The organism is Actinomadura physcomitrii, from assembly GCF_008923205.2.
Classification (GTDB): Bacteria; Actinomycetota; Actinomycetes; order Streptosporangiales; family Streptosporangiaceae; genus Spirillospora; species Spirillospora physcomitrii.
In genome coordinates this window covers 99391-156131 of the sequence record NZ_WBMS02000012.1, presented here as the reverse complement: position 1 = coordinate 156131, position 56741 = coordinate 99391, and the positions used below count along the sequence as shown (strand labels likewise).

Genomic DNA, 56741 nt, shown 5'->3' with positions numbered 1-56741 from the left:
CCACGCCGGCGATGGGCCGACCGGCCAGGGACGCGATACGGACGACGTCGCCGGTGTGCGGAGCGTGGATCATCTTGCCGCCGCCGACGTACATCCCCATGTGGTGCAGGTCGGAGTAGAAGAAGATCAGGTCGCCCGGCTGCATCTGGCTCTCCGAGACGTGCGTTCCGGCGTTCCACTGGCTGCCGGTGTAGTGCGGCAGGTTGATGCCGACCTGACGGTAGGCCCACATCGTCAGCCCCGAGCAGTCGAACGTGCTCGGACCGGCGGCGCCCCACACGTACGGGCTGCCGAGCTTGCTCATCGCGTACCGCAGCGCCTGCGCGGCCTTGCCCTCGCCGATGACGGGCAGCTTCGCCAGCAGGGTCGGGTCCTTCTTGACGGCCTTGCCGCGGACCTTCTCGTAGGCGGAGGTGACCTTCTTCTTCTGCGCGGTGAGCTGAGCCTTCAGCTGCGTGACCTGCTGGGCGCGCTCCTCGGCGGACTTGCGCGCGCGCTGGGCGGACTGCATCGCCTGCATCAGTCCGAGGACCTGCGTGCTGTCCTGGGTGGCGAAGTAGTTGAGCGTGGCGGCCCGGTCGAGGACGACCTGCGGGTCCTGCGCGGAGATGAACGAGACCGTGGGGTCGGTGCCGCCCTGCATGTAGCTCGTGGCGGCCAGGCTGCCGACCTTCTCCCGCAGGCCCTCCAGGGACTTCTGCTGGCGCTCGGCGTTCCCGGCGGCGACCTTGGCCGCCCGCTGCGACTGCTCCAGCTTCACCTTCAGGCCGTTGTACTGCTCGGTCAGCTTCTCCAGCTGGTCCGCCAGCTTGAACGCCTGGTCCTTCAGCTCCTTGGCCGACGGGTCGGGGTCGGCGTGCGCCGTCGGGAGCGAATGCGGGACCACCACGTGCGGCGTGACCGAAAGGGCGACGAGCGCGCCGGCGACCGTGAGCGCCCGGACACGGAAACGAGCCGTCCGCACCAATTCTCCTCTCCTCGTCCGCCTACCGGGTTAGCTGACGGGTTCGGGCCGGAGCAGCCCGTCCGCAGGGCGCGCGGGACCTCCACGCGACTGCGGATTCACCCCAGACGGCATCGGCTCAGGGTGAGCCCCCGAACGCTCCGAAAGTGGGTCCCCGGCTCCGCGGGGCGCCGGCTGCGGCCCGTGGACTCGGCGGTTCGGCCTCCGCCTCGCGGAAGGCCGACGTCAGAGCGGGACACTAACGGAACCGCCATTGGATGCCAACCAGAACATGCGAAGTCGCAGGTCGTGGCGGACGGTACGGGGCGATTAGCGCCGGGTGCGGACGGTTCCGGCCGCCGGTTGCCGCGCGCCGGGCGGCCTTTCGGCCAGCGGAGGCATGACCGCCGGCGGCCGATGGTGTGCGGGGCGTTCGGTAATCTCGCCTGTTTGTGGAAGTCGTGATCAGGCGTGCCCGCACCGCCGACGTTCAGGGGATCCGCAGGCTGGTCGATCTGTACGCCGGGTCGGGGCGACGCCTGCTCAAGAAGTCGACGGTGAAGCTGTACGAGGACGTCCAGGAGTTCTGGGTCGCCGAGGACGTCCAGGGCGCCCTGCCGGGGGAGTCCGGGCCCATCGTGGCCTGCGGGGCGCTGCACGTGATGTGGGAGGACCTGGCGGAGGTCCGGTCGGTCGCCGTCGACAAGGGGTACGGCGGCCGGGGGATAGGGCACCGCATCGTCGCCAGGCTGCTGGAGACCGCGCGGGAACTAGGCGTCCGGCGGGTGTTCTGTCTTACCTTCGAAGTGGAGTTCTTCGCACGGCACGGCTTCGAGCAGATCCTCGGTACTCCGGTGGCGCCAGAGGTGTACGAGGAACTCCTCCGCTCTTACGACGACGGCGTGGCAGAGTTCTTGGACCTCGACAGGGTCAAGCCCAATACGTTGGGCAACACACGGATGTTGCTTCGCCTGGAGGACTGACCCCACATGAGCGATTCCCCCAACCGCGGGCGGCCCTATCAGCCGCCGCAGGGGCAGGGTTCGTACGGACCGCCGCCCCCCTACCAGGGTCCCCCGCAAAGGCAGCAGCCCGGACGGCGAGGTCAGGCTCAGCCGCCCGCCCAGCAGTGGCAGCAGCAGCCACAGCAGCCGTGGCAGCAGCAACAGCAATGGCAGCAGCAACAGCAGCAGCCGCAACAGCAGTGGCAGGAGCCTCAGCAGGACCAGTGGGGGCAGCCCTCGTACGAGTCCTATGAGCCCGCCTACGACCAGTACGGCGGCGCCCAGTACGGCGGTTCCCCGGGCGGCGACATGCCGCTCGCACCGATCCTGCGGCGCGCGGGCGCCCGCGTCATCGACAACGCGCTCGTGGCGGCCTTCGGGTTCGCGCTCGTCCTTCCCATCACCGTCGGCGCGTTCGGGCTGGGGAAGCCCGGGAGCAAGACGGAGGACGACGGCGGCATCTGGAACTGGCCCATCATCTTCACGCTGTTCGCCGTCCTGTCCGTACTGCCGTTCGTTTACGAGGCCGTACAGCTGTCCATGTGGGGCCGGACGTTGGGCAAGCGCTTCTTGGGGATCGGCGTCGTGCAGGCGCGTCCGGCAGGAACCCAACTGACGACGACGCAGGCCGTATGGCGGGCCGCCATCACCCACGTGGCCTACCAGATAGGCGTCTTCTTCTTCCTCGTCCTCGCCGTCATGGTGTGGCAGTACTTCGCTTACGGGATGCTGCTCGTGTGGGCGGGCGCGCTCATGGCGTACCTGTGGGCCATCTGGGACCAGCCTCTGCATCAGGCCCTGCACGACCGCTTCGCCGACACCCTCGTCATCGACGAGCGCGTCGGATACGGCGAGTACGCCGAGTACGCGGAGTAGGGCCGCGATGGCGGCTCCGCGAACACCCGCGCAAGGGTCGGACGAGCCGTCCGGGACCGGCCACGGCATCCCGGACGGTGAACCTCGGACGCACGAGGCCCCGGAGGCTCTGGCGTACGAGAGGCCGGGCGAGCCTCTGGCGCAGCAGGATCCGGCTCAGGACGCCGCGGCGGAGGCGGCAGAGCCCCCTGAGGAGACCGTGGAGGACGTGGGGGAGGGCGCGGGGGAGGACTCCGCGCTAGCCGAACCCGGGCAGCGCCTCCTGGCGCGCATCGTCGACACCCTCATCGTCGGCCTGCCCGTCATCATCGTGGTGAAGGAATTCGTGTCCGGCCACAAGCTGGACGTCGTCGCACCGCCGGCCGTAGCGGGCTGCATGCTGCTGTACGAGGCCGTGCAACTCGCGCTCTGGGGGCAGACCCTCGGCAAGCGCTTCGCGGGGATCCAGGTCGTCCCGGACCCGTCGGGCCCTGAGGGCGCCGCCACGGACGCTGAGCGAACCGGGGCCCCCGGAATGCCCGCAGGCGCGGCCGAGGGCCGGTACGGCCGCCCGAGCGCGCCGAGGGCCGTGCTGCGCGCAGCGGTGTACTCCGTGCCGATCGCGCTGCGGCCCGTCCACATTCTCGGTCTTCTGGCGAGCCTGTTCTGGGTGGCGAACGCCGGGTTCATATACGAGGGGACGCAGCGCCGGGCCGTCCATGACAGGCTCGCCGGCACCCTGGTCGTAAAACGCCGCACGCCTTGATTCACCGGCGTTTGCGGGCGCTTCGGAGATGACGGCGCGGCGTCCGGGAGCGCCCGGTGACGTCCCGTGCTGATCACGTTGAGCGCCCGCACCGGCGGCCGCGCGGCTTTGACCGGGCCGGGACCGCGGGCTTTGGCGGAGATCCCGCACTGTTTCGGACACCCGGCCTTCAGCAGGCCAATACCAGCTCGTTCCGGACACGTTCCGGTTACGGGCGGGATTCCGGGAGGATGTGTCTCGTGCCGGAAGGTCCCTCCGGTTTGGGATCGCTTCCGGGACGCGGGAGTCGGCCTTCATTGGGGCCGCCGCACTTACTCCGGATGGGACGCCGTCTCGCGGGGACTGCGGCCCGCAGCGGGATTCTGCCGCTTATCCCCCGATTTCGGGATGGACTGGTGCCGGCGGTGTTACGCTCCGCCATCTCGCCGCCAGTTCCCGCCCGCCGGACGGCAACAGATTTACGTCCCGGCTTGCCGTCCCGTAATCCGTCCACATCCGCCGGTGGCGGGCCTGCGGCGCCGGTGGGGCCGGTCCCGCGCCGACCTACGGCGCATTCCGGGTGCATGCCCGGGTTAGTGCCGTTACGGCAGGGCTAAAGGTCGGCAAGCGGTGCTGGTGTGCTGCCCCTGTTAAGGTCCCGGTGGACACTTTTCCGGCCGCGGTCCCCCCGGTGGAATGCCCGAGTGCCCCGATACCTGGTCCAATGCGCCTTCGACGGCCCAGGTCAGCGCCGTGCGCCGTGACGCCGGTCACGCCGAAATCCGCGCCGCGGCCCGTCCGCCGGAATTGAACGGCGCCTCATCCCCCGGCCCGGCCCGCCCTCCGCGCACCCCGCGGTCAAGCCGTTACCGCCCCGCAAGGGATGTTCATCCGCGACTTGAATTGTCATCGGCAGACTTCCCGGTATATCTTTGTCAACCGAATGCATAGTTTGCTCCAGCCGAAAGGTCTGTCCCCATGGCACAGAAGGTTCAGGTGCTTCTCGTCGACGACCTCGACGGTGGCGAGGCGGACGAGACCGTAGCGTTCTCGATCGACGGCGCCTCCTACGAGATCGACCTGAGTGGCGCCAACGCTAAGAAGCTGCGGGATTCTCTGCTGCCGTTCGTGGAGAAGTCGCGCAAGGCCGGCACGGTCAACAAGCGGCGCCGCCCGCGCGGCGCGTCCAGCCGCGAGCGCAGCGCCGAGATCCGCGCCTGGGCCAAGAACAACGGCATCAAGGTCAATGAGCGCGGCAGGATCCCGGCCACCGTGATCGAGCAGTACGAGGCGGCGAACTGATCCGCCCGCCCCGCCCCGGCGGCCCGTCTCCCTCCATGAGACGGGCCGTTCGCTTGTGGCGTAGCGCTCGCCGGGTTTCGCGTCCGCCGCGGCGAGGTACACCGGGACCTCGCCCCCCTTCGGAGATCCTCGGGTGCGACCCCGAACGACCTGCGAAAAGCCCCCGTTCGCTTGGGGCGTAGCGGGAACATGACGCACCGATGCGGTAGTTGGATGAGACTGAACAGCGCTTAGCTGGGGAACGTCTCCTGGTGGGAGTGCACCGGGCGGCCTCCTCGGGGCGGGCTAGCATGCGGAAGGACAGTTCCGGACGTTCCGGACTCTGCCCAACCGCTCTGTGAGGAGCGACGAGATGTTCGAGAGGTTCACCGACCGCGCGCGGCGGGTTGTCGTGCTGGCCCAAGAAGAGGCCAGGATGCTCAACCACAACTACATCGGCACCGAGCACATCCTCCTGGGTCTGATCCACGAGGGCGAGGGCGTCGCTGCCAAGGCCCTGGAGAGCCTGGGGATCAGCCTGGAGGCGGTCCGTCAGCAGGTCGAGGAGATCATCGGCCAGGGCCAGCAGGCGCCGTCGGGCCACATCCCGTTCACTCCGCGCGCCAAGAAGGTCCTCGAGCTGTCACTGCGCGAGGCACTGCAGCTCGGCCACAACTACATCGGCACGGAGCACATCCTGCTCGGCCTGATCCGCGAGGGCGAGGGCGTCGCCGCCCAGGTGCTGGTCAAGCTCGGCGCCGACCTCAACCGGGTGCGCCAGCAGGTGATCCAGTTGCTGCACGGCTACCAGGGCAAGGAGCCGGCCGCCTCCGGCGGCCCGTCGGAGTCCGCGCCGTCCACCTCCCTCGTGCTCGACCAGTTCGGCCGCAACCTGACGCAGGCCGCGCGGGAGGGCAAGCTGGACCCGGTCATCGGCCGGGACAAGGAGATCGAGCGGGTCATGCAGGTGCTGTCCCGCCGCACCAAGAACAACCCGGTCCTCGTGGGCGAGCCCGGCGTCGGTAAAACGGCCGTCGTCGAGGGCCTGGCGCAGAAGATCGTCAAGGGCGAGGTCCCGGAGACGCTGAAGGACAAGCAGCTCTACACCCTCGACCTCGGCGCGCTGGTCGCCGGCTCCCGGTACCGCGGCGACTTCGAAGAGCGCCTGAAGAAGGTGCTCAAGGAGATCCGCACCCGCGGCGACATCATCCTGTTCATCGACGAGCTGCACACGCTCGTCGGCGCGGGCGCCGCCGAGGGCGCGATCGACGCCGCCAGCATCCTCAAGCCGATGCTGGCCCGCGGCGAGCTGCAGACCATCGGCGCCACCACGCTCGACGAGTACCGCAAGCACCTGGAGAAGGACGCCGCGCTGGAGCGCCGCTTCCAGCCGATCCAGGTCGCCGAGCCGTCGCTGTCGCACACGATCGAGATCCTCAAGGGCCTGCGGGACCGCTACGAGGCGCACCACCGCGTGTCGATCACCGACAGCGCGCTGGTCGCGGCCGCGCAGCTCGCCGACCGCTACATCAGCGACCGGTTCCTGCCGGACAAGGCGATCGACCTCATCGACGAGGCCGGCTCGCGGATGCGCATCCGCCGGATGACCGCGCCGCCGGACCTGCGCGAGTACGACGAGAAGATCGCCGACGTGCGGCGCGAGAAGGAGTCCGCGATCGACGCGCAGGACTTCGAGAAGGCCGCCGCGCTGCGCGACTCCGAGAAGCAGCTGCTCGGCCAGAAGGCGCAGCGGGAGAAGGAGTGGAAGGCCGGCGACATGGACGTCGTCGCCGAGGTCACCGACGAGCTGATCGCCGAGGTCCTCGCCACCGCCACCGGCATCCCGGTCTTCAAGCTGACCGAGGAGGAGTCCACCCGGCTGCTGCGCATGGAGGACGAGCTCCACAAGCGCGTCATCGGCCAGGAGGACGCCATCAAGGCGCTCTCGCAGTCGATCCGCCGCACCCGCGCGGGCCTGAAGGACCCGAAGCGTCCCGGCGGCTCGTTCATCTTCGCCGGCCCGTCCGGCGTCGGTAAGACCGAGCTGTCCAAGACCCTCGCCGAGTTCCTGTTCGGCGACGAGGACGCGCTGATCCAGCTCGACATGTCCGAGTTCATGGAGAAGCACACGGTCTCGCGGCTGTTCGGTTCCCCGCCCGGCTACGTCGGGTACGAGGAGGGCGGCCAGCTGACGGAGAAGGTGCGCCGCAAGCCGTTCTCGGTCGTGCTGTTCGACGAGATCGAGAAGGCCCACCAGGACATCTTCAACTCGCTGCTGCAGATCCTGGAGGACGGCCGCCTCACCGACGCGCAGGGCCGCGTCGTGGACTTCAAGAACACCGTCATCATCATGACGACGAACCTGGGGTCCAAGGACATCTCCAAGGGCGTCTCGATGGGCTTCGCCCGGCAGAACGACGAGCAGGGCTCGTACGAGCGGATGAAGGCGAAGGTGTCGGAGGAGCTCAAGCAGCACTTCCGCCCCGAGTTCCTCAACCGCGTCGACGACACGGTGGTCTTCCACCAGCTCACCCCGAAGGAGATCATCCAGATCGTCGACCTGATGATCGCCCGGGTGGACGAGCGGCTGAAGGACCGCGACATGGGCATCGAGTTGCGCCAGGAGGCCAAGGACCTGCTGGCGATCCGGGGCTACGACCCGGTCCTCGGCGCCCGGCCGCTGCGCCGCACGATCCAGCGGGAGATCGAGGACAACCTGTCCGAGAAGATCCTGTACAACGAGCTCAAGCCGGGCCAGATCGTGATCGTCGGCACCGAGGGCTTCAACCCGGAGGACAAGGACACGGCGGAGAACGCCAAGTTCACCTTCCGGGGCGTGCCGAAGCCGTCCGCCACGGTCCCCGACGCCCCGCCCATCGAGGGCGCGGTCAACTTCAACAAGGACTGATCACCTCAGCCCTCGGCAGGGCCCGCACCGACCCGTTCGGTGCGGGCCCTTCCGCATGTTCGCCGATCGCCGGGACGGATCCGTCCAGGGCCCGCCGCGCCTGACTCTGAGCCGGAGTTATCCACAGAATCCCGTTCCACTTCCGGGCGCGGTGGCCCCGGCCGACGATGGACCGCATCACGACCATCGGCGAAAGGGATCACGTGGCAGCCCTCTTCCGGATCATGTGCGGCTTTCTCTCGGTGCTTCTCGGCGGCCCGGGATGTCGGAGGCGGCTTCTAGTATTCGAACATGCGATCGAATGCGGTGGGGTCGATGGCGGAGTCCGGGCGGTCTCGCGGGCGCTCGCCGGACGCGGCGTTCCAGCGCGACGTGCGCGCGCCCGCGCCGCCGCAGCTGCCGATCTTCAGGTCGCGGCTGCAAGGGGGGCTGCTCGGCCGGCTGCTGCTCGGGCCCCGGCGCGAGGCGTCGATGCTCGACCTCGCGGTGATGCTCCGCACCGATCTCGGCACCGTCATGCGCGAGGTGGAGCGGCTGTCGCGGGCGGGGGTCCTCGCGCTGCGCCGGACGCTCGCCGGGCGGCTGGTGTCGCGCGACGAGCACAGCCCGCTGTACGAGCCGCTCGCCCGCCTGGTCATGCTGACGTTCGGCCCCGCCGCCGTGGTCGCCGAGGAGTTCGGACGGCTCCCCGCGGTCCGCGAGGCGCACCTGTTCGGCCCCTGGGCGGCCCGCTATGCCGGTGTGCCGGGCGACCAGCCCGTCGACGTCGACGTGCTGCTGGTCGGCGACCTCGGGCGCGAGACGGCTTTCGACGCGGCCCAGGAGGCTGCCGCCCGGCTCGGCCTCCCCGTCCACCCGGTCGTCCGCACACCCGCCGAGTGGACGGACGACACCGACCCGTTCCTCCGCGAGATCCGCGCCGGGCACATGCACACCGTCGTCCGCGGCGGCTCCGCGTACCACCCGGGCCGCGCGCCCTAGAGACCCGTTCCCCGGCCCATGGCCCGCGGCGGCTCGGCGTTCGAGCCCCGGGCACCTTGAGGGGCCGGTCTTCGCCGCGGCGGCTCGGTGCATGGCTCGCGTGTCTTGGGCTCGTCGTACTCGGCGATGATCACGGTCGCGGGCGCGGCGCTGGCGAGGTCGGGGGGCGCAACGGGCCGGCCGCGGGTCGGCGTGTCCTGAGGCCTGGCTCGGCGGCCTGCCTTCGGCGGCCGCTCGGCGTCTGAGTCGCGCGCCCTGAGGCTCGGTCGCTGCGCGACGGCTTGGTGTACGGGGCGCGTGTCCTGAGGTGCGGCGCCCTGGTCAGCCGAGGAGGTGGTCGAGGACGAGCCAGGCGCCGATGCCCGCCATGGCGGCTCCCGCCAGCCTGCTGATCGAACGGGCGGCGGCGGGACGGCCCTGGAGGGCGCTGCGGGCGACGGTACCGAGCAGGAGGTAGAACAGCCCGCAGGTGACCATGTAGGTAGCGCCGAGGACGCCGATCTGGCCGGTCATCGGCAGGCGGCCGTCCGGGTCCGTGAACTGGGGCAGCAGTGCGACGAAGATGAGCAGCCCCTTGGGGTTGAGGCCGCTGGCGCCGATGCCGCGCAGGAAGATGCCCCATCCGGTGTCCTCGGGCCGGGAGGCTCGCGCGTCCGGTGCTGACGGGCGGGCGAGGGTCATGGCGCCGTGCCAGATGAGGTAGGCCCCGCCGACGATCGTGAGGGCCGTGAGGAGGCTCGGGGAGTCGGCGACGAGGGCCCCGATGCCGGCCGCGACGATGACCGTGACAGCGGCGTACCCGGTGACCAGCCCGCTCACCGCGGGAAGGACGGAGCGGCCCCGCAGCCCGGCGCTGATCATGAATGCCCAGTCCGAACCGGGGACGGCGATGAACAGGAACGCGACCGACCAGAAGGCGAGCACGGAGCCGGTGGCCATGGCAGGAATCCCCTCGGACGGCGGCTGATGAAGGGAGAATATGATTGATCTGCCGGAATGTGCTGCTAAGTTTCGTTGCACAGCGCCGCTGCAGTGGAAGAATCTTCTGCATGGACGGCATCGACCGGAAGATCATTGCGGTGCTTCAGGAGGACGGCCGTGCGACGATCACCGAAGTGGCGGCGCGGGTCGGGCTGAGCGTCTCGCCCTGCCACCGCCGGCTGCGGGAGCTGGAGCGCAGCGGGGTCATCCGCGGATACCGCGCGGTCGTGGACGCCGCCGCCCTGGGCCTGACGTTCCAGGCGCTGGTGTTCGTCACCATGCGGCAGGAGGACCGGGAGACCCTGCTCGGCTTCGAGGCGGCGGTCGAACGGGTCCCCGAAGTGGTGCAGGCGCAGCGCCTGTTCGGCGACCCCGACTACCTGCTGCGCATCGTCACCGCCGACCTGACCGCCTATCAGGAGCTGGAGGACGACGTGCTCTCCGCGCTGCCCGGCGTCCAGCGGCTCAACTCGACCCTCGTGATGAAGCACATCGTCAACGACCGACCCCTGCCCACGTGACGGGCGCCGGGTCAGACGATGGCCAGCCAGCTCTCGATCTCCCGGTGCAGGCGCGCCTTCGTGGACGCCGGGGCGAAGGACGCGTCGACGCCGGCCCCCGCCAAGGCGGCGAGCGCCGCGCCGTCATAGCCGAACGCGCCGCGGACGCGGGCGTACTCCGTGGCGAGCGGCGTGCCGATCAGAGCGGGGATGTCGGTGTTGACCGTGACGATCAGGCCCGCCTCGCGCAGGCGCGGGAGGGGATGCTCGGCGAGGGACGGCGCGAAACCCAGGGCGACGTTGGACGACGGGCAGACCTCGAGCGGGATCTTCCGTTCCCGGACCTCGGCGACCAGGTCCGGGTCGTCCAGAACGCGGATGCCGTGGCCGAGGCGCTCGGTGCGGCCGGGGCCGATCGCCTGCCGGATGCTCGCCGCGCCCTCCCCCTCGCCCGCGTGGTGGACGACGTGCAGGCCGGCGTCACGGGCCGCGGCGAAGACCTCGGTGAACGGGTCACCCGGGTAGGACTCGTCGCCCGCCAGGCCGACGGCGACGACGCCGTCATGGCGGCGGGCGAGGTCCAGCGTGCGCCAGGCCCGGCCGAGGGAGCGGCGGCGCGAGTGGTCGAGCAGCAGGCCCACCTCGATCCCGAACGCCTCGCGTCCGGCGTCCAGGCCCTCGCGGACGGCGGTCAGCGGCATGTCCAGGTCACCGAGCCGTTCACCGTGCGCGGCCGCGGTGAACGACACCTCGGCGTAGCGGGTGCCCTGCGCCGCCTCGTCCTCGCAGAACTCGTAGGCGATCCGCCGGAAGTCACCGGGCCGCTGCAGGCACGCGCGCACGAGGACGAGTACATCCGGCTCGGGCCGCTGGCGACAGTCGAGCTTCACGGTGATCCCCGTGTCCACACGGACGCCCTCGGAGGCATGCTCTTCCACAGCAGTCGCGAGCCGCCGCTTCACGCGGCTGTGGAAGGCCGACTGCGGCGACATCCTGATGAGCGCTCCGTCGAGCATTTCGAAACGAGAGCCGCCGGGGGGAAGCGAATCGAGATCCTCGGCCGTCCAGCCTTCCAGCGGCGGACGCAGCCGATCGGAGACCGGTTCGGCAGGCATGCCACCCTCCCCCGTCAGGTGGGGAGGGTGTAGCGGCCGTCGTCCAGGGGGTCGACGAGGCCGTCAGCTATGAGGGCGTCGAGGGCGCGTTCGCGCTGCGGGGCGTCGGACCACACGACGTCGAGGGCGGGTTTCGCGACCGGGCCGTCGGCGTCGCGGAGGACGGCGAGGAGGCGGCCGCGGCACTGGCGGTCGGTGCCGGCGTAGGTCTGGCCCTTGCGGGGCGGGCCGTCATACGCGGGACGGCCGTTCAGGTGCCAGGTGCACTGGGCGAGGACGGGGCAGTCGACGCAGCGGGGCGTCCGGGCCGTGCAGACGAGGGCGCCGAGCTCCATGACGGCGACGGCCCAGCGCGCGGCCGTCGGCGGGTCGAGGGGCAGCAGACCCTCGGCGAGCTTCACCTCCGCCTTGGTCTGGGCCTTCGGCGGGTACTCCTCGCCGGAGACGAGCCGGGCCAGGACGCGGCGGACGTTGGTGTCCAGGACGGCGTGCCGCTGCCGGAACGCGAAGCTGGCGACGGCGGCGGCCGTATAGGCGCCGATGCCCGGCAGGGCGAGCAGGTCGGCGTGGGACGAGGGGACCTCGCCGCCGTGCCGGTCGGTGATCGCGCGGGCGCTCTCGTGGAGGCGCAGCGCGCGGCGCGGATATCCGAGCCGGCCCCAGGCGCGGACGGCCTCGCCGGACGGTTCGGCGGCGAGCGCGGCGGGCGTCGGCCAGCGCTCCATCCAGGCCTGCCAGACGGGCAGGACGCGGGCGACGGGAGTCTGCTGGAGCATGATCTCGCTGACGAGGACGCCCCAGGGAGTGGCGTCGGGCGCGCGCCAGGGCAGATCCCGCGCGTTCGCGGCGTACCAGTCGAGAATCGGATCGGTGTAAGTGGAGTTCATGGCGGACCGCCATTGTGGCACGCGGCGGGTCGGACCCTCGTGGCGATTCGGCGAATGCATACTGACCGCATGGATGCGGATACCGAGCGTTATTCACTGGACCGGTATTGGCGCCGCCGCGTGGCGGTGCTGGCCGGGATGGTCTGTGCGGTCGGGGCTCTGGCGTGGGCCTGCGCGGGCGGGAGCAGCGGAGGCGACGAGAAGGTCGCCGGGGCGATCGATTCGGCCGCGCCCGTGGACCCGCCGACCGCCGTGCCGACGGTGACCGTCACCGTGACGCCCGAGCCTGCGCAGTACGGCGGGCCGTGCAGGCCACGCGACCTGGTGCTCACCATGGCGGCGGCCAAGGCTTACACGGCGGGGCAGAGCCCGCGGTTCCGCATCACCGCCGTGAACACGAGCGCCGCGTCGTGCAGGTTCGACACCGGTGCGCTCTCCGTCGTCGTCACGTCAGGAAAGGACCGGATCTGGTCGTCGGGGGAGTGCCGCAAGGGCAGGCCCGAAAAACGCACACTGCGGCGCGGCGTCCCCTACACCGCCGCCGTCACTTGGGACCGTCGCCGAGGCTGCACCGGCCCGCCCGCACGCCCGGGGACCTACGTCGCGGCCCTCAAGGGCGGCAAGGCGAGCAAGCGGATCTTCCACCTACGCTGACCCGTGCCGCTGCGCCGCGTCGGCAGGGTGCCGCGCCGACCGGTGCTGCTGACCGGTGGCGCTGATCTGTGGCGCGCTGACCTGTACCGCGCTGATCTGTGCCGCTGTGCCGCGTTGGTTTATGCCACGCCGACAGGTGGCGCCGGCCTGTGCGGTGGTATTCGTGCGGTGCTGATTGGTGCCGCTGCGTCGCGCTGGCTTATGCCGCGCTGACCAGTGGCACTGGTCTGTGTGGCGCTGACCAGTGCCACTGTGCCGGGCTTGTGTCGCGCTGACCGGTGGCGCTGGTTTGTGCCGCGCTGATTTGTGCCGTTGTGCGGCGCGACTGGGGTTGCGCGACCCCGGGCTGCGCTCGCCTGTGTGGTGCTGGTCTGGAGTGGGGTCAGACGTAGCGTTCGAGGATCGACGACTCGGCGAGGCGCGACAGGCCCTCGCGGACGCTGCGCGCGCGGGACTCGCCGACACCGCCGACCGCCTGCAGATCGTCGATGCTGGCGGCGAGGAGCTTCTGCAGCCCGCCGAAATGCTCGACGAGCCGCTCGACGACCATGCTCGGCAGCCGCGGCACCTTCGCCAGCAGCCGGAACCCCTTCGGGCTGACCGGCAGGTCGAGGGCGTCCGGCCCGGCGAAGCCCATCACCTCCGCGACCGTGGACAGGTCGAGCAGCTCGTTGGCCGACAGCGTGTCGAGCGCGGACAGGATCGCGTCGACGCCGCGGGCGCGCGTGTCGTCCGACGGGTAGTCGCGGACGATCAGCTCCCGGTCGACGTCGACGCCGGAGACCAGCTCGTCCAGCTGCAGGGACAGCAGCCGGCCGTCGGTGCCGAGTTCGACGACGTAGCCTTCGATCTCGTCGGCGATGCGGCGCACCATCTCCAGCCGCTGCACGACGGCGCTGACGTCCCGGACGGTGACGAGGTCCTCGATCTCCAGCGCGGACAGCGTGCCGGACACCTCGTCCAGCCGCAGCTTGTAGCGCTCGAGCGTGGCGAGGGCCTGGTTGGCCTTCGACAGGATCGCCGCGGAGTCCTCCAAGACGTAGCGGATGCCGTCCAGGTACAGCGCGATGATCCGCATCGACTGGCTCACCGAGATGACCGGGTGGCGGGTCTGGCGGGCGACCCGCTCGGCGGTGCGGTGCCGGGTGCCCGACTCCTCGGTGGGGATGGTGGAGTCCGGCACGAGGTGGACGGCGGCGCGGACGATGCGGGAGTGGTCGCTGTCGAGGACGATCGCGCCGTCCATCTTGGCCAGCTCGCGCAGCCGGGTCGCGGAGAACTCGACGTCGAGTTCGAAGCCGCCCGAGCACAGTTCCTCGACCGTCTTGTCGTAGCCGAGGACGATCAGCCCGCCGGTGTGCCCCCGCAGGATCCGCTCCAGGCCGTCGCGTATCTGGGTGCCCGGGGCCACCGCGGCGAGCGTGGCGCGGCGTCGTTCGTCATGAGCCTTGTCGTGTTCTGGCACCTGGCCCCCGGAGGTCGCTGGACGGCGTCAGTTTACCGAGGAGGGGTGCGGCCCGGTTCCTCCCCTGGTCGCATCCGTCTGACGCGTGCCGTAATACTCTCGCGCTACGCGCGTCATGGCGCGGTAAATGCGACCTGCAGGGCCTGCTGCAGGCTGTCGACCTCCATCACCTTCATGCCCTCGTAGCTGGTGAGCTGCGGGTCGGCGCGCTTGAGCGGCGACCCGTCGGCGAGCTCCAGGGACCCGCGGGGGACGACGGCGTGCTTGAACCCGAGCCGGGCGGCCTCGGCGAGCCGCCGCTGCACGCCGGGCACGACCCGGACCTCGCCGGCGAGGCCGACCTCGCCGAGCGCGATCAGGCTGCCGGACAGCGCCTGCTCGACGGTGGACCCGGCGACGGCGAGGCCGAGCGCGAGGTCGACGGAGGTCTCGGCGAGCCGGACGCCGCCGACGGTGGAGACGTACACGTCCTGCTCGTGCATGGAGATCTTGCAGCGCTGGGCGAGGACGGCGAGCACCATCGCGACGCGGGAGGTGTCGAGCCCGGACGTGGCGCGCCGCGGCGCGGGCAGGTGCGACTTGGCGACCAGGGCCTGGACCTCCGCGACCAGCGGCCGGCGTCCTTCCAGCGTGACGGTGACGCAGGTGCCGGGGACGGGTTCCTCGCGGCGGGTGAGGAACAGCCCGCTCGGGTCGGGCAGCCCGACGATCCCGACCTCCGACAGGTCGAAGCAGCCGAGCTCGTCGGTCGGGCCGTAGCGGTTCTTCACGGCGCGGATCATCCGGAGCCGGGAGTGCCGGTCGCCTTCGAAGTACAGGACGACGTCGACGAGGTGCTCCAGCAGCCGGGGCCCCGCGATCGCGCCCTCCTTGGTGACGTGGCCGACCAGCACGACGGTGATGCCGCGCTCCTTGGCGACCCTGATCAGGTTGGCGGCGACCTCGCGGATCTGGGTGACGCCGCCGGGCGCGCCGTCGACCTCGGACGTCCCGATGGTCTGGATGGAGTCGACGACGAGCAGGGCGGGCTCGACGGCGTCGACGTGGCCGAGGACGGCGGACAGCTCCGTCTCGGCGGCGAGGTACAGCTCGTCGGTGATGGCGCCGACGCGGTCGGCGCGCAGCCGGACCTGCTCGGCCGACTCCTCGCCGGTGACGTACAGGACGCGCTTGGCGGGCGCGTTGCGGGGGATCTCCGGCGGCGTGGACGCCAGCGCCGCGACCTCCAGCAGCAGCGTGGACTTGCCGATGCCGGGCTCGCCCGCGAGCAGCAGCACGGCGCCGGGCACGATGCCGCCGCCGAGCACGCGGTCGAGCTCGTCCAGCCCGGTGGGCCTGGTCTGCGCGTTCTGGACGTCGACCTGCCCGATCGGCTTGGCGGGGTTGCTGACGGGCCCGGCGGTCACCACCCGCGCGGGGGTGGCGGAGGCCGTCTCGGTGACCGTGCCCCACGTCTGGCACTCACCGCAGCGCCCCACCCATTTCGAGGTCTGCCAGCCGCATTCCGAGCAGCGGTAGGCAGCCTTCGCCGTCTTCGCCTTCGCCATGCCCCGAGACTCTAGAGCCCGCCTACGACAGTCCGCCCCGAAAGCCCCCGGCAGGTTGAAGCTCGGCCCCGGTGGGTTGAAGCCCAGCCCGCTCACGGGCAGGCACGCGGAGCGAGTGCAGCGAGCGCAGCGGGCCTGCCCGGCGACCAACAGGCTGTTTCGCCGCGGAGCGCCAGCGGAGCGGGGAAACAGCCTGTTGGTCGTGACGAGGGGTTCCAGGGGGTCGTCCCCCTGGGCCAACACAGTGTTCCAGGGGGTCGTCCCCCTGGGTCAACACTGCTTGCGGGCGCGTTCGATGAGGTCGCCCAGGTGGTCGGAGACGATGCTGGGGCGTTCCAGCATGGCCATGTGGCCGGCGGTGGGGACGACCTCGAGGCGGGCGGACGGCACGCAGCCGGCGATCTTGAGGCTGTGCTCGACGGGGGTGAGCATGTCGTTCTCGGCGCCGAGGACGAGGGTGTCGGCGGCGGCGAGGGCGGCGCAGTCGCTGATCACGTCGGTGGTGATCATGGAGTGGAAGAAGTCGATGAGGGCGTCCATCCGGGTCTCGGTCATCATCTGCTCGCAGAACGCGACGGCGGCGGGGCTGGCGTCGGGGCCGAAGGCGATGAGGTCCTCGATCAGCATGGAGCCGTCGCGGCCGAGGTGGCGGACCTTCTCGATGCCGGCGGAGCCGGCGCCGAGGGCGCGCAGGGCGCGCGGCAGGACGCGGTGGGCGGCGCGCGCCAGGAAAGCGGGCATGCCGAGGGTGACCTCGCCGAGGCCGCCGGACGAGGTGCACAGCAGCCCGGTGGCGGCGATCTTGTCGCCGACCAGGTCGGCGTGCGCGTCGGCGTACCGCATGGTGGTCATGCCGCCCATGGAGTGCCCGATGAGGACGACGGGCGTGTCGGCGGGGACGGTGGCGTCGATGACGGCGCCGAGGTCGTCCGCGAGGCGGTCGAGGCTGTAGCCGTCGCGGTCGCCGCCGTCGGAGCGGCCGTGGCCGCGCTGGTCCCAGAAGACGAGCCGGCCGAGGCCGCGCAGCGCCTTGCGCTGGAAGTGCCAGGAGTCCTGGGTGAGGGTCCAGCCGTGCGAGAACACGACGGCGAGGTCGGTGCGGTCCTGGCCGTCGACCTCGGCGTACAGCCGGGTGCCGTCGTCGGCGCGGACGGGGACGGGGCGGCCGCGCAGCGAGCCGAACGGCTCGCCGGCGTAAGGGTCGGGCCGCAGCTGGAGGCGGCGGACGGCGCGGCGCTGCAGGGCCAGTCCGGCTCCGGCGCCGGCTCCGGCGAGCGCGGCGGCGGCGATCACATTGCGGCTCGTCCTGGCGGCACGGCCCATGGCCGGTTCCTCCGTTCCTTCGGGTGGACGCCGGCCGGGGTCGGGGGGCGGCGTCGCGGGCGCCTGGCGGCGCCGGGGGTGGTTCGGCGCCAATTGTTGTACGGGGGGTCCAAGAGTGGCCACAGCGGGACGCCTACTGTGACGGACTCGTCAGTAACCTCAGGCGCAACGCCACCACAGATTGACCGCGTAGTCCACTTCCCGGCCGGGATGCTCGCGCAGGAACTCGTCCGCGAGGTCCGCCGGGAACTCGATCCGCAGCACGGCGGCGAAGTCCTCGCGGCTCCCGAACGACCAGCGGATCATCAGCGGCTCGCGGGTGAAGCCGCGCCGCGTCCAGAACCGCTCGACCGCGTCCGGGTCGTACGACGGCAGGCCGCGCCGGAACCAGCGGCCGAACGTGGACCGGGTCGCGTCGTTGTCGATGACGAAGACGGCCCCGCCGCGCCGGACGACCCGGTCCAGCTCGGCGAGGCCCGGTTCGCAGCCCGGCCCGAAGAAGTACGCCCACCGGACGTGCACCACGTCGACCGACGCGTCCGGCAGCGGCAGCGCCTGCGCCGCGCCGACACGCACGGTGACGTTCGGGAGATCGCGGACGCGGCGCGCCGCGGCCCCGGCGAGGCCCGCGTGCGGCTCGATCCCGATCACCCGGGCGGCGTCCGCGGCGAAATACGGCAGGTGGTAGCCGGTGCCGCAGCCGAGGTCCAGCACGGTCGCGCCCGTCCACGGCCGGATCGCGCGCATCGCCGCGTCCAGCACGCCGTCCGGGTCGACCGCGCGGTTCTCCAGCTCGTAGACCTGCGGGGAGTTCCAGATGTTCGGGCTCGGCACGGCGCCCGGCGCGATCTCGGCCACGGGGACAGAGCGTAGCCGCGCCCCGCGCGGCCCCACGCGGGAAGCAGCGCGGATCACTCGGGGCGAGGGTTTCATCACCGGCTCGGGCGCATAGGCTTTCCTTTACGAACACTGCTCTCACGGACCCAGCCGAGCGATCATTCCTGGCGAGGAAGCCTTGACCCCGCAGCACAACGGCGCCTACTCACCGGCCCTGCGCGTGCCGGACGCACCGATCACGCTGTCCACCGCGTCGGTCTATCCCGAGAAGGTGCCGAGCGCCTTCGAGATCGCCGCGCTGCTCGGCTACGACGGCATCGAGGTCATGGTGTCGACGGACGCGTCCTCGCAGGACCTCAACGTCCTGCGCCGCCTGTCGGACTACCACCAGGTCCCGATCAAGTCGATCCACGCGCCCTGCCTGCTGCTCACCCAGCGGGTCTGGGGCCGCGAGCCGTGGGGCAAGCTCATCCGCTCCAAGGAGGTCGCCGAGGAGCTCGGCGCGGACGTCGTGGTCGTCCACCCGCCCTTCCGCTGGCAGCGCGACTACGCCAAGGAGTTCGTCGAGGGCCTCGCCCGCATGCAGGACGAGACGGACGTGCTGTTCGCCGTCGAGAACATGTTCCCGCTCAAGGCGCGGGGCGCCGAGGCCGGCATGTACCTGCCCGACTGGAACCCCGTCGACCAGGACTACCCGCACGTGACGCTGGACCTGTCGCACACCGCCGTCTCCGGCTCGGACGCCCTCGGCATGGCCGCGGGGCTCGGCGACCGGCTCCGGCACATCCACCTCGCCGACGGCGTCGGGATCACCAACAAGGACGAGCACCTCGTCCCGGGCCGCGGCAACCAGCCGTGCGGGCCGATGCTGGAGACGCTCGCCGAGTCCGGGTTCCGCGGGCACGTCGTGCTGGAGGTCAACACGCGCCGCGCGTCCAGCCGCGCCGAGCGCATGGAGGACCTCGCCGAGGCGCTCGCGTTCGCCCGGCTGCACCTGGCCGCCGCCGACCACACCTGGCAGGTCACCTCGGCCGGGGAGGTCACCCGCCGGGGCGCCCGGTGACGGACGGCGCGCGCGCGGGACGCACCGCGTCCGGGCGGACCTCGTCCGCGCGGGGCCGCCGGCCGGGGCCGACCGAGACGCGCGAGGCGATCCTCGCCGAGGCGCGCGAGATGTTCGCCGACAAGGGCTACGACGGGACGTCGCTGCGCGCGATCGCCCGCGCCGCCGGGGTCGACCCGGCGCTCGTCCACCACTTCTTCGGCACGAAGGAGAGCGTCTTCGTCGCGGCCATGCGGTTCCCGGTGGACCCGGCGGTCATGCTGCCGCAGCTGCTGTCGCTGCCGCCCGAGCGGCTCGGCGAGACGATCGTCCGGGCGTTCCTGCAGGTCTGGGACGACCCGGACCGGCGCGCGCCGATCCTGGCGATGCTGCGCTCGGCGATGACCAACGAGCGGGCGGCGGCGATGATGCGCGAGTTCGTGACGTCCGCGCTGCTCGGCCGCGCCGGCGCCGCCACCGACCTCCCGCACCTGAACATCCAGGCGGCGGTCGGGCAGCTGATCGGCGTGATGATCCTGCGGCACGTCCTGCACGTCGAGCCGATGGCGTCCGCGAGCGAGGACGAGCTGGTCGAGCTGGTCGCGCCGACCCTCCAGCGCTACCTGGACTGACGCCCGCACAAGGGCTGTCCCCGCCCCTTGACCGGGCTCCCGCGCGGGCTTAAATTCATCACATGATGAGTTCTAGTCCCGCCGTGTCCGTCCAGGAGCTGCGGGTGGAGCGCGGCGGGCGCGAGGTTCTGCACGGACTGACCTTCGACGTCCCGCGCGGCGCGGTCGTCGGTCTCCTCGGCCCGAGCGGCTGCGGCAAGACGACCGTGATGCGGGCGCTCGTCGGCGTCCAGCTCGTCAAGAGCGGCCAGGTGACCGTCCTCGGCGAAGACGCCGGATCGCCCGGCCTGCGCGACCGCGTCGGCTACGCGACGCAGTCCCCGGCCGTCTACGCGGACCTGACCGTCGCCGAGAACCTGCGCTACTTCGCCGCCGTGCTCGGTGCGCCGCGCGGCGACGTCGACCGCGTCATCGCGCAGGTCGGTCTCGCCGGCGCCCGCGACCAGCCGGTCGCGACGCTGTCCGGCGGGCAGCACAACCGCGCCAACCTCGCCGTCGCCCTCCTCGGCAGCCCCGAGCTGCTCGTCCTCGACGAGCCGACCGTCGGCCTCGACCCCGTCCTCCGCGAGGAGCTGTGGACGCTGTTCCGGACCCTCGCCGGGCGCGGCACCACCCTGGTCGTCTCCAGCCACGTCATGGACGAGGCAGCGCGCACCGACCGGCTGCTGCTGATGCGCGAGGGCCGCCTGCTCGCCGACGGCGCCCCGGGCGACCTGCGCGAGCGCACCGGCACCGCCGACCTCGAGCAGGCGTTCCTCCACCTGATCAACGAGACGGCCGGGAGCGCCGCATGAACCCCGCGATCACCCTCGCCACCGCCCGCCGGATCCTCACCCAGCTCCGCCACGACCCCCGCACCGTAGCGATGCTGGTCGCCGTGCCGAGCCTGCTGATGATCCTGCTGCGGTACGTGTTCGAGGAGCAGCGGACGTTCGACCGGCTCGCCCCGATGCTGCTCGGCCTGTTCCCGTTCATCGTCATGTTCCTGGTCACCAGCATCGCCACGCTGCGCGAGCGCTCCAGCGGCACCCTGGAGCGGCTGATGAGCATGCCGCTCGGCCGGCTCGACCTGCTGCTCGGCTACGCCCTCGCCTTCGGGCTGGCCGCGCTGGTGCAGGTCGGCGTCGTCCTGCTGATCTCGCTCACCTGGCTCGACCTGGACCTCTCCGGCTCGCTCGGCTCCCTGGTCCTCGTCGCGGTGCTGGACGCGCTGCTCGGCATGGCCCTCGGCCTGTTCTGCAGCGCGTTCGCCCGCACCGAGTTCCAGGCCGTCCAGTTCATGCCGGCGCTCGTCCTGCCCCAGACGCTGCTGTGCGGCCTGATCGTCCCGCGCGACCAGATGGCCGGCTGGCTGGAGGCCGTCTCGAAGGTGCTGCCGCTGACCTACGCGGTCCAGGGCATGCAGGAGATCACCGGTAAGACCGTCTTCACCGGCACCCTCGCCACCGACGTCGCCGTGATCGCCGCCTTCACCGTCGTCGCCCTCCTCCTAGGCGCCGCCACCCTCCGCAGACGCACCCCCTAACCTCCGTTGACTTGTGGCGTGTCGTGGTTAAGACGGCGCTCATAACCACGACACGCCACAAGTCAACGGTCAGAAGGGGGCGCGGTGGCGGCCCGTGTAGCGGGGGCGGCGGGGGAGCGCGAGAGCGGTGGCCGGGCTCGCCAGGACGGCGGCGCAGACGGCGACAGCCGCGATGATCAGGCCGGTCACAGCACCACCCCGGGCTCGCCGCTCAGCAGGGCTTTGAGGACGGTCACGGCATCGGCGACCCGGTCGGCGTCCGCGACGGGGTGGCGCCAGTTCGTCCAGAACCACAGCCGTCCCGCGTCGGCTTCCCGAGGTCCGACGGTCAGGACGGCGCACGGGTGAACGGTGCAGCAGCCGTCGGCGCGCGGATTCTCGACTCGCAGTCCGTCCGGGGTGAACCACGCGCTCATACCGTGCGCGCGCAGAACGGTCCCGAGCGCTTCGAGCCGCGCTCTAGCATCAGGAGCCATGGGTCGCTCGCCTCCTATAAGGCGTCCGGTCCTAGACCCCGGGTGACGTGGCCGCGTCCCCGGGGTCGTTTCATGTCCGGGGCCCAGCATGGACCGGACTGTCAGCACTGTCAGGAGAGTTGGCACTGTTCAGTCCGTAAGGCTGGTTCGGAGTGTCCGTACTGTTAGGAATGTGATTGACCTTGACGGTCCCGAGCCGCTGTGGCGGCAGGTGGCCGATCACCTCGGGGGCAGAGTCGCGGCCGGAGAGTTCGCACGTCGACTGCCCAGCGTCCGCACGCTCGCGGACCAGTACGGCGTCAGTCACACCACCGTCTCCGACGCACTGCGGGAACTCTCGCAGCGCGGGCTGGTGGTCACCACACAAGGCCGCGGGACGTTCGTCGCCGCGCCTCCGTCCGTCGACGAGGACGGGACGAACGCCGGGTAGGGCGGGAGGTTTACCCGGGGGCCTGTATCGGACGGGATATGGGCGGACGGGTGAAACGGGCATTAACCGCATCGAGCGGGCTGGTAGCTTCTGTCGCCATGACCCCCCGAGACCTTCCTGGTTCGCCGATGCCGCAGCGGCCCGATGAGCCTCCTACGCCGCAGGCGGGACGCCACGCGTCGTCCGACGCCCCGGTGCGCTCGGGGCTCCCCGTAGGTCATGCCGCGGCCGGCGGGCCCGCGAGCCCGCCGAAGGCCGAGGGCGGCGGCGAGGGGGCCGAGAGTTCCGAGGGGGCGGCGTTCTGGGGCGGCGACGACGGTGACGGCGGCGGGCGGCCGCGCAAGAAGCGCTGGCCGCGCGTCCTGATCGCGATCGGCGTGTTCGTCGTGCTGGTCGTGGCCGGGATCGGCGGGCTGATCTGGCAGCGCCAGTCGTCCTACAACGGCAACATCCACCGGATCCAGGGCGTCATGCCGAGCGGCAAGCGGCCCGGGCCGAACATCGCGGGCACCGAGAACTGGCTGCTCGTCGGCTCCGACTCGCGCGCCGACGTCGGCACCACCGGGGACGGCGGCGGCAAGCTCTGGAAGCCGGGCCAGCAGCGCACCGACACGATCATGCTGATGCACCTGCCGGCGGACCGGAAGAAGGCGTACATCATCTCCTTCCCCCGGGACTCCTACGTGCAGATCCCCGGCTACGGCAAGCAGAAGATCAACGCGGCGTTCTCGTTCGGCGGCCCGAAGCTGCTGATCGAGACGCTGGAGAACCTCACCGGCATCCGGATCGACCACTACGGCGCGATCGACTTCGAGGGCTTCAAGTCGATGACGGACGCGCTCGGCGGCGTCACCGTCGACATCAGGCAGAGCGTGTACGACCCGGCCCGCAAGAAGCAGTGGAACGCCGGCCGGCAGAAGCTGAACGGCGAGGAGGCGCTGCTGTTCGTCCGGCAGCGCTACAACCTGCCGAACGGCGACTTCGACCGGATCAAGCGGCAGCAGGCGTTCCTCGGCGCGCTCGCCAAGCAGGCCGCGGACGGCGGCACGATCAGCAACCCGCTGAAGCTCGACCGGTTCCTGTCGGCGTTCACCAAGTCGATCAGCGTCGACTCGAGCGAGTCCGCGGGGGACCTGCGCTCGCTCGCGCTGAGCCTGCGGCACCTGCGCGTCGGGGACGTGACGTTCCTTACGGCGCCGTACAAGGGCACCGGGATGCGCAACAAGCAGAGCGTGGTCTTCCTGGACCCGGCCAAGGCGAAGGCGCTGTTCGAGGCGGTGAAGACGGCGGGGATGCCGCAGTACGTCCAGAAGTACGGCGGCGGCCACGGCATCGGCACCGTCTCCTGAGCGGCGCCGCGCACGGGGCGTCGTGATCGGGACGCCGGTCCGGGCATAACCTGGACGGCAGGGGAGCGGGCCGTCCCGCCGGACAAGGGGTTGTGCACCAGTGCTTCGTCAGGCGTTGCTGTTCGCGTCGCGCAGTGGCGGCGCACGCCGGATCGTGGAGACCGCGCCGTTCACCGGCGACGTCGTCCGGCGGTTCGTCGCCGGGGAGACGGTCGAGGACGCGACGCGCGTCACCGGGGACCTGACCGCCGAGGGCCTGCTCGTCACGCTGGACGTGCTCGGCGAGGGCACCGAGGACGGCCGCCGCGTCGAGGCGAACGCCGACCGCTACGTCGCCCTGCTCGAACGGCTCGGGGAGTCCGCGCTGGGGGCGCGCGCCGAGGTGTCGGTGAAGCTGTCGGCGATCGGGTTGTCGCTGGGCGAGCAGCTGGGCGAACGGCTCGCCTTGGAGAACGCGCGGCGCATCTGCGGCGCGGCACGGTCCGCCAGCACGACCGTCACGCTCGATATGGAAGAGCACACCGCGGTCGACGCGACGTTGCGGATCGTCCACGAACTGCGCCGCGACTTCCCGGACGTGGGCGCGGTCATACAGGCGTACCTGCGGCGCGCGGAGGAGCACTGCGCGGAGCTCGCGTACGAGGGGTCCCGCGTGCGGCTGTGCAAGGGCGCCTACGCCGCGCCCGAGGCGGTGGCCTTCACCGACAAGGAAGAGATCGACAAGTCCTACGTCCGCTGTATGAAGGTCCTCATGGCGGGCAAGGGCTACCCCATGCTCGCCACGCATGACCCGCGCCTCATCGACATCGGCGGGGCACTGGCGGTGCTGAACGAGCGCGACGCCGATACGTTCGAGTACCAGATGCTCTACGGGATCCGTTCGGCGGAGCAGCGCCGGCTCGCGGGGAAGGGCGCGCAGGTGCGCGTGTACGTCGCGTACGGCCGGGACTGGTACGAGTACTTCATGCGGCGGCTCGCGGAGAGGCCGGCCAACCTGAAGCTGTTCGCACGCTCAATCGTCGGCCGCGCCTGACCCGCCCCGCGCCTCGGCGGCGGGGCCCGAGCGGCCCTCGGTAGGCTGTGGCGGTCACTGATCCCCACGTCAAGGTATGCCGATGATCGCGATTCTGGGTGCCGGGAAGATGGGCGAGGCGCTGCTGTCCGGGGTGCTCCGGGCCGGCCGCCGCCCGTCCGAGCTCGTGGCGACCGCGCGCCGTGAGGAGCGCGCGGCGCTGCTGCGCGAGCGCTACGGCATCGAGACGGTGTCCAACGCCGACGCCGCCGCGAAGGCCGGGACGCTGATCCTCGCGGTGAAGCCGCAGGACATGGGCGCGCTGCTGGACGAGATCCGCCCGCACGTCGGCGCCGACCGGCTGGTCGTCTCGATGGCCGCGGGCATCCCGACCGCGTTCATCGAGGAACGGCTCCCGGCGGGCGTGCCGGTGGTCCGCGTCATGTCGAACACCCCCGTCCACGTGGACGAGGCGATGAGCGTGATCTCGGCCGGGTCGCACGCGGGCGAGGAGCACCTGCGGCTCGCCGAGGAGCTGCTGTCGCCGGTCGGGAAGGTGCTGCGCATCCCCGAGTCGCTGCAGGACGGCGCGACGGCCCTGTCCGGCAGCGGACCCGCGTACTTCTACTACCTGGTCGAGGCGATGGTCGACGCCGGGATCCTGCTCGGCATGCCGCGCGCCGCCGCGCTGGAGATGGTGATCCAGTCCGCCGTGGGCGCCGCGGTGATGCTGCGCGACTCCGGCGAGCACCCGGTACTGCTGCGCGAGGCCGTGACGTCCCCGGGCGGGACGACGATCTCGGCGATCCGGGAGCTGGAGCGGCACGGCGTCCGGGCCGCCGTGCTGGAGGCGATCGAAGCGGCGCGCAACCGCGGCCGGGAGCTCGCCGGTGGCTGATCCGCGCCGCTAGGGGCCGTACCGCCGGAAAAAGTTCAATTCCGAATGATCCCGTTGAGCCGGGCAGGGGTGCGGGGCCGTGTAAGGGAGTATGGGACTCATACTCCGCCTGCTGGTCGCCGCGGGACTCGCCGCGGACGCCGTCGTGCACTGGAGGTTCGCTCCCGAGATGGCGTTCGTCCAGGGCGGCTCCATCGACGGCGACGTGCTCTTCCGCATCCAGGCCGCGGTCGCCGGCGTCGTCGCGGTGATCATTCTCACCTATGCGACCCGCTGGTCGTACGCGCTGTCGTTCCTCGTCGCGGGCAGCGCGGTCGGCGCGCTCCTGCTCTACTACTACGTCGACGTGGGCGCGCTCGGCCCGCTGCCGGACATGCACGAGCCCGTCTGGTACACCGACAAGACGATCAGCCTGGTCGGGGAGGGGATCGCGACGGTCGCGGCGGCGGTCGGCTTCCTCACCGTCGGCCGCCGGAAGCGGGACGACGACCTGTCGTTCGAGCACGAGCACGCCGGCAACTTCTGACTCCGGCGGTCCCGGGACCGGGCCGCGCGGAGTCGCCGCCGCGGCTTTCGACGCGCGGATCGTCCAGCGGGACGACCCGTACGCCGGACCCGGCGCGCAGCAGTAGGGACGCGGCGTCCACGGCGGAGCGGGCGGTGCGGAGAGTCGGTGCGTGCCCGGGGACCCGGTGCATGAAGGGGTGGACGCCCAGGCGGAGCGCGCCGGAGATCGCGCGGCTGCGGACGCTCGGGTCCATCGGCACCTCACTCGCTGTTTCCGTTGTGTTATGTACATGCCCGTTTGTGGCGTGTAATCAACCTTGCGGCTGATCGCGGGGCATGCCCGGACCGGTGGGGTCTGTGATCCTGGCCACCGGCCTGCCGCGATACCGTGAGGTCATGAGCGTCGCGCCGCCGTCCCAGCCGCCCCCGCCGTGGGACTGCGGGCTGGAGATCTTCTGGGACGACCGGCTCGTCTCCTACGACTTCGGGCCCGGCCACCCCATGAACCCGGTCCGCGTCGAGCTGACGATGGCGCTGGCCCGCGAGCTCGGCGTGCTCGACCGCTCCACCGTGACGGTCTCGGAGTTCGCGCCGGCCGACGACAAGCTCCTCCGGCTCGTCCACGAGGAGGCCTACATCGCGGCCGTCAAGCACGCGGGCGAGACCGGGCTGCCGGAGCCGCGGCACGGCCTCGGCACCGACGACAACCCCGTCTTCCTCGGCATGCACGACGCGTCCGCGCTGGTCACGGGCGCTTCGGTGGCCGCCGCCGAGGCGGTGTGGACGGGCCGCGCCGAGCACGCCGCGAACATCTCCGGCGGCCTGCACCACGCGCTGAGCGGCGCCGCGAGCGGCTTCTGCGTCTACAACGACCCGGCCATCGCGATCGCGTGGCTGCTGGAGAACGGCGCCGAGCGCGTCGCCTACGTCGACATCGACGTGCACCACGGCGACGGCGTCCAGGCCGCCTTCTACGACGACCCGCGCGTCCTCACGATCAGCCTGCACGAGACGCCGCGGACGCTGTTCCCCGGCACCGGCCTCCCCACCGAGACCGGCGCCGACGGTACGGCGGTCAACGTCGCGCTGCCGCCCGGCACCAACGACGCGTCCTGGCTGCGCGCGTTCGACGCGGTCGTCCCGCAGCTGCTGCGCCGGTTCCGCCCGCAGGTGCTCGTCACCCAGCAGGGCGCCGACTCGCACGCCCTCGACCCGCTCGCCCACCTGATCCTCACCGTGGACGGGCAGCGGACGGCGTACGCGGCGCTGCACCGGCTCGCGCACGAGACGGCCGGCGGCCGCTGGGTCCTGACCGGCGGCGGGGGCTACGAGCTGGTCCAGGTCGTCCCGCGCGCCTGGACGCACCTGCTGGCGGAGGCGTCCGGCGACCCGATCCCGCCGGGCACCGAGACCCCGGAGGGCTGGCGCGAGTTCGTCCGGCGGCGCACCGGCGAGGTCGCCCCGCGCCGGATGACGGACGGGACGGACGTGGTGGAGGTGCACCGGTGGGGGAACGGCTACGACCCGGCGAACCCCGTCGACCAGGCGATCCTGGCGACCCGCCGAGAGGTCTTTCCCGAGCACGGCCTCGACCCCATGACGGACGAGTGACGGCGGACGAGCAGGACGACGAGCGACGGCGGCGATCGATGGCGGACGAGTGATGGCGGATCCTGGCAAGCCCCCCACGCGGGACGAACTGCGCGCGCACCTCGTCCGGACGATGATCGCGGGCGACGTGGCGACCCCGCGGCAGAACAACCTGCTGCACTACCGGCGGATGGCGGCCGGCAACCCGTACTACCGGTTCGGGCTGGAGCTCAAGCCGTCGTGGACGGAGCGCTCGGTGCTGGAGATGATGGTCGAGCGCTGCGGCGTGAACCCCGATCCCCGGCACGTGTACGGGGACGACACGATCGACCCGGACATCACGCTCGACACGCTGGAGGCGATGGGCGACCGGATCGGCCTCGCGGCGCGCCGCGGGGAGACCGTGGTGATCGCGACCGGGCATCCGGCCACGCTGACCCCGCTGTACCAGGCCGTCGGGCGGGCGCTGGCGGGCGCCGGCTGCCGCATCCTGACCCCGGCGGCGGGCTGGACGTACGAGATCGACGTCGACTACGGCGGCTCCGACCTGCGCCGGATCGTCTATGCCGAGCCCGGCGTGGCGATGCTGGAGGGCGAGGACCTCCGCACCCACCACACGCACGACCCGCACCCGATGGAGGCGATGCTCCGCGAACTCGCCTCCGCGGGCGCCGCTTCCGCGGGCACCGGCGCCGGTCCGTCCGCGTCCGCTAATAGCGGAAACGGCGAGACCCTGAACGATAAACACGATTCTTGGCCGGATCTGGCCATTGCCGATCACGGCTGGGCGGGCGCCGCCGGCCAGGCCGGGATCGACACCGTCGGATTCGCGGACTGTAACGATCCCGCGCTGTTCGCCGGCGCCGCGGAAGGCAAGATCGACGTGGTGGTTCCGCTGGACGACGGCGTATCGCCGCACCATTACGCGCCTATGACGGCGTACCTCCTCGCCCGCGCGGGCCTGTCCCCGGAGGATTGACCTTGCTTACCTTCCGGGGCGTCCGTCGAGCCTGTCACGGCGTGTGACAGGGCTGCCGTAATGGTGTTCCTGGTTTCGCGCCGCCCCATCGCGAACCCCTGAGTCGCAGGTCATCGCCTGTTTTCGGTTGACAAGCGCTTGGCGTGCCACGCCCTGTGCCGTCGGCTTCGCGCTCCGTGCGGGAGCAGTGGTATGGCCGCCCGGTCAGGGTCGGATACGGAAATGTGCGGAACTCCCCTCTTGCGACTGCCGATACGCGATTTACGCTGGAGGAAGTACACGTGCGTGATCAAAGTCACCCGAAGGGCCGGTGCGCGGCACGTGTGGAAGAGGGCGTCCGATGAGCTCAGGCGAGCGACCTCTCAGCGAGGTCAGGTTCCTGACCGTGGCCGAAGTGGCCTCGGTGATGCGGGTGTCCAAGATGACCGTCTACCGCCTCGTCCACTCGGGCGAGCTTCCCGCCATCCGGGTGGGCCGCTCGTTCCGGGTCCCCGAACAGGCCGTTCACGACTACCTGCGCGACGCGTACATCGAAGCCGGATAACGGGTGAGGGCGGGGCCGAACGGCACCCGCCGAACCTGCCACCCGGCCGTGCAGGGGGCGCCGGGACGACCCGCGAGGACCGTCCCGGAGCTGGGGAAACAGGATGAGGACCGGCCGGCGGCCGGCAGGCCGCCGACCCGGGGACCGGACGGACGGGGCATCGCCGATGCCCCGCGCGACCCCCGGTCCGGGACCGGTCCGGACACCGCGGGACGGGCGGATGCACGACCTCCGCCCGCCCGCGCGGAAAGGTGCCCGGCATCGCGGGCGGCGCCGCGGGACGGCGCGCGCGGCGCGGTGCCGGTCGCCGCGCGCCATGCCGCGGCGAGATCTCCACCTGCGCAGCGGTACCCTTGGGCAGCGGACCGTGCGCGCGTTTCGAGTGATGCTCGCCTGCGGCACGTTCGTCTCCTGCACATCACCCGATACGCCGAGCGAGGTCTCGTGGGCTCTGTCATCAAGAAGCGCCGCAAGCGGATGGCCAAGAAGAAGCACCGCAAGCTGCTGAAGAAGACGCGCATCCAGCGCCGCAACAAGAAGTGAGCACGCCGGTCGCTCAACCGTAAGGGGTGGGGCGCACAGTGCCTGCCGAGTCGGGGCCCGCCGAGCCCGCCGCGGCCCGTGTCGTCCTCGTCACGGGCGTCTCCCGTTTCCTGGGGGCGCGGGTCGCGCACGCCCTGCAGGCCGACCCGGGGATCGAGCGGGTCATCGGGGTGGACACCGTGCCGCCCACGATGCCGCTCGGCCGCACCGAGTTCGTACGGGTGGACATCCGCACGCCCGGCATCGCGAAGATCATCTCTTCCGCCCGGGTGGACACCGTGGTGCACCTCAACCTGGTCACCTCGGCGTCGGCGCCGCGGGCGAAGGTGAAAGAGCTCAACGTCATCGGGACGATGCAGCTGCTCGGGGCGTGCCAGCGCTCGCCCGACGCGCGCAAGCTCGTCGTGCGGTCCTCGGCCGCCGTGTACGGCTCATCCCCGATGGACCCGGCCGTCTTCACCGAGCGGGACGAGCCCGTCGAGGCGCCGACGTCCGGGTACGCCAAGGACGCCGTCGAGGTCGAGGGGTACGTCCGCGGGCTGATGCGGCGCCGCTCCGACCTGACGGTGTCGGTGCTGCGGTTCGCCAACTTCATCGGCCCCGGCGTCGACTCGCCGCTCACGCGATACTTGCGCATGCCCGTCGTCCCGACGGTGCTGGGCTTCGACCCGCGGCTCCAGTTCGTCCACGAGGACGACGGCGTCGAGGTGCTGCGGCGGATGACCGTCGAGAACCACCCCGGCTGCTACAACGTGGCCGGCGACGGCGTGCTCCTGCTCTCGCAGGCGCTGCGCCGCGCGGGCCGCCCCTACGTGCCCGTCCCGGCGCCGTCGATCTCGCTGTTCGGCGACATGGGACGGCGGTTCGCGGGCATGTCGGGGTTCTCGCCCGAACTGCTGCGCTGGCTCACCTACGGCAGGGTCATCGACACCGCGGCCGTGGAGAAGGAGCTGGGATGGCGCCCGAAGTACGGCACGGAGGCGGCGTTCGCCGACTTCGTCGCCGCCCAGGGCCTCGGCGGGCACCCGGCCGCCCGGCTGGCGTCGTTGCTGCGCGGCTGACCAGGCCCCGCCCGTCGCGCGCCGAGCGGCGCCGCGACGCGTGGACACCGTGCGGCCCGCGCCGCGCGGGAAAGGAGGCAGGATGATGCACGCCCGCCACGAGGACGACGAGGGCGCGCAGGTCATCCGGCTCGCCTCGGCCCGCCACGACGGCGGCGAGGCGGGCGAGCCCGGCGGCGACGCCGGCGCCGGACCCGGGCCGATCGAACGCGGCATCGCGTCCGGCCTGGCCTTCCTGCGCCGCCGCCTCGCCGGCGAGTACGAGGTCGACGAGTTCGGCTACGACCCCGACTTCAACGAGAACATCCTGCTCCCCGCCGCCCGCGCCCTCTACGAGCACTGGTTCCGCGTCGAGCTCGAAGGCGTCGGCAACGTCCCGGCGGAGGGCGGCGCGCTGATCGTCGCCAACCACTCCGGCACCCTCCCGCTCGACGCGCTGATGCTGTCGGTCGGGCTGCACGACCACGCCCGCCGGTGCGTCCGGCTCCTCGGCGCCGACCTCGTCTACCAGGTGCCCGTCCTCGCCCACCTCGCCCGCAAGGCCGGCCACACCCTCGCCTGCCAGGCCGACGCCGCCCGCCTGCTCGGCAAGGGCGAGCTCGTCGGGGTGTTCCCGGAGGGCTTCAAGGGCGTCGGCAAACCGTTCGCCGACCGGTACAAGCTGCAGCGCTTCGGCCGCGGCGGCTTCGTCGGCACCGCGCTGCGCGCCGGCGTCCCGATCGTCCCCGCCGCCATCGTCGGCGCCGAGGAGATCTACCCCAAGATCGGCGACCTGCGGCCGCTCGCCCGGCTGCTCGGCCTGCCGTACTTCCCCGTCACCCCGACGTTCCCGCTGCTCGGCCCCGCCGGGCTCGTCCCGCTGCCGTCCAAGTGGATGATCCAGTTCGGCGAGCCGATGACGCTGGAGGAGTACGCCGCCGAGGACGCCGACGACCCGATGACCCTGTTCAACGTCACCGACCACGTGCGCGAGAACGTCCAGCAGATGCTGTATGACACGCTGCTGCGGCGCGGACCCGCCTTCTTCTGACGGTTCGCGCCCGCGCCCTAGGGTGATCGCATGCCCTCGCTGCGCACCCGGATGGTCGCCCGCGACCAGGCGGAACCCCACCGCGTCTCCAGCCCCCTGGAACTGCTGTTCGACCTGACCTTCGTCGCCGCCGTCTCGCAGATCGCCGGACGGCTCGCCCACGCCACCGAGGAGGGCCACGCCGGCCACGCGGCCGGGGCGTTCCTCGCCGTGTTCTTCGCGATCTGGTGGGCGTGGATGAACTTCACCTGGTTCGCGTCCGCCTACGACACCGACGACGTCCCCTACCGCGTGATGACGTTCGTGCAGATGGCCGGCGTCCTCGTCCTCGCGGCGGGCGTCCCGGCGGCGTTCGACGGCGACTTCACCACCGTCACCATCGGCTACCTCGTCATGCGCGTCGGGCTCGTCAGCCAGTGGGTGCGCGCCGCCATCGCCCACCCCGACGGCCGCGCCACCGCCCTGCGCTACGCGATCGGCGTCTCGCTCGTCCAGGTGCTGTGGGTGTCCCGGCTCGCCCTGCCCGGCGACGGCCCGGTGTGGTCGTTCGTCGTCTGCGCCCTCCTGGACCTGTCCGTCCCGCTGTTCGCCGAACGCCCCGGCATGACCACCTGGCACCCGCACCACATCGCCGAACGGTACGGCCTGTTCACCATCATCCTGCTGGGCGAGAGCGTCCTCGCCGCCACCAACGCCGTCCAGGGCGCCGTCGCCCACGGCCTCGGCGCCGACCTCGTCGTCATCGCCCTCGCCGGCCTCGCCGTCCTGTTCACGATCTGGTGGATCTACTTCTCCGAACCCGCCGGCGAAGGACTCGAAGCGCGCCGCGACCGCGCGTTCGTCTGGGGCTACGGGCACTACGCGATGTTCGCGGCCCTCGCCGCCCTCGGCGCCGGGCTCGAGGTCGCCGTCGCGTCCGCCGGCGAGGGCGAGCACGCCATCGAGGCGGGCGCGACCACCGTCGTCGCCGCCACCGCCGTTCCGGTCGCGATCGTCCTCACCCTGCTGTGGGCCCTGCACGCCCAGCTCGGCCGCGTCGCGATCCCGCCCCTGTTCACCGCCGCCGCGGTCGTCCTCACGCTGCTCATCGTGCTCGGCGCGGACACCCTCGGCGTCGCCGCGTCGCTCACCGCGATCGCCGTCGTGCTCGTCCTGCTCCTCACCGCCACCCTCGTCCGCAAGACCCGCGAGACACGGTACGCGCATTCTTGATCACAGTTAGTTATGATCTTGGGGGAAGAGGCACCGGCCACCAGGGGGACCACCATGCTCCGTCGAATCCGGCTCGCGGCGACCGCGCTCACGATCGCAGCGGGACCCCTCGCACCCACCGCGCCCGCGATCGCCGACGGACCGTTCCAGTGCCCGCCGGACGCGGCGTGCCTGTACGAGAACCCCGGCTACACCGGCGCCGTCACCGTCCTCCACCTCGACCGGACCCCGTCCCAGTGCGCGTCGCTGCCCCAGACCGTGCAGTCGGGCATCAACAACACCCCGTACTTCATCAGCCTCTACGACGCACCGGGCTGCTCGGGCAGCAGCCGCGTCGCGCTCCTGCCCGCCCACTCGGCCAAGCACGCCTTCCCCGCCCCCATGCGCGCCTACTTGTAGCGACATCCGCCACTTCGCCGCCCGCCGCTAGGATCGTCGGGTTCGCGCCGCAAGCGCGCGGCCGGACGACGGGGGCTCCCTTGACGACCGAGATCACCGCGCACGAGGTCCAGGTCGACGTCGGCGGGCCCACGCCGATGAACGCCTACCTGGCCCGTCCGTCCGGCACCGGGCCGCACCCGCCGGTCCTCGTCTGCTCCGAACTGTGGGGCCTGACGGAGCCCGTCCGCGACATCGCCCGGCAGGTCGCCGCCCTCGGTTACGTCGCCATCGCACCGAACCTCTACCACCGCTCGGGCCCCGAGACCGCGTCCGGCTTCGCCGAGAACGACGCCAACCGCACCCGCGCCTTCGAGCTCCTCGGCTGCCTCACCCGCGACGACGTCGAAGCCGACCTCCGCGCCTGCGTCGCCCACGCCCGCGAGCACGGCGCCGCCGGAAAGACCGGCGTCCTCGGCTTCAGCCTCGGCGGCCACCTCGCCGTCTTCGCCGCCACCCGCCTCGACCTCGCCGCCGCCGCGATCTACTACCCCGGCTGGCTCCCCGTCGCCGGCACCGCCCTCAGCCGCCCGACTCCGCTGCTGGACGACGCCCCCGCCATCGCCGCCCGGGACGTCCGCACGCTGATGTTCTTCGCCGAACGCGACCACGTCATCGACGCGGCCCAGCGGGACCAGATCAGCGCCGCCCTGGAGTCCGCCGGCCTCCGCCACGAGGAGATCGTCTACCCGGGCGCGCAGCACGCCTTCTTCTTCTCAGGCCGCGAGCCCTACGACGAATCCGCCGCCCAGGACTCCTGGACCCGCGTCCGCACCCTCTTCGCGACCGAACTCACCCAGTAGCCCGCGCGCCTCTTGTTCACCGCTACAGCACTCCGCGTGGGGACGCTTCGCGGGGCTCAGGGCTCAGGGCTTGAGAGCTCCAAGATCAGGGCTGTAGGGCTCAGGGCTGAAGGGCTCAGGGATCGAGGATCGGCGCTTGGGGACTATACGGGGCATCGTCTTGGCGAGCCGGTGTTGCTTGCGTAGGGCGAAGAGGCGGTGGGGGCGGCGCTGGCGTACGGGGCCGCCTCTCAAAAGTCAAGGGCGCCTTCGGCGTCGCTTCGCGATGGACTTCGTCCACCCTTGACTTTCGAGCCTCTGCGGCCCCTGGGCAGGTGATGGGGGCAGGCTCCGCCTGCCCCGCCCTGGGTCGCGCCGCCCCCACCGTCCGCCCACGTAAGGGGCGACCGGGGAAGGGGGCGGGTCACCCAACCCGCACACGGCGTTCTGGTCGGGCGACGTCACGACTCATTCCGGCGGTGCATCGGCGGCCGATAGAGGATCTCGATGTACATGATCCGGGCGTCCACGACGTCCAGGATCAACATGCCTTCCGAGGGCGAGAGAGGAACGCACCGATAACCCGGGCCGTACGGCTCGTCCTCTGGATGATCCGCCGTCCGGATGCTCTGGCAGAAGTCATCGCCGCAGCCGCACTCTCCGACCAGCCGCAGATCCCACGCACAGATGGCCAACTCACGCTCTCCTTCGCTCTCGAGGAGGTCGGTCAGTTCGGCGATGAGGTCTGGGAAGACATCCCGAATAAGGGGGCGGTCCGGCTCCATGGGCGGAGGATAGCCGGAGCTACTGTCAGGACCCGGGCGTGCGTGTACCCCGTGTGGCGATGTGGTGTGAAGCGTTGATCAGGCGGCCCAGTCGAGGCCCGATGGTGGGCCGTTGGCGCCGGGTGGCCCAGTACTGATTGAGGTCCGGGCATCAGCTGGTGGCAGCAGCCGGTAGACGTAGCGCCCGTCTCGATCCTTGCTGATCTGGATCTGGTCGGGGCTGGTGTGCTTGAACCGGTTGTGCCATCCGCAGGTGAGGGCGAGCTGATCGATGTCGGTGGGGCTGTTGCCGAGTGCCCATCCGTGGACGTGGTCGACCTCGCACAGCGTTCTGGGGATTTCGCATTCCCGTACTGCGCAGGAGGGGTAGAGCGTCTCGAGGACTTGCCGCTGGGCCGGGCTCGCGAGTCGCTGCCTGTGCCCCAGGTAGAGCGGTGTGTGGCCGTGCCCGAGCAGCAGGGGTGAGACTCCGGCGGCGAGGGCGATGCGGCGGGCTTGGGCGGCGGGGATGGGGGTGCCGTCGGTGAGGCGGGCGGGGGCGTTGCCGCCGGTGAGGGTGTCCAGGTTGCAGATGACGGTGACCTTGGAGGCCTTGTGCCCGCCCGACAGCACACCGGACAGCGCCGCCGCCGTCCGCTCGGCCACGTCGCGGCGGTCGTTGGGCCCCGCAGGCTTGGCCAACGGCGCCAAAGTGCCGTCCCAGATCGCCGCGTCTTCGGGGTTCAGCCAGCCCTTCACATACCGGCCGCCGTCCAGTGACCGGGTCGTGGTCAGCCACGACTTGGCGTATCCGCGCTTGCTGACTTCGTCGGGTGCGTGTTCGGTGCCGTCGCGTTCGGCGATGACGTCGCGGATGCGGTGGCCGAACGCGGCGACCTTCCCGGCGGAGAAGCCCTGGTCGACGAAGCCGAGGAGGATTTCCTCGGCCTCCGCGCAATCGTGGTCGTCCAGCCGGGCAACGGCGTCGGTGATGGTCGTGGCGTATCCGAAGGACAGATCACCGGAAGCCAGCCGGGCGGAGACCTGGGGCACCCGATGCCGCTGCCGGGCGAGCGTGAGGCGCTCCTTGGCGCGGCTTTCGCGCATGCCGAGCCGAGACCGCAGCCAGGCCCGAGTGGAGGGATAACCCCACCGGGCCTGCTCCCCGGCGGCGTCCACCCGCCCGATGAATCCGGCCAGGACGCTTTCCTGCATATCGGACGCGGCGGCGAGAGCCTCGGTCAGCTCCAGGCAGGCAGCGGCTGATTCGGGCGCCTCTCGAGTAGCGAGTTCAGTGGCGATGGCAGAGAGCGCGTTCACCAATTGCATGGTGGACGCGGCCTCAAGATCGACCGTCACTGATTGCATATCTGAATACTAGCCGATGTGACCGACATTTGTGAGCGGAAAGCGGCATCGAGGGTAAGTATTTTGTTGCCTCGGGGGTGGGCCCGGTCGATCGGGTCGCCTTTTTTAAAGGCACAAAGAAATTCACTTGGCCGTTGGTTGTCTTCGTTGCTTACGTGGGTGGACGGTGGGGGCGGCGCGACCCGGGGCGGGGCAGGCGGAGCCTGCCCCCATCACCGGCCCCGTACGCCAGCGCCGCCCCCACCGCCTCTTCGCCCTATGGCCGACGCCTCAAATCCTCGAACCCGATCACTTGAGCTCCGAGTCCCGAACTCCGAGCCGCCAACTCCGAGCCGCTAGCTCCGAGTTCCGAGTTGCGAACTGCGAGGCGCGAGCTGTGAGAGTTGAGTATCGGTATGCGAACTCTGATCCGAAAATTTCAGCATCGTGCGCTTTTGAACTGAGTGCTTCTGTTTGCGTTCGGGCACCCTGAACTGCTTGGTCGATAGGTTTGGAAGCTCCACAGGCGGCCAGGGGCGAACTGCGGGGCTTGATGGGGGGCTCGGCGGCAACGAGCATGCTGTGCATGGAGACGGGCGGTTCGACCACACCGGCGGCCGGCGGCGAGCAGGGTGTTCCGCTGCGGATTCGGCGCACTGCGAGTTTTCGGCGGTGGTACGCCGCTCAGCGCGACGCGGGCAATGTGCTGCTCGGTGCCAGTCCGGTCTGGACGACTGCGGCGGGGAATGAGTCGGGCGCGGTGTTCTTCTGGGCGCTGCATGTGCGGATGCGTGTCGGAGCGGAGGACAGGGTCAAGGATAACGAGGTCGTCATTTCGCGGCCGGACGTGTCCGTGGTGGCTCTGTACCGTCCTGGGCCGTCGTTGGACGAGACAGTGGTCGTGCTGGTCCGGGAGTTCCGCAGTCCGGCGTCGACGTCCGACGGGTACGTCCATGAGCTGCCCGGCGGCTCGTCGCCGGGGGCTCCGGATCCGTTGGTGCAGGCGGTCGACGAGGTGGCGGAGGAGACGGGTCTGCGGGTCGATCCTCGGCGGTTCCGCGCGCACGGGAGCCGTCAGGTCGCGGCGACCGTGTCGGCGCATCATGCCTATTTGTTCTCGGTCGAGATCACCGATGGAGAGCTGGCCTGGCTGCGGGCGCGGCTGGACCGTCCGCTCGGGGTCGAGGCCGATTCGGAGCGGACGTGGGTGGAGATCGCGACGTACGGGGAGATCCGTGCGGCGCGGCTCGTCGACTGGGCCACGCTGGGCATGCTCGCGGAGGCGCTGAAACCGCGGTGAAAGCGGGCTGAAGGCGGGGGCGCGCACGGTCGGGGCATGACGATGAAACCGGCGCAGACGGCCATCGAGGTGGTCGGGCTGCGGAAGGCGTTCGGGGACAAGGTCGTGCTCGGCGGGCTCGACTTCGAGGTGCCCCGGGGAACGGTGTTCTCGCTGCTGGGGCCGAACGGGGCGGGCAAGACGACGGCGGTGCGGATCCTGTCCACGCTGATCGGCGCGGACGGCGGCGAGGCGCGGGTGGCGGGCCGCGACGTGGCGCGGGACCCGGACGGGGTGCGGCGCGCGATCGGCGTGACGGGCCAGTACTCGGCGGTGGACGGCCTGCTGACCGGCCGCGAGAACCTGATCCTGATGGCCGACCTGTACCGGCTCGGCCGCGTGGAGGGCCGCCGGCGCGCGGACGCGCTGCTGGAGCGGTTCGATCTGGTGGACGCGGGCGGCAAGCTCGCGTCCACTTATTCCGGCGGGATGCGGCGCAAGCTCGACATCGCGATGACCCTGGTCGGCGACCCGCAGATCATCTTCCTGGACGAGCCGACGACGGGCCTGGACCCGCGCAGCCGCCGGGCGATGTGGGACCTGGTCCGGGAGCTGGTGGCCGGCGGCGTGACGATCTTCCTGACGACCCAGTACCTGGAGGAGGCGGACCGGCTCGCGGACCGGATCGGCGTGCTGAACGGCGGCCGGCTGGTCGCGGAGGGCACGTCGGAGCAGCTCAAGCGGATGGTGCCGGGCGGCCACGTGGTGCTGCGGCTGGCCGGCCCGGACGGCCTGGACGCGGCGGCGCGGGCGCTGCCGGTGTCGGCGCGCGACGACGAGGCGCTGACGCTGCAGGTGCCGAGCGACGGCGGCGTCCGGTCGCTGCGGGCGCTGCTCGGCCGCCTGGAGGACGAGGCGATCGAGGTGGCGGAGTTCTCCGTCCACACCCCTGATCTGGACGATGTGTTCCTCGCGCTGACCGGGGACGGCGAGCGGAAGGCGGCCGTGCGATGACCGCGATCTCCCAGGTGGCGGCGGACTCGGCGACGATGCTGCGGCGCAATCTGCGGCACGCGCTGCGGTATCCGTCGCTGACGGTCAGTTCGATCATCACGCCGATCCTGTTCCTGCTGCTGTTCGTGGGCGTGTTCGGCAAGGCGCTCGGGAAGGGCGTCGGCGGCGTCGACTACATCGACTACGTGACGCCGGGGATCATCCTGATGGCGGTGGCGTCGGGCTGCATGGCGCCGTCCGTGGCGGTCGCGGTGGACATGACGGAGGGCGTCATCGCCCGGTTCCGCACGATGCCGATCGCGCGGTCGTCGCTGCTCACCGGGCATGTGGTGGGCAGCATGATGCAGACGCTGATCAGCCTGGTGCTGTCGGTGCTGGCGGCGGTCGCGATGGGGTACCGGCCGGACGCGGGGCTCGGCGGGTGGCTCGGCGCGGCGGGCCTGATGGTGCTGCTGACGTTCGCGCTGACCTGGTTCGCGGTGGCGCTGGGGCTGCTGGCGAAGGGCCCGGAGGGCGCGAGCAACTCGCCGCTGATCATCCAGTTCCTGCCGCTGCTCGGCAGCGCGATCGTCCCGCCGGACTCGATGCCGGCGGGGGTGCGGTGGTTCGCGCAGTACCAGCCGTTCACGCCGATGATCGAGGCGATGCGGAGGCTGCTGACGGGGCAGCCCGCGGGGCATGACGCGGCGGTCTCGGTCGCGTGGTGCGCGGGCGTCGCGGTGGTCGGCTACGTGTGGTCGAAGTGGCTGTTCAACCGCGGTCCGTCGCGCTGACCCAGGCGTCCAGTGCGGCGCGGGCGGCGGCCCGCAGCGCGTCCCGGTCGAGGCCGGCGTACTCCGACACCGCGTCGGCGTACGCCGGCCCGTCGGCGTCCCGGGCGGCGCGGCGGGCGGCGTCCGGCGCCATCGTCGGCTGGAACGTCCGGACGAAGGCGAGCCGGTCGGCCAGCGCGATGGTGCGGGCGGCGCGCGTCCGGTCCCCGCCGCGGGCGAGGTCGATCATGGCGAGGGCGAGCAGGATGCCGCCCTGGACGGGCAGGTCCATGAAGAACGCCGGGACGGGCAGCGGCGGGTCGGCGAGCAGCGCCGACAGCTTGGCGGGGAGCGCGGCGGCGATGTCCTCGACGAGGTCGAGCCGGCCGTGCCGGGCGTGCGCGACGACCGCGGCGACGTGCGACTCCAGCGTCCAGGGGTCGAAGGCCGGTTCGATGGACGGGTCGGTGTCGCGCTGCAGCCGGCCGATGGCCTCCCGCCACAGCCGCAGCCCCCGCGCGGTGTCGCCGCGGGCGAGCGCGACCTCCGCGCGGGCGCCGAGGTCGAAGGCGGCGGTGCCGTAGGACTCCTCGGGCCCGGAGACCTGGGACCGGTCGAGCCAGCGTTCCGCCTCGTCGTACCGGCCGAGGTGGAGGTTGACGCCCGCGATCGCCCACTGCAGCCCGAACACGTCGCGCCACCGGTACTGCTCCATCAGCCGGTGGGCCGCCATCAGGTGCGTCAGGGCGCGCTCGCTGTCGTCGACCTGCATGAGCAGCTCGCTGAGCCGGGCGTGGGCGGTCAGCCCGACCCAGGGGGTGACGGGCGCCTCGGCGGCCTTGAGCACGATCTCGGTGGCGGCGAGCGCCCCGTGCAGGTCGCCGGCCCGTTCGAGCACGTATCCGGCGACGACGTCGGCGATGCCGGCGAGCAGCGGTTCGCCGCCGGCGCGCAGCTCGTCGAGGGTGGTGGAGCCCTCGGCGAGGATTTCCGGCGCGGCCCGGACGACGAGCGCCATCGCGCCGCCGAGGGTGGCCGGCGAGGCCGGCGGGAGGCGGCGCAGCGCGACCAGCGCGCGCGTCGGCTGCGGGCCCTTCAGCACCAGCGAGATCATGGCGCAGATGGCGAGGGCCGCGCGGGCGGTGGCGATCTCCTCGTCCCGCTCCGGCCGGAACATGGTCAGCGCGCCCGCGGCCTCCCCGGCGAGCGCGGACAGCCGGGTGAAGGCGGACTCGATCGTCCAGAGCGCCCCGAGGACGGCGGTCACCGCGGCGAGCGACGGGCCGTCGCGGCGGGCGAGCGCGTGCCGCAGCGCCTGCTGGAGGTTGTCCTGCTCGTCCCGGACGAGCTCGATCGTCTCGAGCGGTTCGGCCGCGAACAGCCGCTCGTGGTGGGCGGTGCCGAACTCGCGCGCCCAGGCGAGCAGGCCGGTGACGGCGCGTCCGGTGTCGCCGGCCTCCTCGCGGTGCGCGGCGCTGAACTCGCGGACGCTCTCCAGCATCCGGAAGCGGGTCCCGGTTCCGGTGTCGGCCACGACGAGCAGCGACTGGTCGGCGAGGTCCTCCAGGACGTCCAGGACGTCGTCGCCGACGAGGTGGCGGGCGGCGCCGGCGGTGAACCCGCCGGGGAAGACCGACAGCGCCCGCATCGCGGCCCGGGACCGCGGCGCGAGCAGGTTCCAGCTCCAGTCGACGACCGCGTGCATGGTGCGGTGCCGGGCGGGGGCGTCGCGGGCGCCGCCGCGCAGCAGCGCGAACCGGTCGTCCAGGCGGCGGGCGATCTCCGCCACCGACATGATCCGCACCCGCGCCGCCGCCAGTTCCACGGCGAGCGGGAGGCCGTCCAGGTGGCGGCACAGCTCCCGCACCGTCGCGGCGGGCAGGTCGGCGTTCGGGCGGGCGGCGCGGGCGCGCTGCTCGAACAGCTCGGCGGCGGTCGCCTCGTCCAGTTCGGGCAGCGGGTACACCGACTCCGACGACAGTCCGAGCGGCGCCCGGCCGGTGGTGAGGACGCGCAGGTCGCGGGTCATGAAGACGAGCGCGCCGACGAGGTTCGCGGCGCGGGACACGACGTGCTCGCAGTTGTCGAGGACGAGCAGCGCCGGGCCGGGGCCGAGCGCGTCGGCGATCCCGGCGACGGGGTCGCCGGACCCGGCCGGCCGGGCGTGCGCGCCGCGCGTCCCGGCGGCCCCGAGGACGGACGCGACCTCGCCCGCCACGTCGCCGTCGGGCGCGACGCCCGCGAGCGGGACGACGTGCACGATCCGCTGCTCGGCCGCGCGGGCGACGGCGTGCGCGAGCCGGGTCTTGCCGAGGCCGCCCGTCCCGACGATCGAGGTGACGCGGGAGCCGCGCAGCAGGCGCTGGACGTTCGCGAGGTCGGCGTCGCGGCCGAGCAGCGGGTTCGGGTCGTGGACGATGCCGCGCCGGACGGCGGGCGCGCCGTCGAGGGCGGTCTCGAGCAGCAGGTCCTGGTGGACGGCCCGCAGTGCGGGACCGGGGTCGGTGCCGAGTTCGTCGCGCAGGTCGCGGCGGTACGACTCGTACCGGGCCAGCGCGGCGGACGGCCCGGCGGTCGCGGCCTCGCAGCGCAGCAGCTCGGTGAGGATCTCCTCGTCGTGCGGGTGCTCGGCGGCGAGCCCGGCGAGCGGGCCGGCGGCCTCCTCGCGGCGGCCGAGCCGGGACAGCGCCAGCGCGCGCGTCCGGACGAGGTCCCGGTAGGTCCGGGCGCGGTCGGCGCGCAGCAGCGGGAGCGGGCCGTCGCCGGAGGCGTCCGGTGGGCCGTCGAACAGCGCGAGCCCTTCCTCGGCGTGCGCGAGCGCGCCGGCGTGGTCGCCGTCGCGGGCGCGGCGGGCGCTCTCGGACGCGCGCGCCAGCACGGCGGACGCGTCCACCGCGGACTCGTCCAGTCCCAGCCGGTATCCGGACGGGGTGCTGGCGATGACGTCCGGGCCGAGCCGGGAGCGCGCCCGCGAGACGACGACCTGCAGCGCCTTGCCCGGGTTCTCCGGCCGCTCGTCCGGCCAGAGGCCCTCGACCAGCCGGTTCACGCTGAGGCCGGTGCGCGGTTCGGCCGCGAGAAGCGCGAGGAGGTCGCGCAGCCGGGCGCCGGTGACGTCGCGTCCGCGGCAGGCGACCCGCGACAGCAGCGCCAGCTCGACCTTCACCCGGGCGGTCCTCACACGGACAGCGTAGAGCGTGTCGCCCGAACTCGCGATAGGTCGCGAGTTGCGGGCGACTGCTCAGGTTCGTCCCGGTTCAGTTCGCGCGGTAGTGGCGGCGCAGCGCGATCCCGGCGGCGACGCCGCCCGCGAGCGCGCCGGCGCCGGCGGCGGCCGGCAGCGCGACCATCGTCACCTTCCGGCCCGTCCGGAAGTCGTGGATCGGCCAGCCGTGCAACTTGGCGTGCTCGCGCAGCGCCCCGTCCGGGTTGACGGCGTGCGGGTGCCCGACCGCCGTCAGCATCGGCAGGTCGTTGACCGAGTCGCTGTAGGCCGAGCAGCGCGCCAGGTCCAGCCCCTCGCGCGCGGCCAGCGCCCGGACCGCCTCCGCCTTCGCCGGCCCGTGCAGCAGGTTCCCGACGAGCCGCCCGGTGTAGACGCCGTCGCGGGTCTCGGCGACCGTGCCGAGCGCGCCGGTCAGCCCGAGCCGGTGCGCGATCGTCCGGGCCACCTCGACGGGCGTGGCGGTGACCAGCCACACCTGCTGCCCGGCGTCCAGGTGCTGGAGGGCGAGGGTGCGGGTGCCGTGCCAGATGCGGTCCGCCATCACCTCGTCGTAGATCTCCTCGGAGAGCCGGACGATCCCGGCGACCCGCTGCCCCGCGACGAACGCCAGCGCGGCCTCCTTGGCGCTGCCGATGTGCTCGGAGTTCTCCGTGCCGCGCAGCCGGAACGCGGCCTGGCCCCAGGCGAACATGGCCAGGTCCCGCATGGTGAACAGCTTGCGGGCGGCGAGGCCGCGCGCGAAGTAGTAGATGGACGCGCCGCGCATCATCGTGTTGTCGACGTCGAAGAACGCCGCCGCGGCGGGGTCCGGGTCGGGGAGCGGGTTCGGCTGCGTCGCCGCCGCGGCGGCCGCCTCCCCGGCGCTCACATGGTCCTCGGCCTTGCCGCGCTGCCAGAATCGCCGCATACGCCCGAGCCTAATCACTGCGCGCGTTCCGGCCGTCCTCCCGCGCCTCATTGCGATGGTCGTCACTGGCGTGCCCGGCGGCGGTCACCAGCCGTTCGCGCAGCATCGCGCGGAAGTGCGGGTCCGGGCTCGGTTCGGCGGACCCGGCCCGGCCGGTGCGCAGCCCGTCGAGCCGCCGGCCCGCCTCGGCCCTCTTGTCCTGCCTGCTTCCCACGCCCGCAAGAACGACCGGGCGGCGCGGCGGGTTACGGCCCGACCTTGACTGACAGATCGTCCAATAGGGGCGCTAGCTGTGCAGGTCGTCCGGGAGCATCCGGGCGAGCGAGCGGACGGCGCGGTACTGCAGCGCCTTGATCGCGCCCGACTTCTTGTCCATGATCAGCGCGGTCTCGGCCACCGACAGCCCGTGCATGAACCGCAGCACCACGCACTCCTGCTGCTCCGAGCCGAGCCGGCGGACCGCCGCGAGCAGCGTCCGGTGCGTCATCGCGTCCAGGACGGCCCGCTCGGGCCCCTCCTGCGGGGTCTCGGGCTCGACCGGTTCGGCCGTGCAGACCTCCAGCCGGTAGCGGCCCGACTTGAAGTGGTCCGCGACAAGGTTGCGGGCGATGGTCACCAGCCAGGCGCCGAAGTCCTTGCCCTGCCAGCGGAAGTCGCGGATCCGGCGGAGCGCGCGCAGGAACGTCTCGCTGGTGAGGTCCTCGGTAAGGGAGTGGACGCCGACCCGGTAGTAGACGTACCGGTAGACCAGCTCGACATAGTGGTCGTAGAGGGAGCCGAACGCCTCGGCGTCGCCCTCGCGGGCCCGCAAGACCAGCGCCTTGAGCACCTCGGCGCGGTCGGCGCCGGCGGCGGACTCCCGGGAACGCCGAGGAAGCGGGACGACCCGGGCTTCGAGGGCCAAGCTGCTCATGCAGTTCTCCTCGGGGCGTACGCGACCTCCGACGCGATCTGCCACTCTAGATACCGATCCGTACGGCAGGCAATGGGTCCGGGGACCTCCCCGGCCGCGGATCCGTGTGCCGCCGCACCGCGCCCCCGCCCGAGCGGGCTGCGGGGGACGGCGGTTACCTCTCATCGCCCGCCATCGGGCACCATGGGGACGCCATGGTCGATGCCCTCATCGCGTTCGTTGCGACCCTTGGTGCCCTCGCGGCCACCGGGTTGCTCGTCCAGCGCGCCTACAAGGACCGGCTGCTCTACCTCATCGCCTGGTCGTTCACCCAGGTCGGACTGACGCTCGCGCTGCTGTGCATGGCCATCGGCTTCATGGCCGGCTACAACGGCCTGTTCTTCCGCGTCATGGAGCTCGGCGCGGCGCTGATCGGACCGGTGTGGCTGGCCCTCGGGATGATCGAGCTGATCGCCCGGTACGTCCAGGTCCGGTTCGCCGCCTGGCTGTTCACGATCTCCTACACGGTCGTCGCGATCGTCATCCTGCTGGTCGACCCGCTCAAGGGCTCGCTGTCCAAGAGCCTGCCCAAGCCGAGCGACACCTACGACGCGCTGCCGCTGCTGCTCATCGACGGCGCGCACGTCGTCGCGGTGATCGCGCTGGTCGGCTGCACGGGCGTCACCGCCTACCTGGCGAGCAAGCGCGACCGCGAGGCCGGCGAGCTGCTCATCCCGGTCGCGCTCGTCGCGCTCGCCGGGGTGCTCGTCGTCAGCGGCACCCGCGGGTTCCTGCCCGCCCCGCTCGCGGTCATCGCGCTCGGCGGCGCCGCCGGCCTCGTCTGGTACGGCGCGATGCGCACCATCCCGGTGTACGACGAGGACGAGGGCTACGACGAGTACGGCGAGGAGTACGCCGACGAGCCCGCGACCGGTTACGAAGAGCAGGGCTACTCCGCGCCGGCCGAGCCCGTCCCGGCGCCGACGCCGCCCGCCGACCCGCGCCGCGGCGAGCTGCGCTTCCCCGACCCGGCGCCCGCCGAGGAGCTGCGCTTCCCCGACCCGCCCGCGCTGGAGTCCCCGGCGTCGGCGGCGTTCGACCCGTCCGCCTTCGGCCCGGACCCGGCCGGCCCGACCAGCGTCGACGGCCCGCCGGCCGTCCCCGAGCCGGCGCTGCCCGGCGGCGCCCTCGCCGGCCCGCTCGGCGCGCTCGGCCCGTCCGGGAACGGCCTGCCCGACGGGTGCGGCCAGATCACCGTCTACACGCTGCTGGACGGCCGCGAGCCCGCCTTCGACCGGCTCGCGGCGGAGCTGGTCCGGGCCGTCCGGTCCGCCGAGCCGGACACGCTGGTCTTCACCTGCCACGAGGTGGTGAACGGCCCCACCCAGCGGATCTTCTACCAGCTGTTCCGGGACGAGGCCGCGTTCGCGGTGCACCGCCGGCAGCCGCACCTGCAGCGGTTCCTCGCCGAGTCCCGGACGCACGTGCTGGCCACGAACGTGATCGAGCTGCGGCTCGGCGCGGCCAAGCTGCCGCTGCCCGCGCCGGACCACCAGGGGAGGTGAGCATGCCGTCCGGCAGAACGTCCGGCGACGTCCGGATCACGCTGCTCGGCAAGCCGGGCTGCCACCTGTGCGACGACGCCCGCGCGATCATCGAGCGCGTCGCGTCCGAGCTGGACGTGCCGTGGGACGAGCGGGACATCACCCGGTCCGAGGTGGACACCCGGGAGTACTGGGAGCAGATCCCGGTCACGCTGATCAACGGCGTCCAGCACGACTTCTGGCGGGTCGACGAGGACCGCCTGCGCGCCGCCATCGCCAAGGCCCGCGGCGCGTCCTGACCCGGTCCCGCCGGCGCCCGCCCGGGAGCCGGACCGTGGGCCCCGGATGTCTCGTCGGTCACACCGCGCCCCGGCGCGCCGGGCGTCCCGCCCGCGGGTGCGGTGGCGAAACGCGCTGCTGGGCGGGCTTTGTGCGGTGGTCCGCGCCCCGGCCGCCGCCTCCGCCGTCCGGGGGGCACTTTGTGCGCGTATTCACAAAGGCTTAACCTGATGGATAGCCCTGGGGCGGTCCGGCCGCGGCCGAGCGGTCCGGCCACGAGCCGGGGTGAGGGGTTCTCGGGCCCCGCCCCCAGCGTCGAGCCCCGAAGAGCAGGCCGTGACATCTCGACAGAACCGCAACCACCGCGACCGCGCGGACCGCGGCATCCCCGAAGCCACCGTCGCGCGCCTGCCCGTCTACCTGCGCGCCCTCACCGGGCTGCAGGAGCGCGGTGTGGCGACCGTCTCGTCCGAGGAGCTCGCGGCCGCGGCCGGGGTGAACTCGGCGAAGCTCCGCAAGGACCTGTCCCACCTCGGCTCCTACGGCACCCGCGGCGTCGGGTACGAGGTCGAGTACCTCGTCTACCAGATCTCACGTGAGCTCGGTCTCACCCAGGATTGGGTGGTCGCCATCATCGGTGTCGGTAACCTGGGCCGTGCATTGGCCGGATATGGCGGATTCGCGTCCCGCGGATTCCGGGTGGCCGGCCTGCTCGACGCCGACGAGGCGATCGTCGGCCAGGAGATCTCCGGCATGACCGTGGAGCACACCGACCGGCTCGAGGACGTGATCGCCGATCACGGGGTGTCGATCGCCGTGATCGCGACGCCGGCGGCCGCCGCCCAGGGGGTGTGCGACCGCGTCGTCGCCGCGGGGGTGACGAGCGTGCTGAACTTCGCGCCCGTCGTGCTGTCGGTGCCCGACGGCGTCGACGTGCGGAAGGTCGACCTGTCCATCGAGCTGCAGATCCTCGCGTTCCACGAGCAGCGCAAGGCCGGGGGGCCGGACGGCTACGCCCCCCTGGAGACCGGCGACGCCCCTCCCGGCGCCACGCAGTACGTAGAGGCGGTTGAAGCATGAGCGAGGCCAGGGCATGAGCGGGACCGAGCGGCTCGGCGTCGCCTGGACTGAGGAGCGGCGGGAGCGAGGGACGAGCGACTGGAGCGGCGAGGCCGTGGCGGTCGGCGGGGTCGGTTGGTCGGGGAGAGCAGAGCGGCGGCGAATGGAGCCGCTCAGGCCCGCGGGAGACAGGGCATGAGTGTGTTGGTGGTGGGGCTCAGCCATCGGAGCGCGCCCGTGCCGGTGCTGGAGCGGGCGGCGGTGACCGGGGACGACCTGGCGAAGCTGCTGCACGCGGTGCACGAGTCCGCGAACGTCGCGGAGACGGCGATCGTGTCGACGTGCAACCGGGTCGAGATCTACGCGGTGGTCGACAAGTTCCACGGCGGCGTCTCGGCGATCTCCGAGCTGCTCGCGCTGCACTCCGGCGTGCCCCTGGACGAGCTGTCCCGGCACCTGTACGTGCACTACGAGGAGCGGGCCGTCCAGCACGTGTTCGCGGTGGCGTGCGGGCTGGAGTCGATGGTCGTCGGCGAGGGCCAGATCCTCGGGCAGCTGCGGCAGGCGTTCCGGCTCGCGCAGGACGAGGGGACGCTCGGCCGCGACCTGCACGACGTGCTGCAGCAGGCGCTGCGGGTCGGCAAGCGCGCGCACGCCGAGACCGGCATCGACCAGGCGGGCGCGTCGCTGGTGAGCGTGGGCCTGGAGGTCGCCGCGCGGCACCTCGGGCCGCTGGACGGGGTGCGGGCGCTGGTGGTCGGCGCGGGGTCGATGAGCTCGCTGGCGGCGGCGACGCTGAGCCGGGCCGGGGCCGGCGAGGTCGTGGTCGCCAACCGCACGCACGCCAACGCCGTCCGGCTGGCGGAGTCGCTGGAGGTGCCGGCGCGCGCGGTGAAGCTGGCCGACCTGGACGCCGCGATCGCCGGCGCGGACCTGGTGGTGTCGTGCACGGGCGCGACGGGCCTGGTGCTGACGGCGCCGCAGGTGGCGGCGCAGGGCGTCGGGTCGGACGGCCGGGACCGGTTCTTCCTGGACCTGGCGCTCCCGCACGACGTGGACCCGGCCGTCGGCGCGCTGCCGGGGGTGCGGCTCGCCGGGCTGGACGAGCTGCGCACCGCGCAGGAGGCCGCGCGGGCGATCGGCCCGGAGGCGGTGGAGGCGGTCCGGCGGATCGTCCGGGACGAGGTCGAGGCGTTCCTCAGCGCGGCGCGCGCCGCCGCCGTCGCGCCGACCGTGGTCGCGCTGCGCACCAAGGCCGCCGCGGTCGTGGAGTCGGAGCTGACGCGGCTCGCGGGCCGGCTGCCGGAACTGGACGAGCGGGCCGTCAAGGAGATCCAGCAGACCGTCCGGCGGGTCGCCGACAAGCTGCTGCACGCGCCGACCGTCCGGGTGAAGGAGCTGGCGGCGGCGCCGGGCGGCGACTCCTACGCCGACGCGCTGCGCCGGCTGTTCGACCTGGACCCGAAGGCACCGGTGGCGGTCGCGCGCGCCGACATGCGCGCCGACGACGACGCGGCGGAGCCGGCGCCCGGGAGCGACTCTGCGCCCTGGAGCGGTTCCGCGCGTACGGTGGAAGGGACCCGTGCCGCCGGCGAGGCCGGTGGGGCGCGGGTCGCGGACGCGGCGAAGGCGGCGGAGGTCGCCCGGGTGACGCGGGCGGAGTGCGCCGAGGCCGACTGCGTGAGCAGTGCCCCCGAGGACCTCGCGGCGGCCTCGCCGGATGCCGCGGACGTCGGAGCCGTCGACGCCGGCACGGTGAACGCGCAGGCCGCGAGCGTCCGGGCGGTCAGCGCCCGGGGCTTGGCGCCGCGCGATGGAGAGCAGTCGTGAACGCGGGGGCCGTGGAGCGCGCCGCCCGCCCTACGGTCGGAGCAGCGCATTGAGTACCGCGGACAGGGGCCCGCTGCGGCTCGGCACCCGCAAGAGCCTGATGGCGATGACGCAGTCGCGGATGGTCGCGGACGCATTGACGGAGGCCACCGGGCATGCCGTGGAGCTCGTCGGGGTAACCACCGAAGGTGATGTCTCCAAGGCGCTGCTCGCCCAGATCGGCGGGACCGGTGTCTTCGTCAACGCGCTGCGCGACCGGCTGCTGGCCGGTGAGGTGGACTTCGCCGTGCACTCGCTGAAGGACCTGCCGACCGGGCCCGCGGAGGGGATCGCGCTCGCCGCGACCCCCGTCCGCGACGACCCGCGCGACGCCCTGTGCGGCCCCTGCAAGCTGGCGGACCTGCCGCGCGGCGCCCGCGTCGGCACCGGTTCGCCGCGCCGCGTCGCGCAGCTGCGCGCGATGCGCCCGGACCTGGACGTCGTCGCGATCCGCGGCAACGCCGACACGCGGTTGCGCAAGGTCGCCGACGGCGAGCTGGACGCGGTGGTGCTCGCGCACGCGGGGCTGCGCCGGATCGGCCGGCTGGACGCGGTCGCCGAGATCTTCGACCCCGACCAGATGCTGCCGGCGCCCGGGCAGGGCGCGCTCGCGCTCGAATGCCGCGCCGACCAGGCGGGCCTCCGTGCGCTGCTTGGAACGGTCGACGATCCCATGACCAGGGCCTGCGTGACCGCGGAGCGGACGGTGCTCGCCGTCCTGGAGGGCGGTTGCTCCGCGCCCGTGGGCACGTACGCTGCCGAAGTAGATGAAGAACTGCATCTGACCGCGACCGTCGCCGCGTTCGACGGGAGCCGGCAGATCAGGCTGTCCGCAAGCGGCCACCCGGACGACGCCGAGACGCTGGGGCGCGACCTCGCGCACCGGCTGCTCGCGCAGGGGGCCGACCAGTTGATGGGGGAGCGCGATTGAGCCCCGCTAGCCAGAGCCCCACCCGCCCGGGGACCGCCGGCCCGGGCGCCGCCGGACCGGCCGCCGGACCGATCACGGCCGGATCGACCACGGCCGGGCGGCCGAGCCGTACCGCCGACCCCGGCACGGTCGCGATCGTCGGGATGGGCCCGGGCGACCCGGGCCTGCTGACGCTGCGCGCCGCGGCCGAGCTGGAGCGCGCCGACACCGTCGTGGTCAGCCGCGCGCACTGCCCCGCCGGCGTCCTCGCGCACTGCCGCGCGGACGTGGAGATCCTCGACACCGCCGACGGCGACCCGGTGAAGCTCGCGTCGCGCGCCGCCAAGGCGGGCCGCCGCGTCGTCCGGCTGTTCCACGGCGACCCCGGCGTCGTCTGCGGGCTGGCCGCCGAGGGCGCCGCGCTGCGCAAGGCGGGGGTGCCGTTCGAGGTCGTCCCCGGCGTGTCCGCCGTGACCGGTGTGCCCGGCTATGCGGGCATCCCGCTGACCGACCCCGAGCACCGCGAGTTCCGCTTCGTCGACGCCTCCGGCGGCGGCGTCGACTGGGAGCGGTTCGCCGGGTCCGACGCGACCCTGGTGATCTTCGGTGCGGAGGGCGCCGTCGCCGACGTCGCCAAGGGCCTCGTCGCGGCCGGCCGTCCCGACTCGACGCCCGCCGCGATGACCAGCCTCGGCACCACCAGCGAGCAGGAGACCGTCGTCTCCACGCTGCAGAAGCTCGCGTCCGACACCAAGGGCATGGAGGCCCCCGCGATGATCATCGTGGGGGACGTGGTGTCCTGGCGCGACAAGCTGTCCTGGTTCGAGACCAAGGCGCTGTTCGGCTGGCGGGTGCTCGTCCCCCGCACCAAGGAGCAGGCCGCGTCGCTGTCGGACCAGCTCCGCGGGTACGGCGCCGTCCCCGACGAGGTCCCGACGATCTCCGTCGAGCCGCCGCGCACCCCGCAGCAGATGGACCGTGCCGTCAAGGGCCTCGTCACCGGACGCTACGAGTGGGTGGTGTTCACCTCCACCAACGCGGTCAAGGCCGTCCGGGAGAAGTTCGTCGCCTACGGCCTGGACGCCCGCGCGTTCGCCGGGCTGAAGGTCGCCGCCGTCGGCGAGCAGACCGCCGCCGCGCTCGTCGAGTTCGGCATCCACCCCGACCTGACCCCGTCCGGCCAGCAGTCCAGCGAGGGCCTCGCCGAGGTGTGGCCGCCCTACGACGAGGACCTCGACCCGATCAACCGGGTGCTGCTGCCGCGCGCCGACATCGCCACCGACACCCTCATCGCCAGGCTCACCGAGCTCGGCTGGGAGTGCGAGGACGTCACCGCCTACCGGACGGTCCGGGCCGCGCCGCCGCCCGCCCCGATCCGCGAGGCGATCAAGGGCGGCGGGTTCGACGCGGTGCTGTTCACCTCCTCGTCCACGGTGAAGAACCTGATCGGCATCGCCGGCAAGCCGCACAACGTGACGGTGATCGCGGTGATCGGCCCGCAGACCGCCAAGACCGCCGAGGAGTACGGGCTGCGCGTCGACGTGATGGCGCCGAAGCCGTCGGTATCGGCGCTCGCGGAGGCCCTCGCGGAGTACGGTGCCAAGCGGCGGGCGGCCCAGATCGAGGCCGGCGACCCGCTGCGCAAGCCCAGCCAGATGCGCCGGGGAGCCCGGCGCCGCAAGTAGCCGCTCGCTCACCGGGTGCCCGGCGCGGCCGGGCACCGGGAAAGAAGGATCATGTCCGCTCAGTTCCCCGTCGCGCGGCCCCGGCGGCTGCGGCGCACGCCCGCCATGCGCCGGATGGTCGCCGAGACCCGGCTCAGCCCCGCCGGGCTGGTGCTGCCGATGTTCGTCAAGGAGGGCATCTCCGAGCCGCAGCCGGTCGCCTCGATGCCGGGCGTCGTGCAGCACACCCGCGACAGCCTCCGCAAGGCCGCGCACGAGGCCGCCGAGGCCGGCGTTGGCGGGATCATCCTGTTCGGGATCCCCGCGGTGAAGGACGGCACCGGCTCCGCCGCCGACGACCCCGCCGGGATCGTCCAGCTGGCGCTGCGCGACCTCGCGTCCGACCTCGGCGACGCCACCGTGGTCATGACGGACCTGTGCCTGGACGAGTACACCGACCACGGGCACTGCGGCATCCTCACCGCCGGCGGCGAGATCGACAACGACGCCACGCTGGAGCGGTACGCCTCCATCGCCGTCGCTCAGGCCGCCGCCGGCGCGCAGGTGGTCGGCCCGTCCGGGATGATGGACGGCCAGGTCGGCGTGATCCGCGAGGCGCTCGACAAGGCCGGCTACACCGACATCGCGATCCTGGGCTACTCGGTGAAGTACGCCTCCGCCTACTACGGCCCGTTCCGCGACGCCGCCGAGTGCGCCCCCCAGTTCGGCGACCGCTCCACCCACCAGCAGGACCCCGCCAACGCCGACGAGTCGCTCCGCGAGGTGTTCCTCGACCTCGACGAGGGCGCCGACATGGTGATGGTGAAGCCCGCGGGCGCCTACCTCGACATCGTCCGCCGCGTCCGCGACGCCGTGGACGTCCCGGTGGTCGCCTACCAGGTCAGCGGCGAGTACGCGATGATCGAGGCCGCGGCGGAGAAGGGCTGGATCGACCGCGACCGCACCATCATGGAGTCGCTGCTCTCGATCCGCCGCGCGGGCGCCGACCTCACCCTCACCTACTGGGCCACGGAGGTCGCGAAGAAGCTCCGCTGACCCGAGCTCCGCTGACCCAAGCGGAGCCCCCGCGAACCCCGCGCGAGCGGTGGGGAAAACCTCCGATGATCATGGGCGGGTAGTCACTTAGGGTCGTTTCGGCGGGGGCGCCGTGTCCGGCCCGGCGCGGCGCGGGCATCATCGTCTATCAAGAACCCACGTTCGAGCTTGGCCATCGGGGGGGCGGAGATGCTGGCGGTCTCGGGTAACAGGCGGCAACGGGCGGCACGCGACCGGATGGCCTCGGCCGCCCTGGAGTACGCCGCGATGGGCTGGCCCTGCTTTCCGGGGGCGCATCCGCCCGCCGCCGGCGACCGGTCGTGCTCGTGCGACCGGATCGGCTGCCCCGACCCCGCCGCGCACCCGGTGTCGGCGACGTGGAAGCACCAGGCGTCCGCCGACCCGGACCGGATCCGGCGCTGGTGGTCGCAGCGGCCGCAGGCGAACATCATCCTGCCGACCGGCCGGGTCTTCGACGTGTTCGACGTCCCGGCCGCCGCGGGCGAGGCCGCCCTCGACCGGATCGGCCGCGAGGACCTGCCGGTCGGGCCCGTCGCGAGCCTCGGCGACGAGCGGCACCTGTTCTTCGTCGCGACCCGCGGCGCCCCCGCCGACGAGGACGAGTGGTGGTCCTGCCACCTCGACACCTCGCCGGAGACCGTGGCCGAGACCCCCGGGATGCGGTGGCACTGCCGCGACAGCTACGTGGTGGCGCCGCCGTCGGTGCTGGCGTCCGGCAAGGAGGCCGCCTGGGTACGGCCGCCGCGGGGCGAGCCGCTGCCCGACCCGCTGCGGCTCCTGGAGGTCCTCGCCGACAGCTGCGAGTGACCGGCCCGCCCGGCGATGAGCCCGCCGCGTGACGAGCCCGCCGGGCGACCGGCCGCGGGGCCGGCCCGGGGTCAGCGCGGCGCCTTGATCGCCCTGCGGCCCCAGGCGGAGTACGACGTCGTGATGATCTGGTTGCGGCCCTTCGCCGGCCCGGCCCGCAGCCACAGCTTGGACGGGCGGGACGAGCCGTCCAGCTTCAGCGCGAAGCTGATCTCCTGCACGCGGGTGGCGCGCGCCATCTCCGCGTACAGCGTGCCCGACCCGGGCGTCCGCGCGAGCGCCGCGACCGGCGCCTCGCCCTTGTACACTCCGCCGGACTCGGTCAGCGACGTGGCGGCGTTCAGCAGCGTCGTCACCGCGGACACCGAACCGCCGCGCCGCACCTGCTCCGCCAGCGCCGGATACCCGCGCCCGCCGGCGGGAGACGGCCGCCACTTCTTGCCCGCGCGCAGGTACACCCGGTCGCCGATCACCACGGCCTGCGCCCGCTTGCGGGTCTTGCCGGACCCCGACAGCGTCATCGAGTACGCCGGCTCCGCGCCCTTGACCAGGCCGAAGGTGCCCTGCGCGGCGCTCGGCGCGCCGCAGCAGCCGGTGCGGCGGTAGCTGAACCGGGCGCCGGGCGCCTGGTCGGTGGCCTGGACGATCCGCGCCGCGAGCTGCGCCGGGGCGACCCCGCCGGGCGGCGCGGACGGCTGCGGCGTGCTGCTCTGCGCGGGCGACGGGGTCGGCGGCGCCGCGTCGCCGCTGCTTTCGCCGCCCTTCACGAACACGATGCCGCCGACGACGGCGCCGGCGACGACGACCGCGGCGATGGCGGCCGCGATCCGCCGGTTGCTCGGACCGCTCGCGGGTGCCTGCCCGGTGGCGATCACCTGGTTGCGGCCGCTGCTGCGGGACGGCTTGGGCTTGGGCGGCTCGGGCTGCAGCGCGGCCTGCGCGGCGAGCTCGGTGAGCCGGCCGCGGCCCTGCGCCTCCCAGGACGGCCCGTACGCCGACACCGCGGCCTCTTCGAGGGCGCCGAGGTAGTCCGCGGCGGACTTCGGGCGCGACTCCGGGTCCTTCGCGAGGCCCTGGCCGATCAGCTCGCGCAGCGGCCCGGGGACCTCCTCCGCCGGGATCGGCGCCTCGCGGTGCAGCCGCGCCATGTTGCGCCCCGCGTACGGCGGGTGCCCGGTGAGGCACTCGAAGAAGATCGCGGTGGCCGCGTACAGGTCGGTGGCGACCGTCGCGGGCGACCCGTCCCACAGCTCCGGCGCGGCGTAGGCGGGGGCGAGCTGCGCCTCCGTGCCGGACGCGGCGGTCGCGAAGTCGGTGAGGCGCGCGTTGCCGTCGCCGTCGACGAGGACCGCCGACGGCCGGACCGCGCCGTGCACGACCTCGACGGCGTGCGCGGCGGCGAGCCCGAGCAGCGTCCCGCCGAGCATCGACAGGGCCGCGAGCGGGCCCGTGGGACCCTGCGCGGCCAGCACCCGGCGCAGCGCGACCCCGTCGACGTACTGCATGACGACCGCGGCGCCCTCGGGGGCCTCGACGAAGTCGTAGAGGTCGGCGACGTTCGGGTCCTCGAGCTGGGACAGTGTCCGCGCGGACGCGCGGAACCGCGCCATGAAGGCCTCGTCGGCGCGCAGCGCGCCGGCGAGGTACTTGATCGCGACCTTCGTGCTGGTCATGTCGTCGACCGCCAGCACCACCCGGCCCGCGGCGCCGTCGCCCAGTTCCCGCTCTTGGGTGAAGCCCGGGACCGTCCAGCCGTCAACCACGGTGAAAGCCATCCCTCCGATACGGCGGACGCCGGTGAGAATAACGGGCGCCTCCCGACCGGGCGCCGATGTCGTACTTGGTGGAATATCGGCCCGTACCCGGCGAGGTCAAGCACAGTCGCCGAACTGCAACTGAGAGACTGGAAACGTGACTGGAACCGATCGCTCCCAGCAGTTGTTCGAGCGTGCCGAAGGGCTCGTCCCCGGCGGCGTGAACTCACCGGTCCGCGCCTTCGGGGCGGTCGGCGGGACGCCGCGCTTCATCGCCTCGGCGCGCGGCCCGTACCTGACCGACGCCGACGGCAACGAGTACGTCGACCTGATCTGCTCGTGGGGCCCGATGATCCTCGGGCACGCGCACCCGGACGTGGTGGCGGCGGTGCGGGAGGCGGCGGGGCGCGGCACGTCCTACGGGGCGCCGACGCCCGGCGAGGTCGAGCTGGCCGAGGAGATCGTCGCGCGGGCGCCGGTGGAGAAGGTCCGGCTGGTCAACTCGGGGACCGAGGCGACGATGTCGGCGATCCGGCTGGCGCGCGGCTTCACCTCCCGTCCGAAGATCGTGAAGTTCGCGGGCTGCTACCACGGGCACGTCGACGCGCTGCTGGCCGCGGCCGGGTCGGGGGTGGCGACGTTCGCGCTGCCCGACACCCCCGGCGTGACCGGCGCGACCACGGCCGACACGATCGTGCTGCCGTACAACGACGTCGCGGCGGTGGAGACGGCGTTCGACGAGCACGGCCACGAGATCGCCTGCGTGATCGCGGAGGCGGTGCCGTGCAACATGGGCGTCGTCCCGCCGCTGAACGGCTTCAACGCCCTGCTGAAGCGGCTGTGCGAGCGCTACGGGGCGCTGCTGGTGCTGGACGAGGTACTGACCGGGTTCCGGGCGTCGCGGTCCGGCTGGTACGGGATCGAGGGCGTCGCGGCGGACCTGGTGACGTTCGGGAAGGTCATGGGCGGCGGGCTGCCCGCCGCGGCGTTCGGCGGCCGCGCCGAGATCATGGACCGGCTCGCGCCCGCCGGGCCCGTCTACCAGGCGGGCACCCTGTCGGGGAACCCGCTCGCGACCGCCGCCGGGCTGGCGACGCTGCGCGGCGCGACCGACGAGGTGTACGCGGCGATCGACCGGGCCGCCGGGATCGTGTCGAAGGCCGCGTCGGAGGCCCTGGCGAAGGAGGGCGTCCCGCACTCGCTGCAGAACGCCGGCAGCCTCTTCTCGATCTTCTTCACCGACGGCGTGGTCGGCGACTTCGCCGCCGCGCAGCGCCAGGACGTCAAGGCGTACGCGGCGTTCTTCCACGCCGCGCTCGACCGCGGCGTCTACCTGCCGCCGTCGGCGTACGAGGTGTGGTTCCTGTCGGCCGCCCACGACGACGAGGCGATCGGCCGCATCCTCGACGCCCTCCCGCACGCCGCCCGCGCCGCCGCCCAGGCCTCCTGACCCCCGTCGACTTGTGGCGGGGGGGGGGGTTGGGGAGGCGCGCAAACCCCCCCACCCCCCAATAAACCGGT

53 protein-coding genes, 1 pseudogene and 1 riboswitch (1 of these 55 running past the window's edge) are annotated in these 56741 nt (G+C 72.5%); of the genes and pseudogenes, 38 read left to right on the top strand and 16 right to left on the bottom strand.

What is annotated here, in order from left to right; translation table 11 throughout:
- On the bottom strand, positions 1–964 hold the 5' portion of the coding sequence (locus F8568_RS50425; protein ID WP_151594582.1) for a C40 family peptidase. 14 nt of this gene lie to the left of the window's left edge; only the first 964 of its 978 coding nucleotides appear in the window; its start codon is at positions 962–964; its stop codon lies off the left edge, out of view.
- 3 nt (positions 965–967) lie between these two features.
- A riboswitch (cyclic di-AMP (ydaO/yuaA leader) is annotated at positions 968–1169 on the bottom strand.
- Positions 1170–1395: 226 nt separating this feature from the next.
- On the opposite strand from F8568_RS50425, the gene F8568_RS17375 reads away from it, so the two are divergent.
- From F8568_RS17375 to F8568_RS17350, 6 genes are all read left to right on the top strand, one after another.
- On the top strand, positions 1396–1926 hold the full coding sequence (locus F8568_RS17375; protein ID WP_407924475.1) for an amino-acid N-acetyltransferase: 531 nt from the start codon (positions 1396–1398) through the stop codon (positions 1924–1926).
- Between the two features lie 6 nt (positions 1927–1932).
- Entirely contained in the window at positions 1933–2823 is an 891-nt protein-coding gene (locus F8568_RS17370; RefSeq protein ID WP_151594580.1) for an RDD family protein, read from the top strand.
- Between the two features lie 7 nt (positions 2824–2830).
- On the top strand, positions 2831–3568 hold the full coding sequence (locus tag F8568_RS17365) for an RDD family protein (protein ID WP_151594579.1): 738 nt from the start codon (positions 2831–2833) through the stop codon (positions 3566–3568).
- Positions 3569–4525: 957 nt separating this feature from the next.
- Positions 4526–4849, top strand: coding sequence for a histone-like nucleoid-structuring protein Lsr2 (locus tag F8568_RS17360; RefSeq protein WP_151543546.1), 324 nt, complete (start codon positions 4526–4528; stop codon positions 4847–4849).
- A 352-nt stretch (positions 4850–5201) separates the two neighbouring features.
- Positions 5202–7736: an ATP-dependent Clp protease ATP-binding subunit gene (locus F8568_RS17355; RefSeq protein ID WP_151543547.1), complete on the top strand. Its 2535-nt coding sequence runs from the start codon at positions 5202–5204 to the stop codon at positions 7734–7736.
- 291 nt (positions 7737–8027) lie between these two features.
- Positions 8028–8717, top strand: coding sequence for an ArsR family transcriptional regulator (locus tag F8568_RS17350; protein WP_160573651.1), 690 nt, complete (start codon positions 8028–8030; stop codon positions 8715–8717).
- A 321-nt stretch (positions 8718–9038) separates the two neighbouring features.
- Here the strand turns inward: F8568_RS17350 and F8568_RS17345 are convergent, their stop codons facing one another.
- A complete protein-coding gene (locus F8568_RS17345) occupies positions 9039–9656 on the bottom strand; it encodes a LysE family translocator (RefSeq protein ID WP_151594578.1) in 618 nt (205 codons plus the stop codon).
- A 110-nt stretch (positions 9657–9766) separates the two neighbouring features.
- On the opposite strand from F8568_RS17345, the gene F8568_RS17340 reads away from it, so the two are divergent.
- The gene (locus F8568_RS17340; protein ID WP_151594577.1) at positions 9767–10219 is read left to right on the top strand and encodes an Lrp/AsnC family transcriptional regulator; all 453 of its coding nucleotides are present in this window, start codon (positions 9767–9769) and stop codon (positions 10217–10219) included.
- A gap of 11 nt (positions 10220–10230) precedes the next feature.
- Here the strand turns inward: F8568_RS17340 and add are convergent, their stop codons facing one another.
- Positions 10231–11313 carry an adenosine deaminase gene (gene add, locus F8568_RS17335; protein ID WP_151594576.1) on the bottom strand — a complete coding sequence of 361 codons (1083 nt, stop codon included), beginning with the start codon at positions 11311–11313 and terminating at the stop codon, positions 10231–10233.
- Positions 11314–11327: 14 nt separating this feature from the next.
- Positions 11328–12200, bottom strand: coding sequence for an HhH-GPD family protein (locus F8568_RS17330; protein WP_151594575.1), 873 nt, complete (start codon positions 12198–12200; stop codon positions 11328–11330).
- A 69-nt stretch (positions 12201–12269) separates the two neighbouring features.
- Between F8568_RS17330 and F8568_RS17325 the strand changes: the two genes are divergently transcribed.
- Positions 12270–12854, top strand: coding sequence for a hypothetical protein (locus F8568_RS17325; RefSeq protein WP_151594574.1), 585 nt, complete (start codon positions 12270–12272; stop codon positions 12852–12854).
- A 382-nt stretch (positions 12855–13236) separates the two neighbouring features.
- On the opposite strand, the gene disA is transcribed toward F8568_RS17325, so the two are convergent.
- The 4 genes from disA to F8568_RS17305 form a co-directional block, all read right to left on the bottom strand.
- The gene (gene disA / locus F8568_RS17320; protein ID WP_151594573.1) at positions 13237–14319 is read right to left on the bottom strand and encodes a DNA integrity scanning diadenylate cyclase DisA; all 1083 of its coding nucleotides are present in this window, start codon (positions 14317–14319) and stop codon (positions 13237–13239) included.
- A 113-nt stretch (positions 14320–14432) separates the two neighbouring features.
- Complete coding sequence (gene radA / locus F8568_RS17315) at positions 14433–15866, bottom strand: DNA repair protein RadA (protein WP_151594572.1); 1434 nt, start codon at positions 15864–15866, stop codon at positions 14433–14435.
- Between the two features lie 270 nt (positions 15867–16136).
- Positions 16137–17189, bottom strand: coding sequence for an alpha/beta fold hydrolase (locus F8568_RS17310; protein ID WP_151594571.1), 1053 nt, complete (start codon positions 17187–17189; stop codon positions 16137–16139).
- A gap of 159 nt (positions 17190–17348) precedes the next feature.
- Positions 17349–18047 carry a class I SAM-dependent methyltransferase gene (locus F8568_RS17305; RefSeq protein ID WP_328600926.1) on the bottom strand — a complete coding sequence of 233 codons (699 nt, stop codon included), beginning with the start codon at positions 18045–18047 and terminating at the stop codon, positions 17349–17351.
- Positions 18048–18204: 157 nt separating this feature from the next.
- Here F8568_RS17305 and F8568_RS17300 point away from each other — a divergent pair, with 157 nt between their 5' ends.
- From F8568_RS17300 to F8568_RS17285, 4 genes are all read left to right on the top strand, one after another.
- A complete protein-coding gene (locus F8568_RS17300) occupies positions 18205–19089 on the top strand; it encodes a sugar phosphate isomerase/epimerase family protein (protein ID WP_151594569.1) in 885 nt (294 codons plus the stop codon).
- Positions 19086–19700, top strand: a complete 615-nt coding sequence (locus F8568_RS17295) for a TetR/AcrR family transcriptional regulator (RefSeq protein ID WP_328600925.1) — start codon at positions 19086–19088, stop codon at positions 19698–19700. Before F8568_RS17300 ends, F8568_RS17295 begins: the two co-directional genes overlap by 4 nt.
- 62 nt (positions 19701–19762) lie before the next feature.
- Positions 19763–20494 carry an ABC transporter ATP-binding protein gene (locus F8568_RS17290; RefSeq protein WP_202125055.1) on the top strand — a complete coding sequence of 244 codons (732 nt, stop codon included), beginning with the start codon at positions 19763–19765 and terminating at the stop codon, positions 20492–20494.
- Positions 20491–21225 (top strand): ABC transporter permease, encoded by a 735-nt coding sequence (locus tag F8568_RS17285; RefSeq protein ID WP_151594568.1) that lies wholly within the window; start codon positions 20491–20493, stop codon positions 21223–21225. Before F8568_RS17290 ends, F8568_RS17285 begins: the two co-directional genes overlap by 4 nt.
- Before the next feature lie 185 nt (positions 21226–21410).
- Here the strand turns inward: F8568_RS17285 and F8568_RS17280 are convergent, their stop codons facing one another.
- The gene (locus F8568_RS17280) at positions 21411–21701 is read right to left on the bottom strand and encodes a hypothetical protein (RefSeq protein ID WP_151594567.1); all 291 of its coding nucleotides are present in this window, start codon (positions 21699–21701) and stop codon (positions 21411–21413) included.
- A gap of 172 nt (positions 21702–21873) precedes the next feature.
- On the opposite strand from F8568_RS17280, the gene F8568_RS17275 reads away from it, so the two are divergent.
- From F8568_RS17275 to F8568_RS17210, 14 genes are all read left to right on the top strand, one after another.
- Complete coding sequence (locus tag F8568_RS17275) at positions 21874–22131, top strand: GntR family transcriptional regulator (protein WP_328600924.1); 258 nt, start codon at positions 21874–21876, stop codon at positions 22129–22131.
- A 98-nt stretch (positions 22132–22229) separates the two neighbouring features.
- Positions 22230–23480, top strand: a complete 1251-nt coding sequence (locus tag F8568_RS17270) for an LCP family protein (protein ID WP_236008842.1) — start codon at positions 22230–22232, stop codon at positions 23478–23480.
- Between the two features lie 100 nt (positions 23481–23580).
- On the top strand, positions 23581–24513 hold the full coding sequence (locus F8568_RS17265; RefSeq protein WP_151594565.1) for a proline dehydrogenase family protein: 933 nt from the start codon (positions 23581–23583) through the stop codon (positions 24511–24513).
- Between the two features lie 82 nt (positions 24514–24595).
- Positions 24596–25390 carry a pyrroline-5-carboxylate reductase gene (gene proC / locus F8568_RS17260; protein ID WP_151594564.1) on the top strand — a complete coding sequence of 265 codons (795 nt, stop codon included), beginning with the start codon at positions 24596–24598 and terminating at the stop codon, positions 25388–25390.
- A 91-nt stretch (positions 25391–25481) separates the two neighbouring features.
- A complete protein-coding gene (locus F8568_RS17255) occupies positions 25482–25916 on the top strand; it encodes a hypothetical protein (protein WP_151594563.1) in 435 nt (144 codons plus the stop codon).
- Positions 25917–26347: 431 nt separating this feature from the next.
- Entirely contained in the window at positions 26348–27508 is a 1161-nt protein-coding gene (locus F8568_RS17250; protein ID WP_151594667.1) for an acetoin utilization protein AcuC, read from the top strand.
- A 52-nt stretch (positions 27509–27560) separates the two neighbouring features.
- Positions 27561–28466: a phosphatase gene (locus F8568_RS17245; RefSeq protein WP_151594562.1), complete on the top strand. Its 906-nt coding sequence runs from the start codon at positions 27561–27563 to the stop codon at positions 28464–28466.
- A gap of 340 nt (positions 28467–28806) precedes the next feature.
- Entirely contained in the window at positions 28807–29010 is a 204-nt protein-coding gene (locus F8568_RS17240; RefSeq protein ID WP_067466901.1) for a helix-turn-helix domain-containing protein, read from the top strand.
- Positions 29011–29454: 444 nt separating this feature from the next.
- On the top strand, positions 29455–29553 hold the full coding sequence (locus F8568_RS17235; protein ID WP_018654693.1) for a 30S ribosomal protein bS22: 99 nt from the start codon (positions 29455–29457) through the stop codon (positions 29551–29553).
- Between the two features lie 38 nt (positions 29554–29591).
- Positions 29592–30614 (top strand): NAD-dependent epimerase/dehydratase family protein, encoded by a 1023-nt coding sequence (locus F8568_RS17230; protein ID WP_151594561.1) that lies wholly within the window; start codon positions 29592–29594, stop codon positions 30612–30614.
- Between the two features lie 82 nt (positions 30615–30696).
- Positions 30697–31644, top strand: coding sequence for a lysophospholipid acyltransferase family protein (locus F8568_RS17225; RefSeq protein ID WP_407924474.1), 948 nt, complete (start codon positions 30697–30699; stop codon positions 31642–31644).
- 30 nt (positions 31645–31674) lie between these two features.
- Entirely contained in the window at positions 31675–32856 is a 1182-nt protein-coding gene (locus tag F8568_RS17220; protein WP_202125053.1) for a low temperature requirement protein A, read from the top strand.
- A gap of 54 nt (positions 32857–32910) precedes the next feature.
- Positions 32911–33255, top strand: a complete 345-nt coding sequence (locus F8568_RS17215; RefSeq protein WP_160573650.1) for a peptidase inhibitor family I36 protein — start codon at positions 32911–32913, stop codon at positions 33253–33255.
- An 80-nt stretch (positions 33256–33335) separates the two neighbouring features.
- Entirely contained in the window at positions 33336–34097 is a 762-nt protein-coding gene (locus tag F8568_RS17210; protein ID WP_151594559.1) for a dienelactone hydrolase family protein, read from the top strand.
- Between the two features lie 440 nt (positions 34098–34537).
- Here the strand turns inward: F8568_RS17210 and F8568_RS17205 are convergent, their stop codons facing one another.
- Together F8568_RS17205 and F8568_RS17200 are read right to left on the bottom strand one after the other, a co-directional pair.
- Positions 34538–34861, bottom strand: coding sequence for a hypothetical protein (locus F8568_RS17205; protein ID WP_202125052.1), 324 nt, complete (start codon positions 34859–34861; stop codon positions 34538–34540).
- Positions 34862–34939: 78 nt separating this feature from the next.
- The gene (locus F8568_RS17200) at positions 34940–36208 is read right to left on the bottom strand and encodes an HNH endonuclease signature motif containing protein (protein WP_151594558.1); all 1269 of its coding nucleotides are present in this window, start codon (positions 36206–36208) and stop codon (positions 34940–34942) included.
- A gap of 565 nt (positions 36209–36773) precedes the next feature.
- On the opposite strand from F8568_RS17200, the gene F8568_RS17195 reads away from it, so the two are divergent.
- Genes F8568_RS17195 through F8568_RS17185 form a run of 3 tightly spaced genes read left to right on the top strand, consistent with a single transcriptional unit; the run spans position 36774 to position 39253 of the window.
- Positions 36774–37487, top strand: a complete 714-nt coding sequence (locus F8568_RS17195) for an NUDIX hydrolase (RefSeq protein ID WP_151594557.1) — start codon at positions 36774–36776, stop codon at positions 37485–37487.
- A gap of 36 nt (positions 37488–37523) precedes the next feature.
- Positions 37524–38480 carry an ATP-binding cassette domain-containing protein gene (locus F8568_RS17190; RefSeq protein ID WP_151594556.1) on the top strand — a complete coding sequence of 319 codons (957 nt, stop codon included), beginning with the start codon at positions 37524–37526 and terminating at the stop codon, positions 38478–38480.
- Positions 38477–39253 carry an ABC transporter permease gene (locus tag F8568_RS17185; RefSeq protein ID WP_151594555.1) on the top strand — a complete coding sequence of 259 codons (777 nt, stop codon included), beginning with the start codon at positions 38477–38479 and terminating at the stop codon, positions 39251–39253. The genes F8568_RS17190 and F8568_RS17185 overlap by 4 nt, the downstream gene beginning before the upstream one ends.
- On the opposite strand, the gene F8568_RS17180 is transcribed toward F8568_RS17185, so the two are convergent.
- The 4 genes from F8568_RS17180 to F8568_RS17165 all read right to left on the bottom strand — a co-directional run bounded on the left by F8568_RS17180 (position 39231) and on the right by F8568_RS17165 (position 44278).
- Positions 39231–42413: an ATP-binding protein gene (locus F8568_RS17180; RefSeq protein ID WP_328600923.1), complete on the bottom strand. Its 3183-nt coding sequence runs from the start codon at positions 42411–42413 to the stop codon at positions 39231–39233. The two genes, F8568_RS17185 and F8568_RS17180, sit on opposite strands and share 23 nt — an antisense overlap.
- Positions 42414–42489: 76 nt before the next feature.
- On the bottom strand, positions 42490–43365 hold the full coding sequence (locus F8568_RS17175) for an HAD family hydrolase (protein ID WP_151594554.1): 876 nt from the start codon (positions 43363–43365) through the stop codon (positions 42490–42492).
- A gap of 10 nt (positions 43366–43375) precedes the next feature.
- Entirely contained in the window at positions 43376–43579 is a 204-nt protein-coding gene (locus F8568_RS17170; RefSeq protein WP_151594553.1) for a hypothetical protein, read from the bottom strand.
- Positions 43580–43651: 72 nt separating this feature from the next.
- Entirely contained in the window at positions 43652–44278 is a 627-nt protein-coding gene (locus F8568_RS17165) for a sigma-70 family RNA polymerase sigma factor (protein WP_151594552.1), read from the bottom strand.
- 194 nt (positions 44279–44472) lie between these two features.
- On the opposite strand from F8568_RS17165, the gene F8568_RS17160 reads away from it, so the two are divergent.
- The 8 genes and pseudogenes from F8568_RS17160 to F8568_RS17125 all read left to right on the top strand — a co-directional run bounded on the left by F8568_RS17160 (position 44473) and on the right by F8568_RS17125 (position 53466).
- Complete coding sequence (locus F8568_RS17160) at positions 44473–45822, top strand: antibiotic biosynthesis monooxygenase (protein ID WP_151594551.1); 1350 nt, start codon at positions 44473–44475, stop codon at positions 45820–45822.
- A 2-nt stretch (positions 45823–45824) separates the two neighbouring features.
- Complete coding sequence (locus tag F8568_RS17155) at positions 45825–46100, top strand: glutaredoxin family protein (RefSeq protein WP_151594550.1); 276 nt, start codon at positions 45825–45827, stop codon at positions 46098–46100.
- Between the two features lie 316 nt (positions 46101–46416).
- Positions 46417–47160: a redox-sensing transcriptional repressor Rex gene (locus F8568_RS17150; RefSeq protein ID WP_151594549.1), complete on the top strand. Its 744-nt coding sequence runs from the start codon at positions 46417–46419 to the stop codon at positions 47158–47160.
- A 174-nt stretch (positions 47161–47334) separates the two neighbouring features.
- A pseudogene (locus F8568_RS17145) lies at positions 47335–48636 on the top strand (glutamyl-tRNA reductase); the annotation flags it as partial.
- 433 nt (positions 48637–49069) lie between these two features.
- The gene (gene hemC, locus F8568_RS17140) at positions 49070–49939 is read left to right on the top strand and encodes a hydroxymethylbilane synthase (RefSeq protein WP_236008862.1); all 870 of its coding nucleotides are present in this window, start codon (positions 49070–49072) and stop codon (positions 49937–49939) included.
- A gap of 71 nt (positions 49940–50010) precedes the next feature.
- A complete protein-coding gene (locus tag F8568_RS17135) occupies positions 50011–51603 on the top strand; it encodes a bifunctional uroporphyrinogen-III C-methyltransferase/uroporphyrinogen-III synthase (protein ID WP_328600932.1) in 1593 nt (530 codons plus the stop codon).
- Positions 51604–51654: 51 nt separating this feature from the next.
- The gene (gene hemB / locus F8568_RS17130; RefSeq protein WP_151594547.1) at positions 51655–52638 is read left to right on the top strand and encodes a porphobilinogen synthase; all 984 of its coding nucleotides are present in this window, start codon (positions 51655–51657) and stop codon (positions 52636–52638) included.
- 189 nt (positions 52639–52827) lie between these two features.
- Entirely contained in the window at positions 52828–53466 is a 639-nt protein-coding gene (locus F8568_RS17125) for a bifunctional DNA primase/polymerase (protein ID WP_151594661.1), read from the top strand.
- A 71-nt stretch (positions 53467–53537) separates the two neighbouring features.
- On the opposite strand, the gene F8568_RS17120 is transcribed toward F8568_RS17125, so the two are convergent.
- A complete protein-coding gene (locus F8568_RS17120; protein ID WP_151594546.1) occupies positions 53538–55241 on the bottom strand; it encodes a serine/threonine protein kinase in 1704 nt (567 codons plus the stop codon).
- 136 nt (positions 55242–55377) lie between these two features.
- On the opposite strand from F8568_RS17120, the gene hemL reads away from it, so the two are divergent.
- Positions 55378–56670 carry a glutamate-1-semialdehyde 2,1-aminomutase gene (gene hemL / locus F8568_RS17115; RefSeq protein ID WP_151594545.1) on the top strand — a complete coding sequence of 431 codons (1293 nt, stop codon included), beginning with the start codon at positions 55378–55380 and terminating at the stop codon, positions 56668–56670.
- Positions 56671–56741: the final 71 nt, after the last annotated feature.

Coding starts and splice junctions, on each gene's coding strand:
- F8568_RS17200 (WP_151594558.1), bottom strand. CDS start 36,208: ATGCAATCAGTGACGGTCGATCTTGAGGCCGCGTCCACCATGCAATTG.
- F8568_RS17245 (WP_151594562.1), top strand. CDS start 27,561: ATGGCGGATCCTGGCAAGCCCCCCACGCGGGACGAACTGCGCGCGCAC.
- F8568_RS17120 (WP_151594546.1), bottom strand. CDS start 55,241: ATGGCTTTCACCGTGGTTGACGGCTGGACGGTCCCGGGCTTCACCCAA.
- F8568_RS17255 (WP_151594563.1), top strand. CDS start 25,482: ATGGGACTCATACTCCGCCTGCTGGTCGCCGCGGGACTCGCCGCGGAC.
- F8568_RS17365 (WP_151594579.1), top strand. CDS start 2,831: ATGGCGGCTCCGCGAACACCCGCGCAAGGGTCGGACGAGCCGTCCGGG.
- F8568_RS17175 (WP_151594554.1), bottom strand. CDS start 43,365: ATGCGGCGATTCTGGCAGCGCGGCAAGGCCGAGGACCATGTGAGCGCC.
- F8568_RS17280 (WP_151594567.1), bottom strand. CDS start 21,701: ATGGCTCCTGATGCTAGAGCGCGGCTCGAAGCGCTCGGGACCGTTCTG.
- F8568_RS17125 (WP_151594661.1), top strand. CDS start 52,828: ATGCTGGCGGTCTCGGGTAACAGGCGGCAACGGGCGGCACGCGACCGG.
- F8568_RS17340 (WP_151594577.1), top strand. CDS start 9,767: ATGGACGGCATCGACCGGAAGATCATTGCGGTGCTTCAGGAGGACGGC.
- F8568_RS17285 (WP_151594568.1), top strand. CDS start 20,491: ATGAACCCCGCGATCACCCTCGCCACCGCCCGCCGGATCCTCACCCAG.
- F8568_RS17290 (WP_202125055.1), top strand. CDS start 19,763: ATGATGAGTTCTAGTCCCGCCGTGTCCGTCCAGGAGCTGCGGGTGGAG.
- F8568_RS17220 (WP_202125053.1), top strand. CDS start 31,675: ATGCCCTCGCTGCGCACCCGGATGGTCGCCCGCGACCAGGCGGAACCC.
- F8568_RS17195 (WP_151594557.1), top strand. CDS start 36,774: ATGGAGACGGGCGGTTCGACCACACCGGCGGCCGGCGGCGAGCAGGGT.
- F8568_RS17330 (WP_151594575.1), bottom strand. CDS start 12,200: ATGAACTCCACTTACACCGATCCGATTCTCGACTGGTACGCCGCGAAC.
- F8568_RS17165 (WP_151594552.1), bottom strand. CDS start 44,278: ATGAGCAGCTTGGCCCTCGAAGCCCGGGTCGTCCCGCTTCCTCGGCGT.
- radA (WP_151594572.1), bottom strand. CDS start 15,866: ATGGCGAAGGCGAAGACGGCGAAGGCTGCCTACCGCTGCTCGGAATGC.
- F8568_RS17350 (WP_160573651.1), top strand. CDS start 8,028: ATGCGATCGAATGCGGTGGGGTCGATGGCGGAGTCCGGGCGGTCTCGC.
- F8568_RS17240 (WP_067466901.1), top strand. CDS start 28,807: ATGAGCTCAGGCGAGCGACCTCTCAGCGAGGTCAGGTTCCTGACCGTG.
- F8568_RS17215 (WP_160573650.1), top strand. CDS start 32,911: ATGCTCCGTCGAATCCGGCTCGCGGCGACCGCGCTCACGATCGCAGCG.
- add (WP_151594576.1), bottom strand. CDS start 11,313: ATGCCTGCCGAACCGGTCTCCGATCGGCTGCGTCCGCCGCTGGAAGGC.
- hemB (WP_151594547.1), top strand. CDS start 51,655: ATGTCCGCTCAGTTCCCCGTCGCGCGGCCCCGGCGGCTGCGGCGCACG.
- F8568_RS17270 (WP_236008842.1), top strand. CDS start 22,230: ATGACCCCCCGAGACCTTCCTGGTTCGCCGATGCCGCAGCGGCCCGAT.
- F8568_RS17225 (WP_407924474.1), top strand. CDS start 30,697: ATGATGCACGCCCGCCACGAGGACGACGAGGGCGCGCAGGTCATCCGG.
- proC (WP_151594564.1), top strand. CDS start 24,596: ATGATCGCGATTCTGGGTGCCGGGAAGATGGGCGAGGCGCTGCTGTCC.
- F8568_RS17155 (WP_151594550.1), top strand. CDS start 45,825: ATGCCGTCCGGCAGAACGTCCGGCGACGTCCGGATCACGCTGCTCGGC.
- F8568_RS17345 (WP_151594578.1), bottom strand. CDS start 9,656: ATGGCCACCGGCTCCGTGCTCGCCTTCTGGTCGGTCGCGTTCCTGTTC.
- F8568_RS17310 (WP_151594571.1), bottom strand. CDS start 17,189: ATGGGCCGTGCCGCCAGGACGAGCCGCAATGTGATCGCCGCCGCCGCG.
- hemC (WP_236008862.1), top strand. CDS start 49,070: ATGGCGATGACGCAGTCGCGGATGGTCGCGGACGCATTGACGGAGGCC.
- F8568_RS17370 (WP_151594580.1), top strand. CDS start 1,933: ATGAGCGATTCCCCCAACCGCGGGCGGCCCTATCAGCCGCCGCAGGGG.
- F8568_RS17205 (WP_202125052.1), bottom strand. CDS start 34,861: ATGGAGCCGGACCGCCCCCTTATTCGGGATGTCTTCCCAGACCTCATC.
- F8568_RS17185 (WP_151594555.1), top strand. CDS start 38,477: ATGACCGCGATCTCCCAGGTGGCGGCGGACTCGGCGACGATGCTGCGG.
- F8568_RS17325 (WP_151594574.1), top strand. CDS start 12,270: ATGGATGCGGATACCGAGCGTTATTCACTGGACCGGTATTGGCGCCGC.
- F8568_RS17160 (WP_151594551.1), top strand. CDS start 44,473: ATGGTCGATGCCCTCATCGCGTTCGTTGCGACCCTTGGTGCCCTCGCG.
- F8568_RS17360 (WP_151543546.1), top strand. CDS start 4,526: ATGGCACAGAAGGTTCAGGTGCTTCTCGTCGACGACCTCGACGGTGGC.
- F8568_RS17355 (WP_151543547.1), top strand. CDS start 5,202: ATGTTCGAGAGGTTCACCGACCGCGCGCGGCGGGTTGTCGTGCTGGCC.
- F8568_RS17190 (WP_151594556.1), top strand. CDS start 37,524: ATGACGATGAAACCGGCGCAGACGGCCATCGAGGTGGTCGGGCTGCGG.